The organism is Peribacillus saganii, from assembly GCF_003429095.1.
Lineage (GTDB): Bacteria > Bacillota > Bacilli > Bacillales > DSM-1321 > Peribacillus > Peribacillus saganii.
Genome location: NZ_QVTE01000043.1, coordinates 57672 through 115342, shown reverse-complemented (window position 1 = coordinate 115342; position 57671 = coordinate 57672). Strand labels below are relative to the sequence as shown.

53 protein-coding genes, 2 pseudogenes and 2 riboswitches (2 of these 57 cut by a window edge) are annotated in these 57671 nt (G+C 39.1%); of the genes and pseudogenes, 42 read left to right on the top strand and 13 right to left on the bottom strand.

Annotated features, from left to right (window positions below; genetic code table 11):
- The 3 genes from D0469_RS14885 to D0469_RS14875 all read left to right on the top strand — a co-directional run.
- Positions 1-2418, top strand: the 3' portion of a protein-coding gene (locus D0469_RS14885) for an ATP-binding protein (protein WP_158553508.1). Its footprint begins 456 nt before the window's first position; the window shows 2418 of its 2874 coding nt (coding positions 457-2874); the start codon falls outside the window, past its left edge; its stop codon occupies positions 2416-2418.
- Between the two features lie 22 nt (positions 2419-2440).
- Positions 2441-2641, top strand: a complete 201-nt coding sequence (locus D0469_RS14880; protein ID WP_117327523.1) for a hypothetical protein — start codon at positions 2441-2443, stop codon at positions 2639-2641.
- 289 nt (positions 2642-2930) lie between these two features.
- Positions 2931-4160: an MFS transporter gene (locus D0469_RS14875; protein WP_267897316.1), complete on the top strand. Its 1230-nt coding sequence runs from the start codon at positions 2931-2933 to the stop codon at positions 4158-4160.
- Between the two features lie 277 nt (positions 4161-4437).
- On the opposite strand, the gene D0469_RS14870 is transcribed toward D0469_RS14875, so the two are convergent.
- A complete protein-coding gene (locus D0469_RS14870) occupies positions 4438-4773 on the bottom strand; it encodes a hypothetical protein (protein WP_117327521.1) in 336 nt (111 codons plus the stop codon).
- 270 nt (positions 4774-5043) lie between these two features.
- Here D0469_RS14870 and D0469_RS14865 point away from each other — a divergent pair, with 270 nt between their 5' ends.
- The 22 genes and pseudogenes from D0469_RS14865 to D0469_RS14750 all read left to right on the top strand — a co-directional run bounded on the left by D0469_RS14865 (position 5044) and on the right by D0469_RS14750 (position 31418).
- Positions 5044-5466: a MarR family winged helix-turn-helix transcriptional regulator gene (locus D0469_RS14865; RefSeq protein ID WP_117327520.1), complete on the top strand. Its 423-nt coding sequence runs from the start codon at positions 5044-5046 to the stop codon at positions 5464-5466.
- Between the two features lie 274 nt (positions 5467-5740).
- Positions 5741-7207 (top strand): aldehyde dehydrogenase family protein, encoded by a 1467-nt coding sequence (locus D0469_RS14860; RefSeq protein ID WP_117327519.1) that lies wholly within the window; start codon positions 5741-5743, stop codon positions 7205-7207.
- A 349-nt stretch (positions 7208-7556) separates the two neighbouring features.
- Positions 7557-7734, top strand: a riboswitch (cobalamin riboswitch).
- Between the two features lie 285 nt (positions 7735-8019).
- A complete protein-coding gene (locus D0469_RS14855; protein ID WP_407675749.1) occupies positions 8020-10314 on the top strand; it encodes a ribonucleoside-diphosphate reductase subunit alpha in 2295 nt (764 codons plus the stop codon).
- Between the two features lie 28 nt (positions 10315-10342).
- Positions 10343-11389, top strand: coding sequence for a ribonucleotide-diphosphate reductase subunit beta (locus D0469_RS14850; protein WP_407675748.1), 1047 nt, complete (start codon positions 10343-10345; stop codon positions 11387-11389).
- Positions 11390-11392: 3 nt separating this feature from the next.
- Positions 11393-11836: a flavodoxin domain-containing protein gene (locus tag D0469_RS14845; RefSeq protein ID WP_117327517.1), complete on the top strand. Its 444-nt coding sequence runs from the start codon at positions 11393-11395 to the stop codon at positions 11834-11836.
- 121 nt (positions 11837-11957) lie between these two features.
- A riboswitch (TPP riboswitch) is annotated at positions 11958-12067 on the top strand.
- Positions 12068-12180: 113 nt separating this feature from the next.
- Positions 12181-12798, top strand: coding sequence for a thiazole tautomerase TenI (gene tenI / locus D0469_RS14840; RefSeq protein WP_117327516.1), 618 nt, complete (start codon positions 12181-12183; stop codon positions 12796-12798).
- Positions 12782-13897: a glycine oxidase ThiO gene (thiO, locus tag D0469_RS14835; protein ID WP_117327515.1), complete on the top strand. Its 1116-nt coding sequence runs from the start codon at positions 12782-12784 to the stop codon at positions 13895-13897. Before tenI ends, thiO begins: the two co-directional genes overlap by 17 nt.
- A 6-nt stretch (positions 13898-13903) precedes the next feature.
- Positions 13904-14107 (top strand): sulfur carrier protein ThiS, encoded by a 204-nt coding sequence (thiS, locus tag D0469_RS14830; RefSeq protein ID WP_117327514.1) that lies wholly within the window; start codon positions 13904-13906, stop codon positions 14105-14107.
- 2 nt (positions 14108-14109) lie between these two features.
- Positions 14110-14877, top strand: a complete 768-nt coding sequence (locus D0469_RS14825) for a thiazole synthase (protein ID WP_117327513.1) — start codon at positions 14110-14112, stop codon at positions 14875-14877.
- Positions 14874-15887, top strand: coding sequence for a ThiF family adenylyltransferase (locus D0469_RS14820; protein WP_117327512.1), 1014 nt, complete (start codon positions 14874-14876; stop codon positions 15885-15887). The genes D0469_RS14825 and D0469_RS14820 overlap by 4 nt, the downstream gene beginning before the upstream one ends.
- A gap of 465 nt (positions 15888-16352) precedes the next feature.
- Complete coding sequence (locus D0469_RS14815; RefSeq protein WP_117327511.1) at positions 16353-17072, top strand: GTP cyclohydrolase II; 720 nt, start codon at positions 16353-16355, stop codon at positions 17070-17072.
- Positions 17065-17253 (top strand): annotated as a pseudogene (locus D0469_RS14810) (bifunctional diaminohydroxyphosphoribosylaminopyrimidine deaminase/5-amino-6-(5-phosphoribosylamino)uracil reductase RibD); the annotation flags it as partial. The gene D0469_RS14815 and the pseudogene D0469_RS14810, both read left to right, overlap by 8 nt.
- A 283-nt stretch (positions 17254-17536) precedes the next feature.
- The gene (locus D0469_RS14805) at positions 17537-18121 is read left to right on the top strand and encodes a 5' nucleotidase, NT5C type (RefSeq protein ID WP_233523078.1); all 585 of its coding nucleotides are present in this window, start codon (positions 17537-17539) and stop codon (positions 18119-18121) included.
- A gap of 197 nt (positions 18122-18318) precedes the next feature.
- Positions 18319-18612, top strand: coding sequence for a Dabb family protein (locus tag D0469_RS14800; RefSeq protein ID WP_117327508.1), 294 nt, complete (start codon positions 18319-18321; stop codon positions 18610-18612).
- Positions 18613-20929: 2317 nt separating this feature from the next.
- Complete coding sequence (locus D0469_RS14785; RefSeq protein ID WP_117327505.1) at positions 20930-22024, top strand: C45 family autoproteolytic acyltransferase/hydolase; 1095 nt, start codon at positions 20930-20932, stop codon at positions 22022-22024.
- A 288-nt stretch (positions 22025-22312) separates the two neighbouring features.
- Positions 22313-23881 (top strand): ABC transporter substrate-binding protein, encoded by a 1569-nt coding sequence (locus tag D0469_RS14780; RefSeq protein WP_158553506.1) that lies wholly within the window; start codon positions 22313-22315, stop codon positions 23879-23881.
- 81 nt (positions 23882-23962) lie between these two features.
- The gene (locus D0469_RS14775; RefSeq protein WP_117327503.1) at positions 23963-24913 is read left to right on the top strand and encodes an ABC transporter permease; all 951 of its coding nucleotides are present in this window, start codon (positions 23963-23965) and stop codon (positions 24911-24913) included.
- A 14-nt stretch (positions 24914-24927) separates the two neighbouring features.
- Positions 24928-25815 (top strand): ABC transporter permease, encoded by an 888-nt coding sequence (locus D0469_RS14770; protein WP_117327502.1) that lies wholly within the window; start codon positions 24928-24930, stop codon positions 25813-25815.
- Between the two features lie 55 nt (positions 25816-25870).
- Positions 25871-26875 carry an ABC transporter ATP-binding protein gene (locus D0469_RS14765; RefSeq protein ID WP_117327501.1) on the top strand — a complete coding sequence of 335 codons (1005 nt, stop codon included), beginning with the start codon at positions 25871-25873 and terminating at the stop codon, positions 26873-26875.
- The gene (locus D0469_RS14760) at positions 26872-27852 is read left to right on the top strand and encodes an ABC transporter ATP-binding protein (RefSeq protein WP_117327500.1); all 981 of its coding nucleotides are present in this window, start codon (positions 26872-26874) and stop codon (positions 27850-27852) included. Before D0469_RS14765 ends, D0469_RS14760 begins: the two co-directional genes overlap by 4 nt.
- A 347-nt stretch (positions 27853-28199) precedes the next feature.
- Complete coding sequence (locus D0469_RS14755) at positions 28200-29624, top strand: amidase (protein ID WP_233523075.1); 1425 nt, start codon at positions 28200-28202, stop codon at positions 29622-29624.
- Positions 29625-29771: 147 nt separating this feature from the next.
- Positions 29772-31418 carry an amidohydrolase gene (locus tag D0469_RS14750; RefSeq protein ID WP_199478536.1) on the top strand — a complete coding sequence of 549 codons (1647 nt, stop codon included), beginning with the start codon at positions 29772-29774 and terminating at the stop codon, positions 31416-31418.
- A gap of 495 nt (positions 31419-31913) precedes the next feature.
- Here D0469_RS14750 and D0469_RS14745 read toward each other — a convergent pair whose 3' ends face one another.
- Both D0469_RS14745 and D0469_RS14740 read right to left on the bottom strand, forming a co-directional pair.
- Positions 31914-33242, bottom strand: coding sequence for an aspartate aminotransferase family protein (locus tag D0469_RS14745; protein ID WP_117327537.1), 1329 nt, complete (start codon positions 33240-33242; stop codon positions 31914-31916).
- Between the two features lie 16 nt (positions 33243-33258).
- The gene (locus D0469_RS14740; protein WP_267897315.1) at positions 33259-35022 is read right to left on the bottom strand and encodes a sigma 54-interacting transcriptional regulator; all 1764 of its coding nucleotides are present in this window, start codon (positions 35020-35022) and stop codon (positions 33259-33261) included.
- 315 nt (positions 35023-35337) lie between these two features.
- On the opposite strand from D0469_RS14740, the gene D0469_RS14735 reads away from it, so the two are divergent.
- The 5 genes from D0469_RS14735 to D0469_RS14715 are packed head-to-tail and all read left to right on the top strand — an operon-like array spanning position 35338 to position 41184.
- Entirely contained in the window at positions 35338-36504 is a 1167-nt protein-coding gene (locus tag D0469_RS14735) for an amidohydrolase family protein (RefSeq protein WP_117327498.1), read from the top strand.
- Positions 36504-37868, top strand: coding sequence for an APC family permease (locus tag D0469_RS14730; protein ID WP_117327497.1), 1365 nt, complete (start codon positions 36504-36506; stop codon positions 37866-37868). Before D0469_RS14735 ends, D0469_RS14730 begins: the two co-directional genes overlap by 1 nt.
- Positions 37869-37882: 14 nt before the next feature.
- A complete protein-coding gene (locus D0469_RS14725; RefSeq protein WP_117327496.1) occupies positions 37883-39082 on the top strand; it encodes a M20 metallopeptidase family protein in 1200 nt (399 codons plus the stop codon).
- On the top strand, positions 39076-40422 hold the full coding sequence (locus D0469_RS14720; protein WP_117327495.1) for a glutamine synthetase family protein: 1347 nt from the start codon (positions 39076-39078) through the stop codon (positions 40420-40422). The genes D0469_RS14725 and D0469_RS14720 overlap by 7 nt, the downstream gene beginning before the upstream one ends.
- A 33-nt stretch (positions 40423-40455) precedes the next feature.
- Positions 40456-41184 (top strand): type 1 glutamine amidotransferase, encoded by a 729-nt coding sequence (locus tag D0469_RS14715; RefSeq protein ID WP_117327494.1) that lies wholly within the window; start codon positions 40456-40458, stop codon positions 41182-41184.
- A 295-nt stretch (positions 41185-41479) separates the two neighbouring features.
- Here the strand turns inward: D0469_RS14715 and D0469_RS14710 are convergent, their stop codons facing one another.
- Together D0469_RS14710 and D0469_RS21915 are read right to left on the bottom strand one after the other, a co-directional pair.
- Positions 41480-41674, bottom strand: a complete 195-nt coding sequence (locus tag D0469_RS14710; protein WP_117327493.1) for a YolD-like family protein — start codon at positions 41672-41674, stop codon at positions 41480-41482.
- A gap of 382 nt (positions 41675-42056) precedes the next feature.
- Positions 42057-42182, bottom strand: a complete 126-nt coding sequence (locus tag D0469_RS21915; RefSeq protein WP_267897317.1) for a hypothetical protein — start codon at positions 42180-42182, stop codon at positions 42057-42059.
- A gap of 2 nt (positions 42183-42184) precedes the next feature.
- Between D0469_RS21915 and D0469_RS14705 the strand changes: the two are divergent.
- Together D0469_RS14705 and D0469_RS14700 are read left to right on the top strand one after the other, a co-directional pair.
- A pseudogene (locus D0469_RS14705) lies at positions 42185-42741 on the top strand (HAD-IC family P-type ATPase); the annotation flags it as partial.
- Positions 42742-42810: 69 nt separating this feature from the next.
- On the top strand, positions 42811-43452 hold the full coding sequence (locus tag D0469_RS14700; RefSeq protein WP_117327492.1) for a YdhK family protein: 642 nt from the start codon (positions 42811-42813) through the stop codon (positions 43450-43452).
- Between the two features lie 124 nt (positions 43453-43576).
- Here the strand turns inward: D0469_RS14700 and D0469_RS14695 are convergent, their stop codons facing one another.
- Both D0469_RS14695 and D0469_RS14690 read right to left on the bottom strand, forming a co-directional pair.
- Positions 43577-43963, bottom strand: coding sequence for a DUF1259 domain-containing protein (locus D0469_RS14695; RefSeq protein ID WP_117327491.1), 387 nt, complete (start codon positions 43961-43963; stop codon positions 43577-43579).
- Between the two features lie 199 nt (positions 43964-44162).
- Positions 44163-44522: a hypothetical protein gene (locus D0469_RS14690; protein ID WP_117327490.1), complete on the bottom strand. Its 360-nt coding sequence runs from the start codon at positions 44520-44522 to the stop codon at positions 44163-44165.
- 192 nt (positions 44523-44714) lie between these two features.
- Here D0469_RS14690 and D0469_RS14685 point away from each other — a divergent pair, with 192 nt between their 5' ends.
- Complete coding sequence (locus tag D0469_RS14685) at positions 44715-45155, top strand: C40 family peptidase (protein ID WP_233523073.1); 441 nt, start codon at positions 44715-44717, stop codon at positions 45153-45155.
- 130 nt (positions 45156-45285) lie between these two features.
- Complete coding sequence (locus tag D0469_RS14680) at positions 45286-45723, top strand: hypothetical protein (RefSeq protein ID WP_117327488.1); 438 nt, start codon at positions 45286-45288, stop codon at positions 45721-45723.
- A gap of 119 nt (positions 45724-45842) precedes the next feature.
- Here D0469_RS14680 and D0469_RS14675 read toward each other — a convergent pair whose 3' ends face one another.
- From D0469_RS14675 to D0469_RS14650, 6 genes are all read right to left on the bottom strand, one after another.
- Positions 45843-46682, bottom strand: a complete 840-nt coding sequence (locus D0469_RS14675) for a F510_1955 family glycosylhydrolase (protein ID WP_117327487.1) — start codon at positions 46680-46682, stop codon at positions 45843-45845.
- 19 nt (positions 46683-46701) lie between these two features.
- Positions 46702-47259, bottom strand: coding sequence for a TVP38/TMEM64 family protein (locus D0469_RS14670; protein WP_117327486.1), 558 nt, complete (start codon positions 47257-47259; stop codon positions 46702-46704).
- Entirely contained in the window at positions 47256-47942 is a 687-nt protein-coding gene (locus D0469_RS14665) for a response regulator transcription factor (RefSeq protein WP_117327485.1), read from the bottom strand. Before D0469_RS14665 ends, D0469_RS14670 begins: the two co-directional genes overlap by 4 nt.
- Positions 47942-49309, bottom strand: a complete 1368-nt coding sequence (locus tag D0469_RS14660; RefSeq protein WP_233523072.1) for a sensor histidine kinase — start codon at positions 49307-49309, stop codon at positions 47942-47944. The genes D0469_RS14665 and D0469_RS14660 overlap by 1 nt, the downstream gene beginning before the upstream one ends.
- Before the next feature lie 106 nt (positions 49310-49415).
- Entirely contained in the window at positions 49416-50402 is a 987-nt protein-coding gene (gene spoIIP, locus D0469_RS14655) for a stage II sporulation protein P (RefSeq protein WP_142919196.1), read from the bottom strand.
- A gap of 126 nt (positions 50403-50528) precedes the next feature.
- Complete coding sequence (locus D0469_RS14650) at positions 50529-50858, bottom strand: four-helix bundle copper-binding protein (RefSeq protein ID WP_117327483.1); 330 nt, start codon at positions 50856-50858, stop codon at positions 50529-50531.
- Between the two features lie 286 nt (positions 50859-51144).
- Between D0469_RS14650 and D0469_RS14645 the strand changes: the two genes are divergently transcribed.
- The 8 genes from D0469_RS14645 to D0469_RS14610 form a co-directional block, all read left to right on the top strand.
- A complete protein-coding gene (locus D0469_RS14645) occupies positions 51145-51342 on the top strand; it encodes a hypothetical protein (protein WP_117327482.1) in 198 nt (65 codons plus the stop codon).
- Positions 51343-51817: 475 nt separating this feature from the next.
- Positions 51818-52273 carry a MarR family winged helix-turn-helix transcriptional regulator gene (locus D0469_RS14640; protein WP_117327481.1) on the top strand — a complete coding sequence of 152 codons (456 nt, stop codon included), beginning with the start codon at positions 51818-51820 and terminating at the stop codon, positions 52271-52273.
- Positions 52274-52330: 57 nt separating this feature from the next.
- Positions 52331-52516, top strand: coding sequence for a hypothetical protein (locus D0469_RS14635; protein ID WP_117327480.1), 186 nt, complete (start codon positions 52331-52333; stop codon positions 52514-52516).
- A gap of 45 nt (positions 52517-52561) precedes the next feature.
- Positions 52562-53686, top strand: coding sequence for an NAD(P)-binding domain-containing protein (locus tag D0469_RS14630; RefSeq protein WP_325048961.1), 1125 nt, complete (start codon positions 52562-52564; stop codon positions 53684-53686).
- Between the two features lie 348 nt (positions 53687-54034).
- Entirely contained in the window at positions 54035-55108 is a 1074-nt protein-coding gene (locus D0469_RS14625) for an MFS transporter (RefSeq protein ID WP_233523071.1), read from the top strand.
- A gap of 199 nt (positions 55109-55307) precedes the next feature.
- Positions 55308-55706 (top strand): hypothetical protein, encoded by a 399-nt coding sequence (locus tag D0469_RS14620; protein WP_117327479.1) that lies wholly within the window; start codon positions 55308-55310, stop codon positions 55704-55706.
- A 598-nt stretch (positions 55707-56304) separates the two neighbouring features.
- Positions 56305-56718, top strand: a complete 414-nt coding sequence (locus D0469_RS14615) for an AAA family ATPase (protein WP_117327478.1) — start codon at positions 56305-56307, stop codon at positions 56716-56718.
- Positions 56708-57671 carry the 5' portion of an AAA family ATPase gene (locus D0469_RS14610; RefSeq protein ID WP_158553502.1) on the top strand. 734 nt of this gene lie beyond the right edge of the window, so 964 of the gene's 1698 nt are visible here — the first part of the coding sequence; it begins with the start codon at positions 56708-56710; its stop codon lies beyond the right edge, outside the window. The genes D0469_RS14615 and D0469_RS14610 overlap by 11 nt, the downstream gene beginning before the upstream one ends.

Here is a 57671-nt window from a genome sequence, read left to right as displayed (position 1 = left end):
TCAGCGACCAAAAGAGTAACTGAATTTCAAGATTACTTGAACGGTTATGCTAAATCACTGGATCGGCAGTTGAATCAAAACGCAGAAAATCTTAGAAATGACCTGACATTTCTGCAAATTGCGCTTGTTAGTTTTTTAATTTTATTTTTCATTTTAATGCAGGTTTTCATCAGGATCATCGTTAAAAATATAGGAAAGCCGCTTAGTGATTTTGCCTATGCGGCAAATGAAATTGCAGCAGGCCGTGACGCCCTCATAGACGTCCAGCATTCCAGAACAGATGAACTAGGTGCCTTATCAGTCGCGTTCAAAAAAATGATTGCAAGTGTACAGGAGAAGGAACAAGATCTGATGGCACAAAACGAGGAATTAATGGCACAGCAGGATGAATTGCAAGCCGGCCAGCTAGAATTGGAAGAAGCATTGGATGTTCTTAAGGAAAACGAGAAGACATTGTCACGCAGGAATGAACTCATTAATGGTATATCCAACACCCTTGATAAAGATGAATTACTTCGTACAATTGTGGAAAGCATGTGCAAAATCATTTCAGCCGACAAAGGGATCATTGTGTTAATGAATGATCTCTCCTATGCATCATCCGGCGTCACAGAACGCGGTGTCCAACAGTTCTTGGAAAATATGGATAATGGAATGCATGAGCGGTTGTTCAGCCGTAAACGTGCATTTTTTATCAAGAGGGAACAGGACGGTACGGAAAAAGGCTACCATGAAAACATCAATTATAGCTATGACTTACATATACCAGTCCAGTCATCATCAAAGGAAGTAGAAGCGATTCTTGTTTTCAGCAGATATAGCCATAGATACAGTGGAAAAGAGATCCATGATTATGAAACACTGGCTAAGCAAGTTTCCATTTCCCTGGAAAAAATTAAGCTTTTTGAGCAAACTGAAAGCGACCGGCAGCTTAATCAGGATATTTTAAATACCGTTCAGGAAGGAATTCAATTGATCGATAAAGAAGGGACAATCGTTCAGGTAAATCAGCAGCTGTGCGAAATATATGGTTGTTCCTATACTGTAGACAATATGGCCGGTTTGACTTGGGACAATTGGACGAAGTTGATGGAGGAACAGATACATGAAGAAAACTTTGTAAGTATGCTGAAAGAAGCTCTGGAAAATGCAAAGGCTGGAGAGGCCAATGATTTTTCAGTCCAATATTCCAAGAAAGACAGCAACAGGGTGTATAAAGTATATTGCAAGACCCTAACAACTGGGAACGAAGAAGCTGGTACACTTCTGGTACATCGCGATATAACCAAGGAATACGAAGTGGATCAAATGAAGTCCGAATTCGTCAGCACAGTCAGCCATGAGCTTCGGACACCGCTCGCAAGTGTGTTAGGTTTTACCGAATTGATGCTCAATAAAAAGCTGACGCCGGAAAGACAAACCAAATATCTTCAAACGATATACAATGAAGCAAACAGATTAACTTCACTAATCAATGACTTCCTGGATGTCCAGAGGATGGAATCTGGTAAACAGACGTATGAAAAGAAGTATATTGAATTACTGCCGATCATCCAAAAGGTAGTTGAAAGTCAGCAAGTAAACACCTCTATTCATAAACTCCAGGTTGAAGTGTTGGCGGAAGAAAATGTTATCCTCGGGGATAAGACCAAGATCCAGCAAATTTTCACAAATATAATCCATAATGCGATCAAATACAGTCCTAACGGCGGTAATGTATCAATAAAGATTTACGATAACGAGAAGGAAATTAAGGTGGATGTAACAGATCAAGGACTCGGTATCCCAAAGGATTCCGTCGGGAAGCTATTCCAAAAATTCTATAGGGTTGATAACTCAGACCGCAGGAGAATAGGTGGAACCGGTTTAGGGTTATCAATTGTAGACGAAATCATGAAGGCTCATCACGGCGAGGTAACGGTAGAATCTGAATACGGCAAAGGAACAACATTTACAATATCTTTCCCGAAAGTGCCAAGCAGGCATAATGACAAGAGGCAAGAGGTACCGGGAAGCGGACTTTTCTATAACGTAATGGTAATCGAAGACGACCTTAGTCTTGCTGATCTTATTAAGCAGGAGCTTTTTGATTCTGGATTTTACGTTACCTACTATAAAAACGGTTCTAAAGCAATGGAAGCAATGAAGCTCCAAGCTCCGGATGCGATAGTGCTTGATATTATGCTCGAAGAAGGAGAAATAGATGGCTGGTCCATCATGAAACAAATGAAACAGTCAGCCGAACTAAGTCAAATTCCAATCTTTGTTTCAACTGCTCTTGAGGAAAAGGAGCGTGGAATATCGCTTGGGGCAAATGATTTTTTAATAAAGCCTTATAAGTTAAGCGATCTTTCCAAAACTATTATGCAAACCTTATTAAGCTCGGGGAAACAGGGGCAGATTATGGTCCCTGAATAACTGTAAGGATACAGTCTGATTAATGGCGGTTGCAGGCGATGCTTACTTTTGCTGCCATGAATCTGAAGACGATGGCCAACTGGACTTGAAAAGGTCTGGAAATGGCCTAATAGTCGAAACGAAGAGAGGTGCAGTTCACCCTTGGGATAGAAAAAATAAAAGAAACGCCCAAAAAGGGGTTCGGAATCAGACCATTCCGAACCCTTTTGTCGTCAATCTGTAGGCATCAAAATGCCTAAGTTTTTGAAATAATGGAAACTGAAAATCTTAGAGGATTATTTCAACTGCTGACAAGGCGGTTTGGACTATTAAGCCGCTTGCTGTTAAGGTACAAGTTTATATAGGATTGCCAGTATAGTAATACAGGAGGGGATGATGAATAAGGGAACTTGTAGAAAGTATTTGCTGCCCTAACGTTTCTCCGATAAAAAAAGTCGGCTGAACGATTATCTTGCAGGTCTTTTATGGTATCATTAATTGTTGCAATATTCTAAAAAAGGCGGGCGGATAAAATTCAACATAACAAACAGCCTGTAATCGCAATTGCTCTTATAACTGCTATTTGTGTAGCGGGTGACTCCATGCTTTATATTGTGCTGCCAACACACTGGAATGAGGTGGGGATCGCATCTTTAGTGCATGTGGGGGTCATTTTATCGATAAACCGATTTGTACGATTGCCATTAAACCCCGTTATCGGGCTTATCTATAAAGTAATGAGCTTCCGGACTGGAATCCTGCTTGCTGTCATTTTCAGCGGAATAACTACTATTAGTTACGGGTACATAGAGAATTTTAGCATCTGGATTTTAGTACGTTCATTGTGGGGATTTTCTTTTTCACTGTTTAAGCTTGGGGCCTATATTCTTATATTAGATCTTTCTTCAGAAACTAACCGTGGATACTTAATGGGAAGCTATAATGGGCTGTACCGACTCGGTGGATTGATTGGTATGCTCTTAGGAGGAATTTTCGCTGATTTATTTGGTGTTGCAGTGATAAGTTCTGTTTTAGGTTTTTTAGCGTTTCTGAGCATTCCTTTAGTAGTTAAATACATCCCAAAATCAATTACAATTGATGATAAAGCAGACACAAAGCCATCATTTCTTACAAATTTCAAAACAATTGCAAACAAGCATTTTTTAAAAATATTTGTGACAGCCTTTTCTTTAATCATGCTTCTTGACGGCATATTAACAGCAACGTTAAGTCATCTTATTTATGTTAAATATTCCAATCATATTAATATGTTTGGAATGATTGCAGGTGCAGCAACTGTCGCTGGGATCATACAGGCTTTAAGATGGGGGATAGCACCCTTTGTCGTTCCGAAAGTCGGAATTTTGTTGGATAAGGTCCAACATAGAAATATTGTACTCGCTACTTTTTTAGCTTTAGCTTCCATTTTTCTTGTAATCTTGCCATTAAACATCCCATTGTTTGTTTGGTTGCCTTTGTTGTTAATCCATTTATTAGTTGCCTCAAGCCTTACTACGATTATAGATGCTATTGTCACTGATCGTACATCTAAAGCTACCAATAAAATTTTCATCATGACAGCGTTTACTGTAATTGTCGACCTTGGGGCTGCTCTTGGACCTATATTAGCATACACCCTTGAAGAGAAGATCGGTCTTACGCATCTTTTCTGGCTTGCTGCTCTCATTTGCTGCCTATTAATGATTTCATGGCTGTTCCCTGATAAAAACAATACTGTACTTAATCAGCAGATGAAAATGTAACTCAATCCATCATTCATAAGCCTATGTCAAATATCAACAATAACGGTTACCATTGAAATGGATGACCGTTATTGTTTGCATTTCTGCTTATTATATGAAAATGAGCGCGTTTATATTTTCAACAGTTGCCAAACATAACCTGCTCCGTATCCGTACCATGGAAAATAAGGAAGGGAGGATAGAAACAGATGGTTAGTTAATAGGCATAAAGGAGCGGGTTAGTGCCTTATCACAAAGGAAAAAACACCGTTTGAAACAGAACGGTGTTAAAGCGATTCTATTCATCCTTGTTGTCTTTATCTGTATCTTCTGCATCCTCAATCGGATCTTCCGGATCTGTATCCTTGTCATCTTCATCATCATCAGTTATTGTATCATTTTCATCAACGCCAGGCAGCTCATCATTATCACCATTACCATTTGTACCGTTGTCATCAACGCCAGGAGTCTCATTATTATCACCATTATCATTTGTATCATTTAGATCAACATTAGTATCGTTTTGATCTGCATCCGGAGGAGGATTATTGTCTCCATTATCATTATTACAGCCTGCTACCATAGTGGCAGATAGAAATAAGGCTGTTAAGACACTTAACCACTTCTTTATCATATTTATCACCTTACCTTATAGATTTATTTGATATTCTTCTCCAAGTGCCATTTAATTATGCACTTTTTCAAAGAGGGTTAATGTCAAGAATGTAAAAAAATCCTTTCATACCCAGAGGGGTTTCAAAATGAATTGAAGGAATAGACATACAGGAGATAGAAATTTATTTGGTGACTCTAATCTAGAATTAATTTACTAGATATAACGAAATTGACAAGGGAATATCTTTTACTTATAATTCAGACAGCAACTTTTTGGGGGAGAGAAGCGATGTTATCTTGGGGAGATTATATTAGTATAGACATTCATCAGACTGATTTAAAGTTGACAAGTTATATTAAAAATAAGTTAGCGCCATTTAATCTTGCTCCGGAACAAAATCTGATTTTGATGCTTCTTTGGGAACTAGATGGCTTATCCCAAAATGATATTGCTGAAAAATTGGATAAAGATAAAACAAATATCGCCCGTATGGTATTAAATCTGGAACGGAAAGGTTTTATCAAAAGAACAGTAAGCCAGCACGACCGCCGTTCATTAAAAGTTAATCTGACCGAAAAAGGGCGAGCTCTGGGTAATAAAATTATCCCCATAACCGAAGAGTTTAACCATCTGGTCACGCATGGTATTACAGAAGAAGAGCTAAAGGAATTAAGCCGAATTCTTAAAAAAATGAGGGAAAATGCAAGGTGAAATTTTCTAAATTTTTAATAAGCAAAAGGTTGTTAGAATAACCGTTTAATGATAATATGATGGTATTGTTAGAAACATAGAGGTATCTTAGTGAAGAATTAAGCTCGGTAATTACTTTGGCGGTTTGTACAACTCCCGGGAACGTATACACCAAGGTATCTTGTAATTGTTCTGCTAATTTTTTGTTATTAGTTGTTATAGCAACTTTTTTAATTAAAAACGTCTTCAAAATTTACAATGAGCTTTCACTTATTAAACAAAGGGGAAAATACTTATGGGAAACTTTAAAGACTTTACAAAACAATATATCAATGGTGAATGGGTTGAGGGAAGCGGAGCCAAAACCATAGATGTACTTAATCCTTATGACCGTTCAACATTGTACTCTGTTAAAACTGTGACAAAAGAAGATATAGATAAAGCGATGGTCACGGCACAGGCTGCACAAAAAGAGTGGGCTAAAACTACTCCGGAAGAAAGAAAAGAAGTACTAAGAAAAGTAATCTCGTATCTGAAAGAGCATAAAGAAGAAATTATCGATACTTACCCTTCTGAAACAGGAGGTACGGTACTGTCTGCAAATATCGCCCTTCATATTTCATTTGAAGAATTAGAGGAAGCTATTAAGATGGCTGATGAAGTAAACCTAATGAAGGAAGTTCCGGCTACGATTCCTGGAAAAGAAAATCATGTTTACCGCGTACCGATTGGAGTCATTACAACAATCACTCCGTTTAACTTCCCGCTGAATTTGGGAGTACGGACAATTGCTCCTGCGATTGCACTGGGTAATGCTGTTGTTCACAAACCTGATGTGGCAACAGGCATCACAGGCGGTGTTATTCTAGCAAGAGCTTTTGAAGAAGCAGGACTGCCTGCCGGGGTATTTAATTTATTGTTAACTGACCCTAAAACAGATGGCACAGGAGACTATCTTCTTGAACATCCAATTCCTAGATTTATTTCCTTTACAGGCTCAACGGCTGTAGGCCGGCATATTGGGGCAATTGCTGGAAGAAACTTAAAAAAGGTCGCATTAGAGCTTGGAGGAAATAATCCATTTATCGTATTATCTGATGCTGATGTAGATCGTGCTGTAGATGCTGCTATCTTTGGCAAATTTGCTCACCAGGGACAGATTTGCATGGCTACGAACCGATTTATCGTACACAAAGACCTCGCTGAAGAGTTTACGAACAAATTTGCTGAAAGAGCGAAGTCACTTCCATATGGTGATCCAAAAGATCCTGCTACAGTGGTTGGACCGCTTATCAATGAAAGACAACTGGAAAAAGCACAAGCAGTAATTGAAGATGCTAAAAACAGCGGGGTTAAGCTCGCCCTTGAAGGAAAACGCGTAGGAAATGTGTTAACACCGTATGTATTTACAGATGTTAAAAACGATTCTGTCCTTGCTCAAACCGAAGTGTTTTCACCAATTGCTATTATTATTCCTGTCGATAGTGATGAGGAAGCAATCCAAATCGCATCTGAAACTGAGTATGGCCTTTCTTCAGCAATATTCACACAGGATCTTGAAAGAGCTGAACAATTCGCGCTTCAAATTGATAGCGGTGTAACTCATATTAACGACCAAACTGTAAATGCTCAGCCTGATATTCCATTCGGAGGAAACAAGGCTTCTGGAGTAGGCAGATTCGGAAATCCATGGCTAGTCGAAGAATTCACCACAACAAAATGGGTTTCTGTTCAAAAAGTAAATCGTCAATTCCCTTTTTAATAAAAAGTGAGCATTAATAAATCAGAGCTCTCCATATTTCGTGGGGAGCTCTCTTTCTCGATTAATAATCATAGCATTGAATACCTGTTCATTATTAACCACTTTGGATTTCGGACCTATGTAACTTAACCGTTCCCCTCATAAAACTTTACAACGTTTCTGAGAGATTAGTATTATATATATTTAGCGAGGCTTTGAAATCTAAATGGTTTAACGGTAATGATTATAGAAAGTCAAAAAGAGAAATCACATGGATGTTTGAATAGGGGTTGTCAAATTAGGTAATGTATATTATATTGTAAAATATACAATATTTAGTAACGGAGTGTTAAAAAAATACTAAATATAGATAATGACCGATTATAATGGTGTCTGAAAAGACTTAATAGGGAATCTGGTGAAAATCCAGAACTGTACCCGCAACTGTAACTGCTGACGAAATAATCATATCCACTGTCTAAGGACGGGAAGGGATTAGAGTAGGAAGAAGCATTAGTCAGGAGACCTGCCATTTTATAGCGTGTTATCTTCTTCGGGAGCTGGGAAGATATAACGGGGGTATTCTTACTATTACAGTGAAAAATGCTGTATTACAGATTATTCTACGTTTATTGAACCCATCTTCTATGATGGGTTTTTTGTGTTGTTCAGGAATTCTGAAAACTCTCGAAGATGTATAGCTTAATTATGGTCAAGGGAATTGAGGAAAAGGGAGTGGAAGAAAACATATCTGCAAGAAAAAAACAGCTATATTCCTAAGAGCCCAAAAAAGAAGACAAAGCAATTGATAATATGTAGTATTTAAAGGAGAAATGAATATGACCGTTCAATTTCGTTCAGAGATGGATTCTGTTTCGGCAGCCATTAAAAGAGCATCTGAGAAATATAATCTTGACACGACCAACATTTGTAAAAAGATATCCGGACTAGAGGAATCTTCCAGATATGAGCAATCCCTTCTTTATGCATTAAATCAAATTTCAATGGAAGAGCCAAATTGGACCTTCCTTGCGGCTAATCTATATTTAACAGAGCTATATCATAATGTTTCAAAGATCAGAGGATATGAGCAAGGACGTAAATATGGGGATCTATATTCACTTATTGCCGCATTAACTAGCATAGGGATATATTCAGAGGATCTATTGAATAATTACACAAAGGAAGAAATTGAAATATTAGGTGCTGAAATTGTTCCTGAGAGAGACCATTTATTTAATTACATAGGGTTATTTTTGTTAGCAGATCGATACCTGGCTAAAGATTACGAAGGCAACCTTTACGAATTGCCTCAAGAACGTTTTATGATCATTGCCATGACCTTGATGAGAAAAGAACAAAAGGATAAACGTTTATCATTAATAAAAGAGGCATATTGGTCATTGAGCAACCTGTATATGACTGTTGCTACACCTACTCTATCAAATGCGGGGAAAAGCTTCGGACAGCTTTCGTCATGTTTTATTAATACAGTAGAAGATTCTTTAGATGGAATTTATTTAAATAATTGGGATATTGCCAGATTGAGTAAAGATGGGGGCGGGATAGGCGTTTACCTTGGTAAAGTACGAGCTTTAGGATCAGATATTAAAAAATTCAAAGGAAATTCGTCCGGTGTGGTACCGTGGATCCGGCTTATAAACGATACGGCGGTAAGTGTCGACCAGCTTGGACAAAGACAGGGAGCAGTAGCCGTTTATTTAGATGTATTCCATAAGGACATTATGAATGGTTTTTTGGACCTAAAGACGAACAATGGAGATGAACGGCGAAAAGCACATGATATTTTTACAGGAGTTTCAATTCCTGACCTATTTATGAAGAAGCTGGAGGAAGTCGATGAGAATGGCAGAAGTGTTGGAGAATGGCATACCTTTTGTCCACACCAAGTAAAACAAATGATGGGGTGGAAGGATGAAAATGGTTCGCCACTTGGCCTGGAGGATTTTTATGATGAGTTTGATCAACACTTCTTTACGGAAAAGTATCAAGAAGCTGTAAAAAACCCTCTTCTGCCGCGAAAAACGTATCGGGCAATGGATATCATGTCAAGGATTATGATTTCTCAATTAGAAACAGGGACCCCCTATATGTTTTATCGAGATGAGGTAAATCGGCAAAATCCTAACAAACATTTGATGGGAAAAGGCCAAGGGCGTACATCGATATTTTGCAGCAATTTATGTACTGAGATTACGCAAAACATGTCTGCAACTCATATTGTTAAAGAATTTATGGATGAAGAGGGAAATATTGTAATTGTACGTCAGCCTGGAGATTTTGTTGTATGTAATCTATCATCGATTAATCTGCCGAAAGCTGTAAAAGAAAATGTATTGGAACGATTGATTCCTATCCAGATGAGGATGCTGGATAATGTCATTGACTTAAATTCAATTTCAGTTGGACAAGCAGAAGTGACGAACAAAAAATATCGGGCAGTCGGCTTAGGTACGTTTGGCTGGCACCACCTTCTTGCATTGGAAGGGATATTCTGGGAATCTGATGAAGCTGTTTCATATGCTGATCAATTATACGAGGACATTGCTTACTATACAATAAATTCATCGATGGAAATAGCGAAGGAAAAAGGAGCCTATAGTAAATGTAAAGGATCTGAATGGCAAACTGGCCATTACTTTGAGCGCAAAGGGTACAAAACTCCCCGTTGGATTCAATTGAAGGAAGATATTTCAAAATACGGTGTGCGAAATGGATGGATGATGGCTATTGCTCCAAACTCATCAACAGCAAAGATTGGCGGCTCTACAGATGGGATCGATCCTTTATATGCTGTCGAATATGCAGAGGAGAAGAAGAACTTCAAATTTAAAGTAACAGCACCGGATTTGGATCATAACACTTACAACTATTATCGCCGTTCTAGACATGTATTAGATCAGACTTGGAGTATTCGGCAAAACGCAGCCCGCCAGCGCCACATAGACCAATCGATTAGCTTTAACATCTACGTGCGTCATGATATTAAAGCAAAAGACTTATTAAATCTTCATATGGAAGCATGGAGACAAGGATTAAAAACGACCTACTATGTAAGAAGCACTTCTCAATCTGAAATTGAAGAATGTGAAGCGTGCCATAGCTAGTGGATTAGAAGATGAGGAGGTTTTTATCTTGTTGAAACAGATACCATTATCCAAAATTAAGCTGCTAAACCCTGATTCTCCAAATAAATCTACTGGAATTATCAATGGAAAGTCTTCAGGTATTCTTAACTGGAACGATATCGCATACCCCCAAATGTATGATTTGTATCAAACGCTGCTATCCAACTTTTGGAAGGCTCAGGAAATTAATATGCAGGACGATATTAAGCAATGGGATTCTCTTAGTGAACAAGAGCAAGATGTATTCTTGCGTATCAATACACAGCTTGCTTCACTTGACAGCCTGCAAACGCCGACAATGAGCCAAGTGATGGATTATGTGACAGACTCTAGCTTCAAAGCTATTTTTGCGGTTATTTCCCAGCAAGAAGCCGTCCATAATGAATCCTATTCTTATATACTAAGCTCGCTCATACCTTTAGATCAGCAAAATAATCGGTTTAATCAGGCCAAAAATGATCCAATTGTATGGAAGCGAAATAAATTCATATTAGATGCGTATGAGGAATTTAGACAATACCCCACCCAGCAGTCGTTATTTAGGTTATGTGTGAACTCTATTAATCTGGAAGGAATTTATTTTTATGCTGGTTTTGCTTTTTTCTACCACCTGGCACGTCAGCAAAAGATGCTTAAAACAAGTACAATGATCAGCTATATTCAACGGGATGAAATGCAGCATGCCTACTTTATTGCCCAGTTTATCCGCATTCTCTTAACCGAGAATCCTGATCTTCATACAGATGAGAATATTGAATATGTATATCAAACTATAAATAAGGCTGTTCAACTTGAAAAAGAGTGGGCTCATTACATTTTAGCCGATATAAATGGCATTGATTTGGATGAATTTGAAGGTTATGTCGAATATCTTGCAAACAAGCGATTGAGACAGCTTGGCCTGAAAAATCTTTATGAAGAAAGAAAAAATCCAATGCCTTGGATACAAGTGTTTGGTGATGAAATGATGAATGAAACAAAGTCCGATTTCTTTGAACAAAAATCAAGAACCTATTCGAAAGTCTCACAATCTAATGGATTTGATGAATTGTAAAACATGAAGGCTGCCATTGTTTACACTTCAATAACCGGAAACACCAGGGAATTAGCAGAGAATCTATATCAAATTTTTCTCGAAAGATCAGTCGAGACAGCCATTTTTAGGATAGAAGAGTTTCCAATATCTCTTCTAACTCAATATCAGGCAATAGCCATTGGTACATACACATGGGGGAATGGGGAAATTCCAAAGGAAATGCTGCAGCTTTATAAGGAGGTTCAATCACTAAATAGAAAGGACATTACTACAGCTGTTTTTGGAACAGGGGATAGCTTTTTTCCTAATTTTTGTGGCGCAGTTGACCTGTTTAGGGACATGCTATACGTTCACACAAATTTAGCTGTAACATTAAAAGTTGAACTGCTGCCGCAAACCCAAGATGCTCCTCGCTCCCAGAAGTTTGTGGATTTGATGCTTAAGAGAGCAAGAATAAGAAATTAAACTGTATAATTGTTAAACATGATTGAACGATTTGCGGTGAAAAGTTTAAAACTTACTCTTGTACATTTTATTTTTAGTGCTATGATATATATAATCAAAATAATCTAACAATTCAATATTAAAAACTCACTAGGGGATCCCTTGATAAGGGCTGAGAAAAAAGTAATTACTTTGAAACCCTCATAACCTGAACAGGCTCGTACCTGCGGAGGGAAGTGGTGTATTGTTTTTGTGTTAAATTTATGCACGTGACAATAACCACTTTCCATAATTGGAAAGTGGTTTTTCTTTTGTTGCTAAATCACTGAGAAGATTTTTAAGTTCGACATGAAGGGGAGAAATTATTGAAACTTCTTGCTGTGACTGATGACCGGCATTCTGTTTGCAAGCTGGCTTCGATGATTATTCAAATAAAAGATATAGTCGATTTTATACATATCCGTGAAAAATCAAAAACGAGCGCTGAACTAATGTCATTACTTAAACTGCTAGAAAATGGGAAAGTTGATATGGCGAAAATGGTCATCAATGACCGCCTAGATATTGCATGCGACAAAAATATCCCTACAGTACACCTTCCAGGACATGGTCTTCCTGTCAAGATGGTACGAGCCAAGTTCCCTTACCTAAGGATTGGCCGTTCAGTCCATTCTTTTGAAGAAGCAAGGGAAGCAAAAGATGATGGTGCTGATTATGTTTTATACGGGCATGTGTTTGAGACAAACAGCAAAAAAGGGAAACCTCCGAGAGGAACTTCTGAACTAACTAAGATAAAAAAGACCCTTCAAATACCTGTTTATGCGATTGGTGGCATTACACCTGCTCGGATAAAAGAAATACACCAAACAAAAGCAGATGGCATTGCCATAATGTCAGGAATATTTTCAGCGGACAATCCGGCTGCTGCTGCGGAGCGGTTATTAGAAATATGTTTGGGGGAGAAAAATGAAAAAAACTTTTGATGTAGCAATAATTGGCGGAGGCATAATCGGCTGTTCGATTGCTTATTATTTGGCCAAAGAGAAATTGGATGTAGCTGTATTTGAAAGTCAGCAGATTGGAGGGAAAGCGACTAGTGCAGCGGCCGGAATGCTCGGTGCCCACTCGGAATGTGATGATCTTAACCTATTTTATCCATTTGCGAGGAGCAGTCAGCTTGCTTATCTTCACCTTCAAGAAGAATTAAAGGAAATCAGCGGTATTGACATTGGGCTAACCCATGGAGGCATTTATAAGCTAGCCTTCTCAGAATCTGACAAAATGCAGCTTCTCCCAACAATCTCGCTACCTACTGTGGACTGGTTTGATGCTGATAAAGTAAGGAAAAGCGAACCTTGTATTACATCAAACGTTATGGGAGCTGCCTACATTCGTGACGATGTCCATGTATTGCCTTTATCTGTATGCAAAAGTTTTAGTAAAAGTGCTCAAATGCTGGGAGCTTCCGTTTTTGAATTCACTAATGTACTAGATATGCATAAGAAAGACAGTAGCTATGTAATAAAAACAACGAAAGGAAGTTTTGACTCCAATCTTGTTGTAGTAGCAAATGGAGTTTGGAGCAGTACTTTCTTTCAAAACCTTGGACTAGAACAAAAGCTCGTGCCAGTTAAAGGTGAGTGTATTTCCGTATTTAATGATGGTGTACCTTTGAAGCATACCTTATTCCATGATCACAACTACATTATGCCAAGAAAAAACGGAAAGCTCGTCATTGGAGCAACTATGATTGAAAATGATTGGAATGAAGCACCGACATTAGGCGGTGTTGAGCAATTAATTGCAAAGGCAAAATCAATCCTTCCTACTATTACAGATTTGAGGTTGGATTCTTATTGGGCCGGCCTACGTCCGCAAACCTTTGATCAAAGGCCTTTTATCGGTACTCATCCTGAACAAGATGGAATCCTATTTGCAACCGGCCATTACCGGAATGGAATACTGCTCGCCCCAGCTACCGGGCAAATGATCCGGGACCTTATTCTACAAAAAGAGGTAAGAAAAGATTGGGTTGAAGCATTTAAAATCAACCGCTTGAAGCCTGTGCTTTCAAGGAGGTGAAAGGAAATGACCATACGAATTAATGGAAGGAAAGTTGAATTGCCGGATGACGTTCAAACCATTCATAATTTGCTAAACTATTATGATTTAGAAGATCGAATTGTCATTGTCGAAATCAACCAACAAATTACCTTAAAGGAACAATACTCTTCGTTAACTTTATCAGATGGAGATATTGTAGAACTGATTCATTTTGTAGGAGGAGGATAATTATGTTAAAAATTGCAGATCAAACCTTTAATTCACGTTTGCTTCTTGGGACAGGAAAATATCCCTCATTTGAAATTCAGAAGGAAGCTGTTGCAGTATCAGGTACTGAGATATTAACATTCGCAGTAAGAAGAATGAATATTTTTGAAGATTCCCAGCCTAACTTTCTTGAACAGCTGGATCTATCAAAATATAAACTTCTTCCCAATACAGCAGGTGCAAAGACAGCAGAAGAAGCAGTTCGAATTGCGAGGCTAGCAAAGGCTTCAGGTTTATGCGATATGATCAAAGTTGAGGTGATCGGCTGCAATAAATCACTCTTGCCAGACCCGGTAGAAACATTAAAAGCATCGGAAATGTTATTGGCGGAAGGGTTTATCGTTTTGCCTTACACATCAGATGATGTTGTATTAGCAAAACGGCTTGAGGAACTCGGAGTGCATGCCATTATGCCTGGAGCTTCACCAATTGGCTCTGGTAAGGGAATTTTAAATCCTATGAATTTGAAGTTTATCATCGAGCAATCATCGGTTCCTGTGATAATTGACGCCGGCATTGGATCTCCAAAAGATGCAGCCTTTGCCATGGAGCTTGGAGCAGATGGTGTTTTGCTAAATACGGCTGTCTCCGGCGCAAAAGACCCTGTAAAAATGGCTGTTGCAATGAAGATGGCGATTGAAGCTGGGCGACTTGGTTATGAAGCGGGAAGAATTGATGAAAAGAATTATGCAGTAGCAAGCAGTCCATTAACTGGGATGGTCACATCTTGACTAGACGATATTCAAGGCAGGAATTATTCGCGCCAATTGGAAAAGAAGGGCAAGTAAAGCTTCAGAACGCCAAAGTACTAATAATAGGAGCTGGTGCGCTTGGTTCGGCTAGCGCAGAAATGCTTGCCAGAGCAGGAATCGGTAATATTACAATCGTTGATCGTGATTATGTTGAATGGAGCAATTTGCAAAGACAGCAATTGTATACTGAAGAAGATGCAAAAAAGAAACTGCCAAAAGCCATTGCAGCTAAAATGCGTCTTCAGCAAATCAATTCCGAGATTATCATCAATAGCCTGATTGCTGACATTAACGGTCTTAATATAGAAGAGTTAATAAAAGGAAAATCAGTAATTGTAGATGCTACGGACAACTTTGAAACAAGAATGGTTATAAATGATGCGGCTGTAAAACAAAATATTCCTTTTATATTCGCAGCATGCGTGGGAAGCTATGGCCTGACTTTTCCTGTTATTCCCGGTGAATCTCCGTGTCTTCATTGTTTGTTACATCATTTGCCAGCCCAGGGCATGACATGTGATACTGCAGGTGTAATTAGCCCGGCGATACAGATTGTGGCTGGGTATCAGGTCACTTCTGTATTGAAACTCCTTACAGGACATAAGCTAACGGCATCCGTGCAGTCTTTTGACGTATGGAAGAATGAAAATGCTGAAATAAATGTTAGTCGGTTAAAAAAAGCAAATTGCCAGACATGCGGAACCGAGCCCGCATATCCTTATTTAACGTTTGAATACCAAACAAAAACAGCCGTTTTGTGCGGCCGAGATGCTGTTCAGATTCGGCCGGGCGCTTCTCGTACACTGTCGCTGACTGACTTATCACTAAGTTTAAGGGGATTAGTAAGTGATTTGATAGTTAATCCTTATTTACTGTCATGCTCGTTTGAAAATCATCGAATTGTCTTATTTCAGGATGGACGTGCATTAATCCATGGAACCAATGAACCCTCCAAAGCGAGATCTATTTACAACAGGATAATTAGTTAGAAACTGTACTTTACATCAAGTTTTTTCCGCCCAAATCACTACAAAAATAAATTAATACTCACACCTATTGTACAACAACAGATGCGTTAGTGATTAATGAAAAAAGCATCTTCTGGATAATTAATTGAAAATCAGAAGCGTGCTTTTTTTTTAATATTTTAACAGCTCCACTGCAAACCTCCCTCAAAAGGGATTTAAACAAATAAAAGTGAACACAGAGTCCGCAATTTAAGTAAAGGATTTGCAGTAGACATGAGAGCAAACATTAGTTGTTTGCTCTCAAATTCCTTTACAGGGAAAAAAAAGCGAGCCCAAATGAGTGTTTAGCCTATCAATCATACCGAACTTTTTTCATTAGATTGGTCAGTGTTTACGGTAAATTATTTACTTACTATTAGACAAACTAAACTAAAAAAGGGGGAGTAATTATGAACGAAACCAAGTTGGACTCCAAAGGTCTTTTTCGTGTTGGAAGATAAAATCCAATTAATTAAAACGGAAAAAGGTGCTATCTACTTAGTTGGACCGATAAGACTTCCTGTTAATTTGTACGGGGAAACTGTTGTATTCCAATGGTATTGCTGGTTAAATTGTGACGAAGTAACAGAGGATTTTGAAAGGATTATTGACAAATTGTCCTCCGTTAATTTAGCTGAATTACAACAATCCAGTGTCTTAGCGTATGGCGACTTTTCATATGGAGATGATGCTATTATTCGGATGCATTCCATCTGTCATACAGGAGACATATTTGGCAGTAAAAGGTGCGACTGTGGATTTCAATTAAAACAGTCGATGAAAATGATTGCTGATCATGGAACTGGTGCCTTATTTTATTTGGCTAACCATGAGGGAAGAGGTATTGGACTATTTAGTAAGGCGATGGCATATATTCTCCAAGAAAGTGGTTACGATACGGTTGAAGCAAATCAGGCTCTTGGTTTTGTTGATGATTCCAGAAATTATGGTGATGCGATTCAAGTTCTTAAAGCATTAAGGTCTAAACCAGTAACTTTAATTTCAAACAATCCCAAAAAATTAGAAGCATTAAAAGACTCTGGTTTGCCCGTTTCAGGCAGAAAGCCGTTATGGGGAGACATTTCCGAATATAACGAAAAATATTTAGAGACGAAAATCAATCGTTCTGGACATTTAAAAGATGAGGGGACTTGTCCTAATGACTAGCCACGACTTCTATATGGATTTAGCTTTACATAATGGCAAAGCAATTTCAGGACAGACAGATCCAAATCCTTTGGCAGGTTCTGTTATTGTTAATGATAACAGAGTGGTGGGATACGGGGCACATTTAAAGGCAGGGGAACCACATGCAGAGATTAACGCTCTTCGTATGGCCGGTGAAAAGCAATGGAGTAATTAAAGATAATCCTGAGTTGACTACACGAATTCCTAATGGACGTAAATCCCATTCGGATTATTATGGATTCAACTTTAAAAATACCTTTAGAATCAAAGCATCATTTCTTCAAAATAAATTAATTGGCGGTCAACCTGCACCAACCTTCCTACAGAGCGCAGGAGTTGCTAAAATGCGTGAAGCTGTCGATCTCGCAGATCAATTTTTACAAAGATTGGAAGAGATTTTAAATTTATTGGGTATCCGATTTACACAAATGAGGGATTCTGAGATGAGATTTGGTTTTGATATTGATGATACATTAATTAACCTCAGGGAACATGCCTTTCATATTTACAATAAGAAGTTAAATAAAAAAGTATCAATTGACCATTTTCATAAATTAAACAGAGTAGAAATCCATGAACCCTTCGGATTAACAGAAGAACAAGGGCGAGAAATGTGGCAAAATTCATTAGAAGATATTTATTATACATCTTGTACTCCATTTACAAATGCTGTTGAAACGTTACAAGATCTAGACAAATTGGGACATGAAATATTCTATATTACAGCCAGACCAAAAGAACATGGCGAACGAACGAAGGAATGGTTAAAAGCACAGGGGTTTCCTGTTCGAGATGAGAGATTTTTTTATGGAATGCAAGACCATGAAAAGGTTGAAATCATCAATAAATTAGAACTCGATTATTACTTCGATGATAAGCCTGAGGTCATACATACACTTATGAACGAATCTTTAAAGGTGTACATTATGGACCAATCGTATAATCGACATTTGAATTTGCCGCGAATTCTAGAATGGACTGACTTACATAAAATAATAAACAACGCGAAACCCGTCAAAACAATCTGATGGGTTTAATTTATCTGCTTGTTGTTAGAAAAGCCCCTATTGTTCTAAATAAGTAAGAAAATTGTGAGATCCGTTTATTACTATTTTTACCCAAAAAAGAACGATATTTTTTGGTATAAACAACAAAAATTGCATCCTTCATGATAATTGGATAGAATTAGCACGGAAGTAAAAAGATATAGAAAAGGGGCTTTTAAATGATTCATCGTACGGTGCTCGTAAAATTTGCGGAAACGACAACAGAAGAACAACTGCAGGAAGTGGTAACCCGATTTAAAGCATTAAAAAATCACCTTACAGGGATTGTTGATCTGCAGGCAGGCTTAAATTTTGCAGAGAAAAGCAAAGAATACCAGATTGTTTTAATGGTAAGATTTGAAGACAAAGGGGCTCTTGATGCATATGTATCAAATGAGGAACACCAGTCTGTTGCAGCATTCATTAAAGAGGTTGGCAGAGTCGACAGCATTGGGGTAGATATCGAAATCTAGTTTTACATGAATTCTTGAATTACGTGTACTTAATAAAAACAAACCGGCTGCCATTTGTAGCCGGTTTGTTTTTATATCAGCCGGACAAGCGTGCTAAATAGCATTTGCAAAGAAGATGGCTCGGTTAAAGAATAGTGTTGAAAATATAAAGGAACTCAAAATACGAGTTCCTTTGTTTCATGCTTTAATAGTAATGGTTTACTGCTATCTTTTTTCAATCTCCATACGCAAGTACGAGATGTCTCAAGAAGCAATATTAACGAACATACTTTTTTCAAAAGGTGTCCCTAACTATTTTGATATAAACCAAAAAGACCAAAGTACAACAAAAAACCAACATAGTATAACGGTTATTTCTCTTTTGTATTTATATGGTATATTTCCGCCATTAATTAGTGTATGGAATCCACCAGTAAACGAAATCATGATATTGATAATAGGTATTGGTAGCTGAGTAGCTATGCATTCAGACCGTCCACCATTAACCCATGTTAATGGAATAATGCCACTAATAATAAGAACATGGATTAAGATTTGCAAAGAGTAAAAAAATATCCTCATAACAGCCGTTTCGGAAATCGAACTGCCATATACAAAGCGTGTCGTGGTCTGCTAAAACCCATTTGCCCTGTATCTAGCGATAAAAGACTTTTGGATTATTTCTACAAAAGCAAGGAGAACTTAAAATGGGTCATTAGTATTTTAGAAGAACATTGATATTACAACTCTAAGCTGAAAATATGGCACTGAAATAAGGTTTGCTAAAACGGATTACTAACTGCCATTTTTACTCTGAGTATTAGTACATTGAGAACCACTCTTGTATAACTTTTCAATTGTGTTCGCTACCATTTATTTACCCATTTTCAAGAAATTTTACTAGGTAGGAAATTACAATCTATTTAAAATTCCTACTGCTATCCCACATCAATTTTTCTTTCCTAATACTCTAATCTTTTTAAATGAGAGAGTATGTGATCCCGACATCAATTGGAAAAGACAAGAAACGAGATTTTAATCATGATTATATGAACTCTACAATTATTCTTCAAAGAGGCCAATGATCACCTCCATTCATTATAATTAATGCCTATTTAGGAGGCTTCGACCTTTGAAATCATTTTATTTCATTAAATTCTTTATTTCTCACTTGAGTTATTAGATCTAGGTTCTGAAAACAATGAATCTGATTATTTTTTCAAATATGCTTGTATTAAATTCAACCATCCAACATATCCATGTTATATAGCTTATTCCAAAAGTGTATCTTGCTTACGACTATAATCCTATGCAGACAAAAATAAACATTTCCAGCAGGCCCATCAGCTTCCGCATCTCAAAATTTGGGAAGATACTCGATAAAATTATAATATCCTATTGTTTTTTTTTGCATTCAAGTAATGGGCCGCCATATGGGAGTTTATACTCTTTTCTACGAGTATACCCCTTTGTCCTATTATTAGTCATTTCACTTATTATGATTAGGAATTATTGTTTCTGGAGGTTTATGGAGCCATTTCAATAGTAGTCGCCACCCTAATGAGCTTAGTTATTGGGTAATACACGCAAAATTGTGCAGAAGAATCTATAAAATGGGTTGAATAGGCGGGGGGAAATTGGTATAGGCGGAAGAGCATAACAGTCATTGCATGATATTGTACTTTTTATGCCGGAAGTGCTGAGGGTTGCCCAAGCTTTGCGACTCTGGCGTAATCAACAGAACACAATGTTACTTGCACAAAAATAATGGGTCAGGAATGGCAGCACGATAAAAAGAAGTTGATATCATGGTAGACCGCATTACTCATTGTTAGATTTGTTAGCGTTCCGTACGGTAAGTAACTAAGGATAACGATAGAAAGGTATAATGCTAATGGTCGTTGAACCTATTATGCAGCTAAACAAAGATATTCATTTCTTTAACGTTACCTGGAGACAACCGGCAATAATTAACGTCTTTGTAAGTTCTCGAGTAGAGCGAAGAGAGTGTACGGTCGAAGAAACGATAGCCATTACTCAAAGTTCTCATACTCAGCAACCACAAACTTTATTGGGAATTGTGAAAGTTATGACTTATCCTCGGAAAGAAGGGGTGGGGAGATCCCCTTGATAGAAATCTTGAAGAATTAACATTCATTCCCAACTGTTCTACAGTGAGAAAAAAATAAAAAACAGTGTTTTTATATCAGGACATCTTTAATTGGAAATAATTTCTTATTAATTTAAATTTTATTTAAACGACTAGTTAAACCATTTGTAATATCATGATGTTTATTTTGAGTGCCAAATATTTAATTTAATAAGGAGATGGTTTGCAATGCAAAAAGAAGCTTCGTTTCTTCACATAAAAGTTCAAGAATCGGATCCATTCAGAAGAGGACAGTATATTGGAGAAAGGGTCTCAGATAAAATCAACGGAAATGTTGAAATTTACAAAAAGGTTTTCATGGAGTACGCAAACGTTGATTGGGACACCGTACGAAAGACAGCGCTCCAATACGTGGAACCTATTCAGAATTACGCTCCTGAATTGCTTGAAGAGCTTAAAGGTATGGCAAAAGGTTCTGATTTGGATTTGACGGATTTAATCGCGTTAAACACTAGATCTGAAATCATGTACGCTTATACGCAAAGAGTAATCCCAGAATGCACCTCTTTTGCATTATCCAAAAACAATATGAAAAACCAACACGTAGTGATAGGGCAAAATTGGGATTGGAAAACAGAGGTAAAAGGAAACACCATAATTATGGAAATAGAACAGTCACCATATCCTTCAATCATTATGATTGCTGAAGCCGGTCATTTGTGTAAGGTAGGTTTTAACTCAGCAGGTATTGGTCTATGTACAAATATGCTTTTTAGTTCATTAGATAAGGCTGAAATAGGCGTTCCTTTTCATGTTATCCTTAGAAAAATATTGAATTCGAGCACTTTTAATGAAGCTGTTCGAGCTGTAACGCTGCCACACCGAGCATTTTCCGGTAACTATGTGATAGCAAATGACAAGGGTAACGTAATCAATTTAGAAACAGGACCGGGAGGAAAAGAAAATGTTCATTTTTTAGGGCTTGATGAAGGTATATTAGGCCATGCCAACAATTTCATAAATGAAACTCATTTTCAAGATAAGACCCTCGAGTTTTTACCAGATTCGCCAGCTAGAGCGAGTAATATAAAAAATGAATTGTCTAAATTTCCTCAGTTAAGTATCGAAAATATTCAAGATGCTTTAAGAAACCACATTAACTTTCCCAATTCAATCTGCTGCCATGAGGAGCCTGTTAACAAGATACAAACAATAGCCTCGGTAATCATGGATTTAACTGAAAAGAGCATGACTATAGCCCCGGGACCAGTATGTCAAAATTCATTCACAAAGGTTTTTCCTGATTTTTCTCAAGCAGAATAAGTTTAATTAATAAATGAAACTAAAACTCAAACAACCTCCTCATACCATTGGAGATGTTACAAGTTAATACTTACATTTTTCGAGATAAATTTTAAGTATGTAATTGCTACAGACAAAAGTGTTGTGAAGATGGAAGAAGGAGAAATAAATAAAGTAAGTTGAAGGATCGGATTTTTCTCTGATCCCTATTAAATCTATTAATTTGAAACAATAAATATTGTTCAACATTTGCCTATTGCTTGTATATACAATCTTAAGAAAAAAGCATGCTTAATGGGGGAGATGGAGTTGAAGGTTAGAAAAATAGGAATTATGATGGTCGTGCTGTCATTGATGTTTGCACTTTTCGGATGTACCCAAGAATCAAAAAAAACATCTAAAACTACAGATGATGGGGGGAAAACGTTAGGTGGAGAATTGCAAGTTGCAATAAATACTCAACCGCCTACCATTGATCCCCATATGTCATCGGTATCAATGACAAGTACTGTAGCTAGACATATTATTGAACCCCTTGTAACGATAAATTCAAAATATGAACCAGTTCCAATGCTGGCTAAATCATGGGAAATAAGTCAAGATGGCAAGACTTACACGTTCCCGTTAAGAGAAGGCGTTAAATTTCATAATGGAAAAGAATTGGTAGCAGAAGATGTAGTAGCTTCGATGAGACGGTGGCTTGAAAAATCAACGCTTGCACAAACAGCTTTAGCAGGAGCGACTTTCGAAGCAAAAGATAAATTCACTGTATTAATGCAAGTGGAAAAACCTTCTGTATTTGCTATCTATGCGCTTGCTGGAATGTACCAGTTTGCTGGGATTATGCCAAAGGAAGTGGTAGAAGCGGCTACTGAAATTGGCGTGGAGGAATATATTGGAACTGGTCCCTTTAAATTTGTTGAATGGAAACAAGATCAGTATATACATCTTGCCAAATATGAAGATTATAATCCGGTAGATTCCCCTGCTGACGGTTTGGGCGGCAGAAAAGAAGCTTTGGTTGATAATCTTTATTTGCAATTTGTAGTGGATTCCTCTACTAGGCTTGCGGGTCTGTTATCAGAGGAATACGACATAGGATACGCTTATGAATATGACATGTTAGAACAGTTAGAAAACAATCCCAATCTCAATGTAGAAAACCCTTACTTTGGACCATTAGCCCTTCTTTTTAATAAGAATCAAGGTTTATTTAGCGACGTGAAGATGAGGCAAGCAGTAAATGCGATATTGGATAATGACAAAATTGCAAAAGCATCGCTTGGCAAAAAGTACAGATTGGATTCCAGCTATGCTACACAAGAACTTTCCAATTGGTACAGTGAAGCTGGGGCTGAATCTTATAACAAGCCCGATTTGGAAAAAGCAAAGCGCTTGCTGAAAGAAGCCGGGTACAATGGAGAGACAATCAGATTAATAACTTCACGTGATTATTCTTATATATATGATTCAGCTACGGCCATTAAAGAACAGCTTTCAAAAGCCGGAATGAAGGTTGAATTAGAGGTATACGACTTTGCAACTGTCATTGCAAAATCTTTCGAACCAACCAAATGGGAACTTTTCTCAGTAGGATTTGCAGCGAGAACTACACCTCTTGAACAGGAGTGGTTTAATTCTAAATATGCCACTGGACCATTAGATCAGAAAAGTGAAGATTTGATAAAGCAACTCAGAGGCTCCACATCTCAAGAAGATGCAAAGAAACTATGGGATGAACTGCAAGCTTATTCATGGGAATTCCTCCCAATAATAAAGATAGCTGACTATTCAAGAATAACTGCTTCTTCGAAAAAAGTAGAAGGGTTGAAACTCTTAGACGGACCGATCCTTTGGAATACGACAATCGCAAAATAATCCCTTCCCGCTCATTGTTTCGTACCGATGGGCGGGGAACAATTCACATCAAAAACTTCATTCACGAGAGGGAGAATTACTTTGAAGATTTACGTTTTAAAACGTGTTCTTTCCCTTGTTCCAATCTTATTTATAGTATCTATTATGATTTTCATGATCATACATGTAACGCCAGGTGATCCTGCCACCGTGATGCTAGGGGATACGGCCACTACGGAACAAGTGGAAGCATTGCGCAACGAACTAGGTCTGAATATTCCTATCTACCAACAATACATCAACTGGATTACTGGTATTTTGCATGGAGATCTAGGATATTCGTTTTTTATGAGACAATCCGTTACCATGGCGATTATTTCTCACCTTGGCCCCACTGTTTCTCTGGCGATAATGGCGCAGATTATGGCAATCATTATCGGTATTCCGGTTGGTATCATTGCTGCAAACCGTAAAGGATCGCTTACTGATCAGTCGATTATGGGGTTGTCATTATTGGGTATTTCCATCCCAAGTTTTTTATTAGCCCTACTGCTTATCTTACTGTTTGGTGTCAAATTACAATGGCTGCCAGTTGCTGGGTATAAAGCACTAAGTGAAGGCATGTGGGTTCATCTAAAATATTTGATTTTGCCAATTATTGCACTGGGTAGTATGCAAGTTGCATTGATTGCTCGCATGACTCGAAATTCTATGCTTGAGGTCCTAAATATGGACTACATTAAAACTGCACGATCCAAGGGGATAAAAGAGCGCAATATCGTTTACAAGCATGCTCTGAGAAACGCGTTTCTCCCAATTTTAACAATAGTTGGTCAGTCATTCGCAGTACTAGTGGCGGGAGCAGCAGTAGTCGAAACAGTTTTCAATATTCCAGGAATCGGGCAGTTAATTATCAACTCAATTGAACGTAGAGATTTCGCTGTCATCCAAGGAATTGTCTTGTTTGTGGCGTTGGTATATGTGCTGATCAACTTAGTGGTTGATTTATTATACGGGGTCATTGATCCAAGAGTTCGTTTAAACCATAAATAGAAAGGAGACAAGGAATGGAAGCTGTTGAAAGAAACGCGAAACTTGTTATGCTCAAAAATGATCTAAAAAAAGAGCAGCGGAATTTGTTTGTACGACGTTTTATCTCCAATAAGCTAGCCGTAACGGGGTTGATTATCATATCAATTCTTACTTTCCTTGTGACTATTGGACCGTTAATCACATCATATGGTCCCAATGAAATGGTGGTTGACGAACGATTGGAAGGCCCAAGTTCAGCTCATTGGTTGGGCACTGATAATTTGGGTCGTGATTTGTTCACGCGGATTGTTTTTGGTGCTCAACTATCAATGGGTGTTGGGCTTTCAGTAGCTGTTATAACATCGATCCTTGGAATTGTCATTGGGCTGTATGCAAGTTACTACCGAGTATTGGATAATGTGCTAATGAGGATTTGCGATGGATTGATGTCTCTTCCAGGCATATTATTAGCCATTGCTCTTTTAGCTGCATTGGGACCCAGTACGAAAAATGTCATAATAGCATTAAGTGTCGTGTATACACCTAATGTTGCCCGTGTCGTTCGTTCAGCTGCTTTAGTTGTAAGGGAAGAAACGTATATTGAAGCGATGAAATCCCAGGGAGCTTCTTCATTGCGAATTATCTGGGGGCATATCGCACCGAATACGCTCTCGCCGCTCATCGTTCAATCAACATTTATTTTTGCAAATGCGATTATTGTTGAAGCGGCTTTGAGTTTCTTGGGCGCAGGTGTCCCACCACCTGATCCTAGCCTAGGTAATATTTTATTTGACGGCAAATTGGTAATATTCACTGCGTGGTGGATGGTGTTGTTTCCAGGGATATGTATCATTTTGTCTGTTTTGGGATTAAATCTTTTCGGAGACGGTCTCCGTGATATATTGGATCCCCATTCAAATTAATAAAAAATAGTGATATGCGCGCTGAAGCTATAGATTAAAAGAGAAGGGGGATTTTATGGTTGATCAGCCGCTTTTGCGAATAAAGGAACTGAGAACGCATTTTCATACGGAACGAGGGCGAGTCACTGCCGTAGATGGAATTACGTTACATGTGGAAGAAAGGGAAATTTTGGGTGTGGTTGGGGAGTCTGGTTGTGGGAAAAGCGTAACATCCCAGTCCATTCTTAGGTTATTTGACGAAAAACGCACTGTAAAATATGAGGGAGAAATTCATTTTAAGTCGAAAAATTTGTTAAAAATATCGAATGCCAACATGCAAAAAATCAGGGGAAACGACATCGCGATGATTTTTCAGGACCCGTTAAGTTCGCTCAACCCTGTGTATACGATTGGCTACCAAATTACAGAATCCATAATGCTGCATCAAAAACTGCAGAAAAAAAAAGCTTATGAGAAAGCAGTCGAGATGCTTAGACTGACTGGCATTCCGGCTCCTGAGAAAAGAGTTAATGATTATCCTCATGAATTATCGGGAGGCATGAGACAACGAGCAATGATTGCCATGGCACTAGCCTGCCAGCCACGGCTTTTAATTGCCGACGAACCCACCACAGCATTGGATGTGACGATACAAGCCCAGATACTCGATTTGATTAACAGGCTAAATCAAGAGTTGAATATGAGCGTCATTTTTATTACTCATGACCTAGGAGTAATAGCGGAAATTTGTACACGTGTTGTCGTTATGTATCTCGGACAAATAGTTGAGGAAGCGGATGTGGAAAAGCTCTTTTCTAACCCACTTCATCCGTATACTAAAGGACTTATGAAGTCTATCCCGCAAATAGATGGTGACAGATCGCAAGCCCTTCACGTCATCGAGGGTACTGTTCCATCATTGCACGATGTTCCGAATGGTTGTCGTTTTGCCTCCAGATGCCCTTATGCCAGTGATTTATGCCGGGCTAAAATGCCTGAATTAAAAATAGTTAAAACGGGCCAAAAAGTCAGGTGCTGGCATTATGAAGAAATTTTGGAAAAAGAGGAGGTAGACGTTTGATCCTAACTATTAATAAAACTAATCCTCTCCTTGAAGTCAAAGGTTTAAAAAAGTACTTCGATGTTAGAAATCCTTTGGGAAGGATGGAGGCACAAGTCAAGGCCATAAATGATGTGTCCTTTCAATTATATGAAGGGGAAACGTTCGGTTTAGTTGGTGAATCGGGATGTGGGAAAAGCACTATAGGCAGAACACTGCTAAGATTGATCGATCCCACGGAGGGGGAAGCCATTTATCAAAACAAAGATATCTTCAAATTATCTAAAAAAGAATTGCGGAATGTGAGACAACAATTACAAATGGTGTTTCAAGATCCATATTCTTCACTAAACCCAAGAAAACGAGTTGGCAGTATTTTGGAAGAACCTCTGAAAATCCACAGGATTGGAACAAAAGAAGAACGTACCGAACGAGTTATGGATATTCTGGATAAAGTGGGTTTGCGTATTGATCATTATTTTCGCTTTCCGCATGAATTTTCGGGAGGGCAAAGACAACGAATCGGGTTGGCGAGGGCACTTATCGTCAATCCAAATGTGGTTATTTGTGATGAACCCGTGTCCGCTCTTGATGTTTCGATTCAATCTCAAATAATAAATCTACTACGTCGACTTCAAGAAGAAATGAAACTATCTTATTTATTTATAGCCCATGATATTAGTGTCATACGCCATATTTCAGACCGTATTGGAGTCATGTACTTAGGGAAGATAGTGGAGGAGGCGCCAACAGATAGTTTGTTTTCAGACCCGCTTCATCCCTATACACAAGCACTGTTGTCGGCAGTTCCCCTTCCGCAGCCCAAGGACAAAAGAGAAAGAATTATCCTTGAAGGGGAGATGCCGTCACCAATGAATCCGCCATCAGGTTGTATTTTTCATACTAGATGTAGGTATGTGATGGATATTTGTAAAAGACAGGTTCCTGTACGAAAAGAAATGTCAACCAGTCATTTTGTTTCCTGCCATTTGCACTAAACTACAGCAGAAAGAAACATTTAGAAAATCTTTTGGACCAATATACTATTTATTTTGTTATTCTAGACAGAAAAATGTGAAAAAAAGTTTCAGAATATTAATCACTGTTTAATTTTTAATATTTTAACTTCTAACAATATTCAAAGTTTCAGAGGTTGAAATAAATCTTGTTCAATTCATCCTGGAAAATGCTAACAATCTGTTCAAAAAAAAAGGAAACTGCCTTCGTTCTTGTCATTTGCCTGTCTTAAAAAAGAAAATTACGTAAATTTAAAAAATAATTGTGAGCTCATTAAATTATGATGGAAGTCATCAAAAGGAGTGAGTATATGGGGAAACTAAAAGAAGTGTTTACCCTGGATGCATTGGGTCAAGCCGACCTGATCCGCCGTAAAGAAGTTACGCCATTGGAGCTTGTCGATGAGGTTATTGATAACATTGAGCGGTTAAACCCTGCACTCAATGCCGTAGTTATCCCAATGTTTGAAATTGCACGGAAGGCTGCCCAGGAATCCATTCCTGACGGTCCTTTTGCCGGCGTGCCTTTTCTGCTAAAAGATCTAACTGCTGAATATAAAGGTGCACCGTATACGGGGGGTTCTGCATTTCTCAAAGGCTATATTTCTCCAAGGGATACAGAGCTGGTGCGGCGCTACAAGCGAGCTGGTTTAGTTACGCTCGGCAAAACAAATAGCCCTGAATTCGGTGTAGGCCCTGTTACGCAGCCTCGTTTGTATGGGCCCTCAAGGAACCCTTGGAATACAGGTCGAACACCTGGGGGATCAAGTGGGGGAAGTGGGGCCGCTGTTGCGGCCGGGCTTGTTGCGATTGCCCATTCCAGCGACGGCGGAGGTTCCTTGCGTATTCCAGCTTCCTGTTGCGGATTAGTTGGACTAAAGCCTACGCGAGCCCGTAATCCTGCGGGGCCGAATTACGGTGAACTTTTGGGCGGTCTGGCAGCCGAGCATGTTTTGACCCGCTCCGTTCGCGACAGTGCCGCGGCCTTGGATGCCACATCAGGGCCAGATATGGGAGACCCGTACTGGGCACCTCCTGCAGACCGCCCGTTTCTACAAGCAGTGAAAGAGCCTCCTGGGCGCTTGCGAATCGCTTTCACTGATCAATCGCCTTTAGGAACAGAGGTTCATCCAGATTGTCAGGCTGCGGTTCGTGACGTAGCTAAGCTCTGTGAGGAGCTGGGTCACCATGTGGAAGAGTCTTCACCCCAGGTGAATGGCTCATTACTATTTGACAATTTCACTTCAGTTTTAGCCGCAGGAACTGCCTTTGAAATCCTGAATTCATCCCGCATTTTGGGTCGAAAGCCAACTGCTGATGACTTTGAACCCCTTGCTTGGGGGGTTGCCGAGCGAGGAAACCAAATGAGTGCCAGTCAGTATTTATTGGCTGTCAATTATCTGCAAAAACTTAGCCGCGATGTTGCCCATTTTTTTGATTCCTATGATGTACTGCTTACTCCCACCCTTGGGATGCCTCCGGTACCAATAGGTAGTTTTCTCATGGGTGAGGATGACGATCCGATAGAAACTAGGAGAGAAATGGCTCGCTTTACACCGTTTACTTCCTTGCAGAATGTGACGGGACAACCGGCTTTATCACTACCCTTGAGCTGGAATTCAAGCGGCTTGCCAATTGGTGCTCATTTCGTTGGTCGGTTTGGTGATGAGTTGACACTGTTCCGTCTTGCTGGTCAGCTGGAAGAAACTCGGCCGTGGAAAGACCGATGGCCTAAGGTTTCGATTTTTAATTAGTTATATCAACGACAATCGTAATGACTGACGCAAAGAAGTTTAATTGGGCACCCCATACTGTTTTTATTCAGAGACAGAAGAACAGAATATTATGATGAAAAGTTAGGTTCTTCTGAACTAAAGTCACCATTTTAATGAGGTGGTAGTTTGCCCGCAGATATGATAATGCAAAATGGACAGATTATTACGGTGGACAAAAATAATCGAATTGCTGAAGCGGTTGCAATTAAAGGAAATCAGATCTTGGCTGTGGGAACAGATGTCGAAATTCAAAAGTTCATTGGTGAACACACAGAAGTGATAGATCTGGAAGGAAAAAGCTTACTGCCGGGTTTTATTGATTCTCATTTGCATTTAACTTTATACGGCATCAATAAGCTAGGAGTTAGCTGTAAGGAACCCCATATTACCTCTATTGAGAACATATTAAAGGACTTAAAGGGAAAAGCGAAGCAAACCCCAAAAGGACAGTGGGTTCGCGCATGGGGATTTAACGAAACGAAAATTATTGAGCAACGCTATCCTACTCGATGGGAACTGGATGCAATTTCTACGGAGCACCCTATCATGATTATCCGGACCTGCGGCCATATCTCAATTGTAAACAGCAAAGCATTAGAGTTAGGAGGAATTAATGACTGGACAATGGATCCAGATGGAGGAAAAATATTCAGGGACGCCAACGGGATCCCTACGGGTGTTTTAGTTGAAACAGCCCATTTGAAGATGTTTGATCAGGCTAACTATACGGATGAGGAGCTTCATCAGGGGATGGCCCTTGCATCTGATGATTTTATCGCCGCAGGAATTACCAGCATTCATGATGGAGGTGGCTACGGCCCAGATAATTTGCGCGTGATGCAGAAAGCGGTTCGTTCAGGAGATGTTAAAGTGCGCATTTATGCCATGATTGGTTCCTTAAACAACTCTCAGGATTTTGTAGTAAAAATGATGGAGTCAGGGATTGTCACTGGCCTTGGGAATGAACATTTCCGACTTGGACCAGTGAAAGTCTTTACGGATGGAAGTAGCAGCGGTCCCACGATTGCAACCAGACAACCATACACGAGCAACCCGAATGACTATGGGATTCTCTACTTTACCCAAGAAGAGTTAAACAAAATTCTTGGGGAGGCCCATACAAAAGGATTTCAAATAACTGCTCATGCTCAAGGTGACCGAGCTGTTGAAATGATGCTGAATTGTATTGAAGATGCTCTTCACAAAGAGCCGCGGGAGAATCATCGCCACCGGATTGAGCATGCGGGAGTGACCATGCCCGATCTTCTAGAACGGATGAAACAACTGGGAGTTGTGCCGATTCCTAATCCGGCCTTCTTCTATGAATTCGGGGATGGATATATCAAAAATTATGGCGAGCGTGTTCGGCACATGTTTCCTGTGCGTGATTTTATTGATGCGGGCATAATTTCTGCGGGGGGATCAGATAGTCCTGTTACAACCTTTAACCCCCTTATGGGAATACATGAGGCTGTAAACCGTAAAAGTGAATCAGGTCAAGAGGTTGGTTCGAACCAAAAAGTAAATGTACTAGAGGCCATTAAGTTATATACATGGAATGGTGCTTATGCCAGTTTTGAGGAGCAGATTAAGGGAAGCCTTGAGCCTGGCAAGTTGGCCGATATCGTTGTATTAAATGAACGGATTTTAGATGTATCGATTGACCGTATAAAAGAACTGCAAGTGGAGATGACGGTTATTGACGGCAAAATCATTTACCATAAAAATATAAACCTATTTCATCTTGAGAAAGAGCAAAAAGGAAGAAGATAGATAGAAAGCTCCCATTTTCAACCTAAAAAAAGCTAGATTTTTCTATAAAAGGTCGGAAAATGGAAACAATTAAATATATTTCTTAGAAGGATGAACAAGGGATTATCGCCCTTGTCCCCTTTTAATTTTGCTTGTTTAATAAGTTTTCCCCCATAAAGTGCACCCATTTTGAGGTTCTAAAAGGCTGAAAAGAAGCCGGATAGCACGAGCTGATTCTACGGACGGATTCGTTCAGCTCTATTATGATACCGATGTTATTACAAATGGTTTAACCAAAATACCGGTACTTATCATATCTGTGTGGAAGGAAATGGTTCTTTTACAGAAACACAGAAGAAAGCATTCAAGTAAGATGTAAAGCTGCCATGAAAAGCTTTGGATTGTCTTTTGACTTTGTCCTTGGTCACTGTCAATTTAAGGGTGCTTTTTCCAATGACACACCTATGTTATTTTGGCGCTTCAAATAGTATGATCACATTACAGGAAGTAACAAGTTTACCATCCCGCATATTCTTTCACACGATCCATATTTATTCGTTGTTGCTCTAAATCGGAAAAAGCCTGATCAAAAACGCTAATAGCTAAATTAATGTCTTTTTTCGTGATGGTTAGTGGTGGTGTGATTTCAATTACATTGCTATGAATTCCTACATAAAACACCAGCATGCCAAGTTCATAGCAGCGATAACAGATGGCAGCTGTTTTTTCAGCGGCAGGGACTTTTGACACACGGTTTTCCACTAATTCAACTCCGATAGCAAGACCCTTCCCGCGAACATCTCCAATGATTTCGTGTTTTTCTTGCAGCTGTTTTAGAAGAGTCATGAAATATTCACCGTTAACCCGTGCATTGTCTATTAATCTTTCATCCTCAATAATTTTCATGGTTTCTAAGGAAGCTGTACTGCTGACAGGGTTGCCGCTAGTGGTGAACAAATGAATTCCTGTTCCGACATCGAGGATTTCTTTTCTTGCGACCACAGCGCTAATTGGCAGTCCTCCCCCAAGAGATTTTCCGAGAACAACGGCATCCGGTACGATGTCATGGTGGTCAAAGGAGAACCACTTGCCAGTCCTTCCTAAACCGACTTTAACTTCATCGAAAATTAAATGGATGCCATAACGTCTGCAAATCTCCTGTAGACGAGGTAAAAAGTCAGCAGGGGGAACGATGAGGCCACCATCACTCTGGATTCCTTCAATGATGATTCCAGCTGTATCCTCCGGCGGGCAAACGGTGTTAAACACCTCATTCTCCAAGTAATCGATGACCTGATCGGTAAGTCGTTTAGGGTCACCAAATAGGGGACGATATGGATTTGGATAGGGAATTTTCACGACGTTTCCGCTTCCGATAAAGCGGGATTGGGCCGGATGTCCTGAAAGGGAGAGGGATCCCATGGTCTGCCCATGGTACGAACCCATGAATGAAATCATTCTGGACCGGTTTTTCTCAAGCGGGACCAGCTTGGCAATGCAATCATTCGCATCGGATCCTGAATGGCCAAACCAGACCTTTTTCGGAAAATCTCCCGGTGTGATATCAAGCAGTTTTTGCGCAAGGGAAACCATTGTTGGCTCAGGCGCAGAAAGCTGAGAGGTAAAGGACAAGGTTTCATATTGCTCTTTGATTTTATTGCTGACTCTTTGGTGGCCATAGCCAATTCCGGCGACAGCCCATCCAGCTGCCAGGTCGAGATATTCAACTCCATCCTGGTCTGTGATACGAGTACCCTTAGCTGATTTCACGGCAATCGGGTAAAATCGGATTTTTAAACTATCCGCAATTACTTTATTTTCGGTTTCAATAAAATGTTTAGACAAAAGCGTTTCCCCCTCATTAAGAGTAGATAAAGTATTTTTTGAGCTTGTAATTGAGATTTTGCCTCGAGATTCCAAGATGTTCTCCTGCTTTTGTGATGTTGCCGTCTGTTTTCTTCATGGCCTGCTCAATCATGATGCGTTCCAGCTTTTCAATCTGTTCTGGCAGGCTTCCTGCGTATTGGAGGGGCTGCTCAGTCAGCAAAGTTTGTTCTAGCTGCTGCATTTTATTTTTAAGTATGGGAGGCAAGTGATCATAGCTAATCGTTCGCTCATCAAACACAAGGTTAAGGCAGCCCTCAATCACATGTTCGAGCTGACGGATATTACCTGGCCAATGATAGTTCATAAATAAATGATAAATATCAAACTCCAGTCCATCCACCGATACATCCAAAAGTTCGGCATGCTTCGCAATAAAGTGATCAATTAACACTCTGATATCGTCCTTCCTACTTCTAAGAGGAGGAATTTCCAAATTTACGACACCAAGGCGATAGTATAAATCCTCACGAAGCCGGTCACCTGCTATTGCTTGAAGTGGTTCCTCGTTCAATGTAGCGATTACTCTAACATCTATATCAATTACCTTCGAAGAACCTAACCGCTGTACTTTACGCTCCTGAAGAACCCGTAAGAGTTTTGCCTGCAGGCTTGTCCCCATTGAATTAATTTCATCAAGCAAAAGGGTTCCGCCCTGAGCTTGTTCGAACAATCCAGCGCGATCAACGGCACCAGTAAAACTCCCAATAGCTGTTCCAAATAGTAAGCTTTCAAGTAAGGTTTCAGGAAGAGCAGCGCAATTTTGTGCGATAAATGGGCTGTTTCTTCTCGGGCTTTCGTTATGAATGCTTTGGGCAAACAGTTCTTTTCCTGTGCCCGTTTCCCCGACGATCAGAATATTTGATTTTGACCTGGCGGATCGGCGTGCTTGTTCAACAGTTTGGGCCATTTCCCTGCTGGAAAAAATAATATTTTCAAATTGAAACCTTGTGTTGTTTTTGTGTGATGGAAGAGAGGATAGGGATGCAGTATCTCCTTTTATCTGTTTTTGGAGCTGCATGATCGTTTCAGCGAGCTGCTTTTGTTCCGTAATGTCCTTTGAGATTTCCATTGCTCCTGCCCGGCGTTCCCCTAAAAACAAAGGTACAGTACGGGCTAGTGAGGTTATAGCTTTTCCATGTGAAGTAAATTGGGTTTCCCTATGATTCAGGGTTCGGCCTGTACGGAGGGAGGTCAGTAGCGTGCTTGTGTTTTCATCGACAATCCAAACATCATGAACCCGCTTTCCTCGAACGGCCTCTGGCTCTAACGCATCCATTTCCCCGCCCTTCCGGTTATAAAAAAGAATGGTCCCATGCTCATCAATGACACAGATTCCCTCTTCCAACTGATCCAGGATTAAATCAAAAAGCTGTTTTGTTTTATTCAACTCTTGTATTTGATTCTGAAGAACCTGGATGGGGGAAAGGTCCTTAAGAATCAAAAGGTATATTCCCCTGTAAGGATCATTCTCAAAGAAAGAAATATTTCCGACTAACTGTTTTGTCCCTAAAGAAATGGAAACACCGGATTTTTGTTTCTTATTTAGATTCTTTTTAAATTCCTCCGTAGGTATCAATTCAAATATGGAGGTTCCTACAAGGGTAGATGGGCTGCTTGTAAAAAGACGGGTCGCTGGCCGATTTAGAGACAAAATAAGTCCCTCTTCATTTACTAGAATCATAGAGTCAAAGGAAGTGTTCCATAATTCTTCTAATTTGAGGGGGAGTACTGAGTTCAAATAATCACCTTCCTTTTATGTAAAATAATCTGCGAAAATTTTTTTTCGTTCGATTTTCATCATTTTCAAAATATTATCATAATTACCTGTTTGTTGAAAACAGAATTCTTATGCTCATTGAAGATAAAATAAGTGAAAAATAATAATCGAAAAAATTTTTTCGTACGAAAGGTATTTTGCGGAGGATTCCCTTTAAATTGGAAATTGAAATAATAACTAACTATAGCTAACTGGGTTCTTGTTTACTTTCTTTATTCTAAAAATGTGGCATGAAACTTGCATCTAGTAAAAGTAAACATAGAAGGAGGCTTCCACATGAAGGTTTCATTAAAAGATATACAAGCGATTGATGTTCACGCTCATCCATATTTAGCCAACACAGAGCTATACACTGTAGCAGAGTTTGTAAGAAAGCTATCGTTAGCAGTCATTCCAAATCAAATTCCAGAAAACTATAAAAGGGCACCCAAGCAGCCCTATCCAGGAAGCAACATGTGGGTTCAAATTCTTATCCAAAGACTCGCAAAATATTTTTCCTGTGAACCGACTCTTAAAGCAATAGTGGAGCATCGGAATAACAGAGCTGCTGATTTCCGGAAATATACCCGTGAGCTTTTTGAGGATTCAAACTTAACGGGAATTGTGGCTGACTTTGGTTATCCTCAGCCGCCGCTCAGCAAAGAGGAATACGGAGATTTATGCGGTGCACGAATATGGGAGATTCACAGAATCGAACCTGTCATGGTGAGGCTCAGCAAGGAATGCAAAAGCTTTGCTGAGTTCAGTGAAAAATATCGTGCCAATTTGGCTGAAGCACTCAAGCAAGAAGGCATGGTTGGTTTAAAATCTATCATCGCTTACCGCAGCGGCCTTGAGATTAATCCAATGAATGAAAGCTTAGCAGCTGAAGAGTACGAAGATTTCAAAGCCGACCCCCGCGTAAAAGTAAAAGACCTTCGCGATTATTGTCTTCACGTCGCAATGGAGGAATGTACAAGAACAAATAAAGTGATGCATATTCATACTGGTATAGGGGATGGGGAAGTAATTCTTCCCAAGGCAAGCCCAAGCTTTTTGCTCGATATGCTTAGGGACGAGAAATATCAGGATACAAAAGTGCACCTTGTTCATGGAGGCTATCCATGGGTGGAAGAGGCGGCATTTATCGTCAGTATCCTTCCAAATGTTTATATGGATATTTCTCTTCAAAATCCTTTCAGCGGCCATGGAGTAAAGCGGATTTTATCCCAGGTGTTTGAATTTGCTCCGTTTGATAAGGTAATGTACGGCTCAGATGCTTTTACCATGCCGGAAATGAATTGGCTTGGAGTCCACTTATTTAAAGAGTGCTTTGAGGAAGTGCTTAATGGCTGGGTAGAATCAGATTATATGGATGCTGAAACAGCCCGGACAATTGGAGAAATGGTGCTTTACCGCAATTTTGAAAATGTGTACCAGGATTATTTAAAGGAGGCTAAATAATGAGCCAACCGATTCAATTAGAGCTTGAGCCTCAGAGAAAGCTTGGATATTGGTCTATCTGGGCACTTGGAGTAGGAGCTGTTATCGGAGATGGTATCTTCGTTCTTATGGGGCAGGGGATTGCCACTGCAGGACCAGGTGCAATCCTTGCCTATTTGGTAGCCGGGCTTTCACAGTTGTTTTTAATGGTTGCTCTTGGTGAATTGGCGGTAGGAATGCCGAATGCCGGAGCTATGTCTCAATGGGTTGAACGGTTTATGGGCAGATGGTGGGGATTCCTCGCTGGGTTTACGTTTGCGGCCGGATGGGTAATTGCTGGCGGTAGTGTCGGACTTGCTTTAGGAAAACTAACGATGTGGTTTTTCCCGCAACTCAAAGGCGATGTTTGGCCGGTATTTTTCGCGATATTATTTATTACGATTTTTGCTGTGCTAAATATTCTCGGCACCGAGATTGCAGCGAAGACTCAGCTTTTACTTGTTATAGTTATGACGCTTGTTATGGCCATTTTTTCAATCATAGGTTTAAAGGATATTAATTTTAATAATTTTACTCCGTTCCTTCCGCATGGCGCTGATGGCTTCTGGGCAGCTGTTCCACTGGGAACCTATGCTTACCTTGGCGCAGTAACATTGGCAACCGCGGGCGGTGAGGTAAGAAATCCAAGGGACTTGCCAAAAGCGTTGATCTGGTCCAGCATCACTTTCTTAGTTTTATATTCTGCGGCTCAGATTGTCCTTCAAGGATTAATCCCTTGGGATAAAATTACTATGGATGGCTCTCCGTTCACCGATGCAGCCGGAATGGTATTTGGTATCGCTGGTGCCTACATCATGAATATGACAGCATGGATTGCAGCTGCAACTTGTATTTTAATGGGAACCTTATATGCAGCTTCCCGCATCTTTTACGCGCAGGCTAAGAGTGGCTTCCTGCCATCTTTCTTTGGTTACATCCATCCAAAGACAGGTACTCCTGTATACGGGATTGCAGTAGTTTGGGCTTTGTCCGTTGGATTAGTCATTTTAGGATCTGTTAATCCAGATTTTCTCTATGTTGAGCTATCAACACAACTCGTTTTAGCTTGGCTAGTCTCCTGGACATTGGCATTGATTGCCGCAGTTCTTTACCGGAAAAATGCTATGCAGGAAGTTCGGCAGCTGCCATGGAGACAGCCTTTGTATCCATTTTTCCCGATTCTTGGATTTATAGGTATTGGAATTGTGTTTTACGGTACATTTGTAGGTTCGCCGATGACACTTGTACGCGGTGCGATCTGGATGGCAGTCTTATATGTTTTGTTCCGAATGTTTAATAAGTCTAAAAATCTCTCAAACACCAGTGGAAAAGGAATAACGATGTAAGGGGGGATTTAAAGGTGATTACTAAAGAAGAGATTCGAGTAAAACAAGATCTTGCAGAGCAATTATATGCAATTCGAAAGCACCTTCACAGACACCCTGAGCTGTCGTTTCAAGAGTTCAGTACATGTGCATATATTGTGTCCATCCTTGAAGAGTGGGGAATCCCATTTACAAGAATAGGAGAAACCGGAATCTTCGTTGATATTATTGGTGAAAACGGAGAAGGGCCACACATCGGGATTCGGGCAGACATAGATGCCCTTCCAGTTCAAGAGAAGACGGATCTTCCGTTTTCTTCATTAAACGGAGGTGTGATGCATGCCTGCGGCCATGACGGACATACAACGATTCTTCTTGGAACGGTCAAACAGCTCTATCAGAATAAGTATCTTCTGTCCGGCCGGGTACGCTGCATCTTTCAGCCGGGTGAAGAAGCAGATGGGGCTGCACAGCAGCTAATTGACTCAGGAGTCCTTGAGAATCCCGATGTGGATGCAATGCTCGCACTCCATCTATGGCCGCATTTGCCACATGGAACAATCGGTGTTAAATATGGTGCGATTACCGCATCCTGTGATGATTTTATTATCACAATTGAGGGAAAGGGCGGGCATAGTGCAAGGCCCCATCAGTCGGTTGATGCAATTACCATTTGCTCGCAGATTCTCCATGCGCTTCCCACTCTTGTAACAAAGTCAAGCAGCCCTGTCGAACCGGTCGTTGTTCATGTTGGCAAAATTCAGGGTGGAACTGCAAGTAACGTCGTGGCAGATAAAGTGGTGTTAGAGGGAACCACCCGGGCTGTAACCAGAGAGGCTAGAAAGCGGCTGGAATCCCAGATTATAGAGCTTAGTGAAAATATTGCAAAAGCTTTTGGAGGAAAGGCGTCTATCCGCTATATCGAGAGCCATCCGCCAGTAATCAACAATGATTTAGTAACACAAGCTTTGGAGGCAAGTGCAATAGAAATCCTTGGTCCTGGAAAGGTTGTTCATCTAAAGGAGCCTTCGATGGGAGCAGATGATTTTGGCTCTTTTGCAGAAAGGGTTCCGAGCACATATTTCAGATTAGGAACAGCACAGGAAGGAAAGCCCATTTATGATCTTCACCATCCGCAATTTGAGTTTCATGAATCCATTATTCCTGTTGGAATCGAAATATTCACTTATGCGATATTGACCAGACTGCAAAAAGGGGTTGAGAAATCATGTTGACAAAAGAAAACGTACTAAACATTGTTAATCAAGAAAAAATTGAGTTTATCCGGGTAGAGTTTCTGGATTACGCCGGGGTTACCCGCGGACGGACCATTCGGCCGGCGCAGTTAAAGGATGTCATGGAAAAAGGGGTTAACTTCAGTACAGCAATCATGAGCTTTGATGTTTTTGATGAATATATCCCGAATCCTGCATTTGGGCCGAATGACGGGGACTTCTTTGCTGTTCCTGATCCAAGCACATTTGCCGTTCTTCCATACAGAAAAAACACGGCACGCATGCTTTGTGACCTGGTGGACATCAATGGCGATCCATGGCATGGCTGCCCGCGAAGCGCTTTAAAGCGATTATTGAATGAAGTGGAATCACTTCTAGGCGGGAAAATGAATATGGCCTTTGAACAGGAAGCTTATTTATTGATGGAAGTGGATGGCCATCTTGTTCCAGCGGATAACAGTCATTGTTTTTCAACAGAAGGAGCAGATATTCAAGAGGATTTCATTCAGGAATTTGTTTACTCGCTTGAAGCAATGGGTGTTACAACCGAGCAAATTTCAAGCGAATATGGTCCTGGCCAGCTTGAAATCAACCTAAAATATACCAATGCTCTCAAGGCTGCCGATGATCAAGTAACGTTCATGCATCTATTTAAGCAAATTGCTCGTGATAAAGGTCTTGTTGGGACCCTCATGCCGAAGCCTTTTCAGAATCTCTCTGGGAGCGGTCTGCATGTTCATATCAGTTTATATGACGAAACTGGAGAAAATTTATTCGAGGATTCAACGGACCAGCGTGGACTCGATATGTCTGAAAAAGCATATCATTTCATTGGAGGCCTTTTAAGGCATGGTTCTTCGCTCATCGCGATTGGGGCTCCAAGTATTAATTCATATAAACGGATGCAGCCTGGATCATGGGCCCCTGCTCATATCTGCTACGGATCCGGTAACCGTTCTGTTTTGGTACGCATTCCAGAAAAAAGAAGAGCAAGACGGTTTGAGTATAGGGGAGCGGATGGTACTAGCAACCCTTATCTTTTAGCTGCTTGTTTAGTAGCTGCAGGTCTGCGCGGCATCCAGTCTCAAATAGATCCAGGCGAGCCTGTTGACTTAGATGTAAGCAGCGCCAATGAATTCGAACTAAAGGAAAGAGGAATCAGCTGGGTGCCGCGAAGCCTAAATGAAGCGATTAATGCTCTTTCTGAGGATTCTGTCTTAGCACAAACAATTGGCAGAACGATTTGGGAAGAATTTATTAAAATCAAGAGGACGGAATGGGATAAGTATTCTCGGTATGTGGGTAACTGGGAACGAAAAGTCTTTACATCGAGATTCTAAAAAAAATGGTCTTTAAGAGTTGGGGGAAAGCATATGAAAATCCATTATATCCAGAACGACCCTCTAGCAACTTTGGGAAATATTGAGGAGTGGCTGAGCACGAGAAATCATGCGCTGTCTTGCACAAAGATGTATGATAACGAAACACTTCCTTCATTGGATAGCTTCGATATGCTTATAATTTTAGGTGGAAGAATGGGGGCATATGAAGAAGATAAATACCCCTGGCTCTTAACGGAAAAACAATTTATCTATGAAGCAATCAAGCAGGGTAAGTGGGTGCTAGGGATATGCTTGGGTATTCAAATGCTGGCCAGTGCATTAGGAAGCAAGGTGTATCCCCACGCTCACCAGGAGATAGGCTGGTGGCCGATTAAACTCACAGAAGAAGTTGATCATTCAGAACTATTTAAAGGAATCCCAAAATCCTTTGTAGCGTTCGAACACCACGGAGACACCTTCGATCTGCCAGAGGGAGCCTGTTGTCTCGCAGTAAGCAAGGGGTGCAGAAACCAAGCATTCTCCTATGGAGAACGTGTTATTGGCCTACAATTTCACCCGGAATTTACTGAACAGGTGATTGAGGATGTTCTGAAGAACACTGGCAGACAATTGCCATCTGGGGAATATGTGCAAGAAACGGCCTATTGGACAAATCAAGCTGCTTTATTAGAAGAGGCTAAATCGATTTTGTTTACCGTACTTGACAATATTGAAAAGGCAGCTATGAAAGCGACAGCTAACTCTAAGCTATCTTTGTAATTTCGATAAAGGATTTTGATAAATATACAAGGAAAAAAATTTTACGGTATCGAGGGGTCTTATTCTTGACCCCTTTTTTCAATATTCAAAAGGTGTGTAAATACTGATGAAAAAGGAGGAAAGAATAATCAAAAGATATGAAAATTCCGAGTTACGTGATAAAGTCAAATGACTTGTTCCTCAATGGGATATAGAGAGAAAAGCAAAGAAGTAATTGGGAACAACCCAAGGGAGTTTACCATTTAGATTAGTACGAGCAATACCTCTAGATTCTATCTTATAAGTTTATGTATGTTTACTTAGTTTCAATTAATTCAATGGCAATAACCTCGCTAAAATCAATTTTTTTAAACCCATGATCAGATTGTTCTAAAAATATTCTGTTATTAATTTCATCGAGCCTATGTATAAAACCTTTATACTCCTTAATGAATCCTGCGTTCCAAACCTGGATTTTTACTTGGTATGTAAATTCCATCGCTAAACACATTTTTTTATTAGAGAATCAGGTGAACAACGGAATCCACTCGTAATCAATATAGGATTTATAATGGCTGCTTTATTGCTTTTTATTATGGGAACCGTTCAGCTTCAGCGTGCGACTGCTGACGAAGGAAATAAGAAAGACGCCATCATATCCTGGAATAGATCCGAATTCTTGAACCTCTGATAAAGGTATTAGTGGTGGTATCTGTTATCTGTTGGTGACATGTTTCTTGACAGCCTGAAAACGACTATTCATTTGAATAGTCGTTTATTATGATGTGTATTCAACAAATGATGGAATGCGCAATAACCCCGCTTTTGTATAGTTTCTGAACTTCACCTTGCACTTTATCTTTGGGTCAATAAAAATAGTTGTTTCATTTTCGTCAATTATCAAATCCTGATACAGGCTGTAAAATTGCTTTTGGGTTCATGAATTCCATAACGCCAGCAGGCTTTCTTCCTCTTTCCTCCTCAAGACCTAAGAACAATCCGAATGTTTCTTTTTTCAAAAAAAACTGCAATGCTTGTAAGCAGAGACGGGAAATATATCGGTATTGTGCCGTGGCAGATACCATTAAGGACATGTCAACAGAAGCGATCCAGCGATTGAAAGATATGAATATCGATGTAATCATGATTACAGGAGTTAACAAAAGAACGGCTGAGTCCATTGCTAAACAGGTGGGAAATAACCATGTCATTGTCGAGCTTCTTCCAGAGGAAAAGCGGAAGAAGTGAAAAAAATTCAAGCAGAAGGAAGAAAAGTAGCAATTGCGGTTGCCGATATCGGAATGGCACTGGGAACAGGAACAGATGTGGCAATGGAAGCGGATATTACGCTTATTAGCGGTGACCTTAAATAACATTGCGGATCCCATCTTCATGAGTAAAAAGACCATTCGAAATATCAGTCATAATTTGTTCTGGGCATTTGCTTATAACGTATTAGGTATCCCAAATTGCCGCAATAGGACTTCTTGAAGCGTGGTTGGCTGGAGCAGCGCAATGGCGTTTAGCTCCGTTTCCGTTGTGCTGAATGCCTTAAGGCTTCAACGAGTTAAGTTATAAGAAAAAATGAATAATTTCTGCAAATTTTTGTTGTAGCATGTAAGTGTTAAATTCTTAGGAGGGATATGTATGAGTAAAAAATGGCTTCTTCTCTTTATGTCTTTAATCACGGCAGTTGTATTAGCTGCCTGTTCCGATGGTGGCGGGAATCAAGATAATCAGGAAGACACGAAGCAAGAACACTCGGGTCATGGAAACACGAACGATGAAAATAAAGAGGATGAAAGTACGGATCATGGTGACCATGCAGGGGTGAACCATTCCAGTTCAGGGGAGATTCCTGAAGGCTTAAAAGAAGCAGCGAATCCAACGTACAAAGTGGGGAGCAAAGCGATCTTAACGACAGACCACATGGAAGGAATGAAAGGTGCTGAGACAACCATTGTCGGCGCTTTTGATACCACGGTTTATGCTGTGTCCTATACTCCAACTACAGGCGGAGAAAAAGTTACCAATCATAAATGGGTGATTCAAGAGGATTTGAAAGATGCTGGTGATACACCGTTTAAAGCAGGAGATGAAGTAACACTTAACGTAGAGCATATGGAAGGAATGAAGGGTGCAAAGGCTACTATTGATACGGCAGAACAAACGACGATTTATATGGTTGATTACACGCCAACCACTGGTGGGGAAAGAGTAAAAAATCACCAATGGGTAACAGCAGATGGGCTTCAACCCGTAGAGGGCGGAGAACACGCTGGTCATTAAATTAAATAGCAAACAAAAGTAAAGGTATCTGTGCGAAGCCGCTATAAAGAAGAGAGAGTCATCGGGGCTCTCTCTTTTCAAATTTTAGGTTATCTGAACTAATTTATTTTTTCAAATTGTTAACCTAGAAAATGCCTACTTCCCGTGCTGCTTCAATACTGTTTCGTGCGAACTCAAATGGGTCCCCAACATTCTCCCAATGCATGTACATTAAGCGTGGTCGATCAAAAAGCCAATGGTTATGGACTGCTGTAACCTCAATTCCCCTTCTTCTTAATGCTGACATGAAAGGATTAATTTCTCTTTGTCGGATAACAGTTTCCCCAAGGTTTAGTGTCTGTCTATTTATGTTGTCTTCAAAGGAAAGGGCAAACGGAAGGGCTAGGGGAGATTGAGTGCGGCGACCCAAAATTGTAGCATCAATATCTGGAAGCCGCTGAACAACACATACTGGCGTAGATACAATAACATCTCCTCCGATAATATCTGCAAGCTGTTGACAGGATGACATATATTTTTCCACCTCTCATCTAATATGATTTAACATATGTTGAGCTGGAACAGCTTGTCTCAGACATTAGCTTAAAAACAAAATAAATGTTTGAACACAAGAAAGGAGCAGTGGTACGCGGTGACCTTAGACAAAAAACCTCCTAATTTAATAGGAGGTGATTAACGAAAGGAGTAGTTGCTTTTTTATTTTCCCTGTTCTACGTCATCCATTGAACAAATGCCCAGCTGATGGAGAGAAATAGCCCTGCTGTTACACATAAGATTCCGATTCCCATTGCCACGTCTTTATTTTGAGACTTTTTGTATTCGTTATAGTTTATTTCTCCTTTGGCAAACTTTAATCCAAAGGGATTAGGTTCGACCGAATACGGATGTCCATTGTTATCTTCAAGGATTACCTTTGTGATGACAGGTATTTCATCGGGCGAGTGATTATCCAAATCAAAGGCATTTCCATCAGCACTTTCGGTTCTCACGAACTTGTAAATGGATGCTTCCCGAATTTTCAGAGCTGTTTCATATGCCTGAGTTTCAATGGCATTAGTAGAAAAGCACATTGCAATCACCTCGTTTATTGTTATTATATTGTAGAAAAATGAAAGGTTGAAGTTTATCTGACGAATTTTAAATTGTAGAAATGTGGATTATATTGATTTATTTTGTAATAAAACTGTAATGTCCCTGTGATGCCAATGTTAACTTTTTTAGTTATTATAGGTTTAGAAAAACACAACAGGGGGAAAACTTACTTGTTAAAGAAAATCATCGCAGCATTATCTGTCGCATCGATCTTAGCCACTGTTGCACCAACTATGAGCGAGGCTGCTACATCACCTCAAACGAAAGCTATTACAGCTGCCAAAACACAACTTGGAATTAAATACCAATGGGGAGGCATGTCATCAAGAGGATATGACTGCTCAGGTTTAATAAAATATGCTTATGCAAAGGCGGGAAAGACTCTGCCGCGCACAACGGTTGAAATATACAAAAAAGGGACAAGAGTTACTTCCCTTAAGGCAGGAGATCTGATGTTCTTTGCTCCTAATAAAGCTTCAAGAGTAACTCATGCATCTATTTATATGGGTAGTGGCAAAATGATTCATTCCGCTTCATCAAAGGGAGTATCGATTGCAAGCACAAGCAACCCATACTGGAAACCGAAATTTGTCGGCGCAAAGCGCTTATAATAAAGGAGAGAGCCAAATGGCTCTCTTTTTTTATTTTACGATGTAAAGTCCAGAGAGGGTTCATTTAAGAAGGATTCGTAATGGAACTTTTATAATAAAATATACGTCTGTTAGATAAGGGGGTTAAATAATGAAAATTCAAACGTTATTCATTGCTTTGGTTGCAGTATTTTTGTTTGCAGTTACTGGTTGTTCAAGTGGAATAGAAAATGAAGAACAAAAAATAGTGGTTCAACAGCGTAATAATGATAACAATGCAGACAAATACCAGGATTTTAGAGAAATCACTGATAGTGAACAAGTACAAAAGGCAAAAAAAATATTAGATGAAGCTGAATGGAACAATTCAAAAGTCAACATGTCTCGTCCTGCGGATTATCAATTCTTTTTCCATTACAAAAATGAAAAAATAAAGGCAGATACTATTCAACATCTAATTTGGATCAGTCCCAATAAAGATAAATTAGAAGTGGTTAGAGGAAATGATGAATATGTTCAACTAACAGAAGATAACTCAGAAATTTTATTTGAAATTATTACTGGTGAGGATTTAACGAGTTTAAAATAAAAGACTGCCAAAGAGCAGTCTTTTTCGGTTAGTCTGTCAGATTATCCCAGGTTGCACCATTATCCTCTGTTTGAAGCACGTCATTATTGTGTGTGACAAGCGTAATTTCTTCCCTGTTTTTAGGATTGGATGCGATAAACATAAACAGGGTTATTATCATTGATTTCAGCAGGAACATTGATCTTTGCATCTTTATTATTGGTTAAGTCTTGTTTATATAGCTCAATGGAACCTGACTTTAATGAAGAATATAGCAAAGAATTTTCCTGGAACTCTACCGCAGTGATTTGATTTTCGTTAGAAGAAAGCTTAAACGTCTCCCCGTAATCATCGGATAGGAATAAACCATTACTTGAAGCGATAACCACTATATTAGGTTTATCAGGATGTGCCGCAATCCCGTAAATGGAATCACCCTTAAAACCTGACATCTTGCTTTCTCTCCAGCTCTTTCCTTCATCTTCAGTATAAAATAAACCAGATGATTTAAGCTGGGAATTAGGCTGTTCATTCAGTGCATAAATAACCTTACTGTTATAACTTGCAGCCAAGTAATGAAAGTCTGTTTTCCCGTACAAGGTTAGCTTCTTAAACGATTTACCTTCATTGGTGCTTTTAATTAGACCCAATGGATTCTCTAAGTTAGAGCCTTGCTCAGGGTGACCGCTGGAATAGAAACCTTCTTTTGTTGGCTGAAAACCCATATAATCGTGTTTTTCTTTGCTTGATGTGTACCACTTGTCTTTCGAGTATTTTACCAAGCCAAAATGCGTTGCAAAGTAGATGTCATTTTGATTTCCAGCGTAGCCCATCCCGTGTAGATGTTCCAGCTCCACTTCCTTTGTTTCTTCGTACATTGGTGTGCTGTCAGATTTGTTTTGTGTTTCCTCTTCACCCGCGCACCCCGTTAGGAAAAGACTTATTAAACCAGAAGTTAATAACCATTTTGACAATTTCATTTTTACCTCCGAGGATTGTTTACTTTGACTGATTTCTTTTTCTTACGATATAAAAGACGATAAAAATAACAAAAGCTATAACAGCAAGTATAATATTTTCCCTCATTGTGGATTCCAGTACATGTTGGACCGAATAAGCTTCAATAAATAGCGCAGGAAGCTTTCCGAGAGAACTGGCAATAAAGAAAACCGTTATGCTTGTCTTACTTAAAGCTGCCGCCAGGTTAATCATGCCTGAGGGAACAAAGGGAAGAATCCTCAGCATAATAATGATGACAAATGCATCTTTACCATGTGTGTGTTGAAGCTTCACGAGCCATTTATTTTTCTTTAATAGTTTAGGATTTAACCGCTGAATGCCTTTTCGGTACAGCCAAAAACTGACCAAAGCTCCTATACACTCTCCAAGAAAAGAAATAACAAGTCCTATCCCAAACCCAAACACTGTGATATTAGCAGCCGTGATGAAAACACTTGGTATAACTCCAGCGACACTTATGACAACATTGATTAAAATGCTAATAATAATGGCAAAGGAACCGCTATTAGTTAACCAATCAACAATGACCGAACTCATGATGACTCTTCAGAGCTCCATTTATAGCCAACACCCCAAACTGTTTTTAGGTGCCGATCAACTGGGAAGCCTACATGGCGCAGTTTTTCCCTGATGTTTCTAATATGAGAATCAATGGTTCGATCTTCGGTTTCTGTGCTAAAACTCCAAAGGGTTGATAAAAGAAATTCCCTTGAATAGACCTTGTTAGGCGATTGCAGGAAAAGCCCCAGGATAGAAAATTCCTTTGGCGTAAACGTAATAGGCTCGTCTTTATAAAAGGCTTCAAATGCCGATTCATCCAAAGATAGACCTTTGAATGAAAGATTATTTTTGGGGATATTATTAGTACGGCGTAAAAGTGCTTCCATTCTGGCAAGTAACACCTCCTCGTTAAAGGGTTTAGTCACATAATCGTCTGCTCCTTTTTTCAATCCCTTTACCATTTCCTCATCTGCGCTTCTTGCGGTCAGCATGATGATTGGAACACTTGAGAACTGTCGGATTTTTTCGCATGTTTCCCATCCATCCATTTCTGGCATCATGACATCAAGGATCACTAAGTCAGCCTCTTCTTTTCGTAAGAATGAAAGGGCATCAGAACCTGAATTCTTTTTAATGCACGAAAAGCCATGCGGTGCTAAATATAATTCTAATAGGTCGAGCATACGAATTTCATCATCCACTAACAGCACTTTTTTCATCAGTAATTCTCCTTAAAGACAATGGTAAAACGGGTCCCACGGTCCCCGTTTTTTTCAACTGAGATGGTTCCCCCTTGGACTTCAATCAGCTGTTTTACGATGGCAAGCCCTAGACCAAACCCTCCCGTTGCTCTGGCGCGGGATTTTTCCACCCGATATAAACGGTCAAAGACATAAGGAATGTCTTCATTAGGAATGCCAATTCCCTGGTCTGCTATTGAAATTTGGGTGCTGTTCTCTTTTTTAAAGGCTTGTATAGTTACTGTTCCTTCTTTCGAGTATTTAAGCGCATTGTCCAGAAGGTTTAAGAGAACCTGTTCAAAGCGAGAAGGATCCACATCTAGATATAGATCATCGCTGCAATCAAGCTGCAAATGGATTTCCTTATTGGTGAATGCTGGCAATACTTTTTCATAAACAGAGTGCAGGAATGGGGCTAGTCGAACTCTTTCTTTTACAATGGGAAAATTATTGAGGTCCATTCTTGCAAGAGAAAACAGTTCTTCAAGCAATCTGGTCACTTTTTCAGATTCTTCATGAATGATATTAAGGTATTGTACTCGTTCTTGAGCTGCCAAATCAGTCCGCTTGGCAATATCGGCATAGCCCTTTATATACGTTAACGGAGTCCTCAGCTCATGAGAAGCACTAGCAAGAAAATCATTTCGTTCCTGTTTCACAAAATTTAAATCACGCGCCAACGTTTGTATGGATTCAGCAAGAATACCCAACTCATCTTTTGAGCGAACAGGAATAGAGACTGAAAAATCTCCTTTGCTTAATTTTTTGGTCGCTTCCTTCATGAGAATCAGGGGTCTTGTTAAGGCTTTTGATAAAAAGAAAATCGTTATTAACATAAAGAACAAGATGAGAATAGATGCAAGTAGAAAATGTCTGTTTAACTGGGAGACAAATGCCTCCACATTACCTGTGTTTTTAAACATATACACATAGCCTTTATTCTCGCTGTCTCCGTTAAACGGTGTAACGGTTGCTATATATCTTTCCTTTTTCCAATCAGCTTGAATGATACGACCATTCCTTGGAACTTGATAGATGGACTCATTCAGTATTCTTTTCATCCCGTTATTGACCGTCTCAGATGTTAAAAGGATTTTTCCCGCAGAATCTGTTATAACAACATCCGTATCAGTATGTGACTCCATTAATCCAATATGATGAAGTGTGTCAGGATCAGTAGAAATTTCCAACACATCACGATGGCTATTCCCGCGTGCCTTTAAAGATTCTAATTCCTGTTGGATTCGTGAATGGACCACATTATTGTGCAAAAAAATCATGGAGATTGACTCGATCAATAAAATACAAGCAAAAATCCACAAACCTAATTTCATAGAGATTTTCAAAACGTTACCACCTTCTTGATTATTGCTTAATTGTAACGATTAAATGTGGAGAAAGTTTGCAGAAGTAAAATGAATGAAAAAGATCGGGTGCACAATGGCACCCGAATTAGAACTGACTTACCATATGAGCTAAAGCGTCAGCTGTACGGTACAGCTCACCTAACTTGTTATCAACCCCGCCAATTTCAATGATGACACTTTTAGGCGATAGGTCTTGATTATAGACTCCATTTCCTTGGGTGTTATCCTTTATTATGACTCCTTTTGACAGACCAGGATAATTTGCATCCAATAACCTATGAAGGTTATTGGCAAAGTCCAAGTTGGCTTGGTATGTTGGATGCCCAGTTCCAACAACAAATAAAATTTGCGCATAGGCTTTTCCGTTAATAACAGCAGTAGTGTTTCCTTTTCGAAGTGCATCTCGATGGATATCAAAGAAAATTTCCGCGTGATGGTTCTTCTTTTTTTCCTCTAACACTAATTGCCTTGACATATCGTATGAATGACCAAAGTTCAAATTCATCTCATTTAACATAGTGATGATATCAGCATCACTAACCTTATTCCTTATTCCATACTGTTTAAGTGCTTTTCCTAAACGATCTCCCACTAAACTTACATTAAAGGTGGAATGATAAGCCATTTCAGGTTTAGTAGCATTAGAAAAGTATGGCAGAAAGGATTCGCGGTTATGAGAAAAATAGATGAAAACCTCTTTATTTCCAACGTTCTTTTTCGGGGATTTCATGTTGATGTTGGGCTCTTTCAATCTATTTTCCAAATCCATAATTTCTTTGTGTTTAAGGCTGCTATCCTTTAATATAGCGTATGGATCAGGGGTTACTTCAACATCTGCTTCTCTTCTTGATTCGCTGGAGAATTCGGTGTTAGTATTACCTGCATAGTTACGATTTACACTAGCATTCTTTTGTTCTAGTACATGCTTAGTGTAAGAGACTTCTCTTGGTTGCTCTCTGTCCTTTGACATAAACAAAAAAATGAACAGTAGCCAAAGGATAAATAAGATAATACAAAACAGTAATAATCGTATGATGATTTTCCGCTTACTTTTCTTTTCGTTGCTGTTCATAGTTTCCTCACAGTTTGTAAATTCTTCATCATTGTAATTTGTTACATTGGAACAAACAAGAAATAATTCCCGATCATACAAAAAGGCTACTACTCGCTATGAATAGTAGCCATAAAAGTTTCAATTTTAAGCAGCCATCTTGCGACACATTTCTGCACATCTAAAGCATGACTCAGCACATTTTTGGCAATGATCATGGTCATGTTTTTTGCATTCGTTCCCGCATGCTTCACAAATGTCGGCACACAACTTACAGATTTGTTTAGCAAATGGGCTATTTGTTTGCATGGCTTTTGCGGCAAAAGCACACAAATCCGCACATTCTCTATCTAAGCGAATGCATTCTGCCATCATTTGTACATGATCCTCTTTTAAACAGGCATCGAAGCAATCATTACAAGCTTCCATACATTCTAAACAAGCTCGGATACACTCTTCATATTGTTGCTGGGTCATTTAAAATCCTCCTTATAAATAGGTTTCATTTTCCTTCTACCCAGACTGTTTTAAAAAAAACGGAATAAACAAAACTCCTTAGAATCTGCACATTTTAAATAAAGTTCATCACTACATGGAATTGTGATCAAACCGATAAAGTATAACCATATTTTGAACCAAAATTCGATGGACTGGTTCCGTTCTTTATCCACTTAACCTAAGATGTTTACTCCCTGTTCTGAGCGTAAGGAGGAGTTTTTGCCGTATGTGGATTTGAACTTTCTTAACGGAGTCTCCAACTTCGATGACCACAGGTTTAACAGCAGGTGTACTCCTTGGCTCAATGTATGAGGGAAACTTGTTTTATTCAACTGTTTTATCTATGACATTGGGCATTACAGGAGGTGTGATTATTGGTATCCGTTTCGGTTTTCTTCCGGCAATTGAAGGGATGATGAGTGGTTTAATGGCTGGGATGATGGGTGCAATGTGGGTGAGATGATAAATCTAGTGCAATCAAATATCATTCTATGCATTCTTCTTACAATTTCTCTATCCCTGTTAATTTTGTTCTTTATTCAGACAGCTGATTCATCTGGCAAGGAAACAATTAATTTGTTTTGGTTTGTTAAGCCACTGCTGGCTGTTGCAGCGTCTGGCTCATAATTACTATTTGGTTTTTCTTTAAGTAAAAACATAACTGCAGCAAAAGAAGAGATGAGCGGTTATGAGCATCATATGAAATCAAATAGCATCCAGATTGAGGCCATCGATTGGACAGTCTTGTGAGAGTGAACTGGAAAAGGCTAAAGAATTCATCCAGAAGAACTTTTTTAAAGAAGACCTGTGCATTTGCGGAGAGAAGACCTACGAAAATTTTCTTTTAGCGTACAAGAATTAACAAAATAAATAAAAATTTAAACATTAGTTGCATTTTGCAAATTAAAGGAGTATAAATAAGGTAAGAGGTGAAAGAAATGGAATCTGAAAACCTTCGAGGATTGTTTCAACTCCTAACACGACGGTTTGGATTATTAAACAAAAATTGTTGCAGAGCAGATGAAATCGAGATTTCATTGGTTCAAAGCCATATTCTGTATGAAATTAACCGTCAGCATAAACCTTCAATCCAACAAATAGCAGAGACACTTGGTACAGATATCACTACCTTCAGTAGGCAGATCCAGTCACTTATAAAAATGAATTTAGTCATGAAAACACCTGATGAAGAAGATCGGCGCATTTCCATCCTTTCTCTGACAGAGGAAGGAGTAAAAGTAAACAACAGAATCGAACAACAGATGAATGACTATCTGAATGAAATATTCTCCACAATGAACGAGTTTGAAAAGGAAACCGTGGTGCGTTCATTAAAGTTATTAAATGACCGAATGGTAAAGTCATCTGTTTGCTGTACTACTCCATGGGGGTAGTACATTCTTCGACAATACTTGCGAATTACAAATTATTAATGACTAGGAGGAGATACTATGTTTAACGATTATGAAATGCAGATTATCGTACAATCCAAAATGCAGGAATTTGAAGGGTTCATCAGAGAGCAGTCCTTTCAGAATCAGAGCTATAAACCAATAAAAAATCCTATTCGTAACCTAATCTTTAAGAAAGAAACAGTTCAACCTGACTGCTGCCAAGCAGCTTGCTGCACAGCATAAGCCACGGACGCAATATTTCATTATATTTTATAGGAGGTAATGCAAATGGTTCTATTTGAAAACAGTACATTACCAGTAGCTATCATCGGGGGTGGTCCTGTAGGTCTCGCAGCTGCTGCTCACTTGGTGAAAAAAGGTGAGGAGTTCATCTTGTTTGAAGGTGGAAGTTCAGTTGGTTCAAGCATGTTGGAATGGGGTCACGTCAGAATGTTCTCCCCATGGCAGTATAACATCGATAAAGCTGCAAAAGAATTGCTTCTCCAAACTGGGTGGGAATTACCGAATAACGACGTTATCCCAACGGGGCGCGAGCTGGTTGAAGAGTATTTGCTGCCGCTTAGCAAACTTCCTGCGTTGAAAGACCATATTACCTTTAATGCCAAAGTAGTCGGTATTGCGAGAAAAAATATCGATAAATTAAAAGACGCTAAAAGGGATCGTGTCCCTTTCCAACTGTATGTTGAAGTGGGTGGGGACACAAAAGTGTATGAAACAAAAGCTGTGATTGATTCATCTGGTACATGGAAGAATCCGAATCCTATTCTCTCCAATGGGATTTGGACAAATGCAGAAAGAAAATTAAGTGATCAAATTTTTTATGGCATTCCTAATGTACTCGAACTAGAAAGCAGATATCGGAACAAATCTATCATGGTTATTGGTAGTGGTCATTCGGCTATAAATGCTCTATTGGACCTGGCAAGATTAAAGGGGATATTCCCTGCTACAAAGATACATTGGGTTCTCAGAAAAGTATCTGTTTCAGATGCCTATAGTGGTCAAGAAAAAGATGGCTTACAAGCACGAGGAGAGCTAGGAATTAGGCTCCAACAGTTAGTTGAAACCAAGACAGTAAATATCATGACACCTTTTTATGTAAACGGGGTAAGTGCAAAAGACGGAAAAATATTTGTGACTGGAAATTTGAACGGAGAGGAAGCATCAATCGATGGTATCGACGAAATTGTCGTAACAACAGGGTTTAGACCAGATACATCTTTCTTGCAGGAAGTAAGACTAAACCTGGATTCAGCTGTTGAAAGTGTGAAAGCGCTTACGCCTCTTATTGATCCGAATATTCATAGTTGCGGAACGGTAAGACCCCATGGGGAAGAAGAATTAAGACAGCCAGAAAAAGATTTTTATATTGTCGGGATGAAAAGTTATTGAAGAGCACCAACCTTTTTGCTTGCAACAGGTTATGAACAGGTCAGATCCGTTGTCGCTTACTTAACAGGTGATTTGAAAGCTGCAAAAGAAGTTAAATTGGAACTTCCTGAGACAGGAGTGTGCAGTGTCAATTTTACGAGTTGCTGCGAGGAAGACATTACTACAACGCTGAATACAAATGACAGCTGTGAAACATCGTCTTGTTCAACAAAAAAAGAACCTGTTGCAGTGAATTCATGTTGCTGTACTAGCACTCCAGTCAAAATAGAAATCAAAAGTTCTTGCTGCGGGTAAACCTGTGAAGACCAGTCTCCATGACAGGCTGGTCTTACTTAAAAGGGGTGACATATGAAGGACAATAATAAACAATCCGTCATTGCGCTAGCCTTAATAACTGCCATATGCATGTCTGGAGATTCCATGCTTTACATCATTTTGCCTACACACTATAAAGAAATGGGGATAACTTCCTTAATAGGAGTAGGTGTATTACTCTCCGTCAATCGATTCGTAAGACTCCCGTTGAACCCATTAATCGGCTTCATATATAAAAAGATAAACTTTCGTACTGGCATTTTGATTGCGATTTTTTTTAGCGGGATAACAACGATAGGCTATGGATTTGTGAAAGAGTTTGAAATTTGGGTTATTATGCGGTCAGTTTGGGGCTTTTCCTGGTCATTATTTAAACTCGGAGCGTACTTATTGATCTTTCAGCTTGCAAACGATACAAACAGAGGGAGCTTCATGGGAACTTACAATGGGCTTTATCGACTTGGTAGTTTATTTGGAATGTTTTTAGGCGGTTTATTCGCTGATTTGTTTGGCGTAGCACTTATCAGCACGGTCATTGGATTATCAGCATTTTTTAGTCTTCCAATCCTGTATAAATATGTTCCTAAATCATTAGATAAAGAGGTAACGACTAAAAATTCTCCTGCACTGTTAGCAAACTTCAAAACATTTAAAGACAGAAATCTAATCCAGATATTTGTTACGGCATTTTTAATAATCATGTTATTAGATGGAATGTTGACTGCAAGCTTAAGCCACATCATCCAGGTGAAATTTACCGAACGGGTTGATATATTAGGCTTAATAGTGGGTGCTGCTACACTCGCTGGTGTAATACAGGCAATAAGATGGGGAGCAGCGCCATTTGTTGTTTCAAGGGTGGGAACTGCGTTAGACAATACTGAAAAAAAGAGTAGGATGCTAGCAGTATTCTTAATAATCGCATTTATCCTGTTGATGATTATACCGCTAAATATACCAATCATGGTATGGCTGCCAATATTATTAATCCATCTCTTAGTCTCATCAAGCCTAACCACAATAATAGATACGGTATTTTCTAATGCTGTCTCAAAAGTAACAAACAAGGTATTTACTATGACATCATTTACATTGTGGTTGATTTAGGTGCGGCACTTGGACCAATAGCAGGATATTCATTAGAAAAAGCAATCGGCTTAACGAATGTGTTTTGGTTAGCCGCTTTTACTTGCTTATGTTTAACGATTTCTTGGGCGCTGCCTAAAAACGAGCAATCAAAAAAGACAACGTTTTATCAGCAAATGTAAACAGACTTCTTCTCGAATGCAAGTTAAAAGGAAAAGTGGTGTTAATACCAAAACGACATTTAGACTTGGCATCCACCGTAAAAGCAGCGATGGAAGCTGGGGTAGCGGCTCTCCTCAGTGAGAGCGGTGAACCCAGATGGTTTGCAAAGGGCAAACGGTTCAAAGGGAAATTCCATCCCCGTTTTGCGTCTTTTTCAAGTTTGCATAATATATATACCTCGAACACATTTTTTAAAGAGAACGATCTAGCAAAGAAAGTATTTGAGCAACATAATCAGCTAAACGGTCTTATAACTGCATTTGGTGTTTCAAACGAAAGAGAAATAGATAAGCAACCTTATATAGAACTCATGGATATAAAGAACCGAGAAGAAATAAAACTTGAAGAGGTTATCTCTTTGTTAAAAGACATAAGGGGTAACACTGGTCACTTATGAATCATTGCAGATTTATTGAGAATATCCAATGCTAAGCAAGATGGAACACAATAGTTACTCCAAGAAATATTGGCTATAAGTGACGTACAAAATCCGGTGGAAAGAGAAAGTAAATACCGCTCGGTAATGAAAAAGGTGGCAACATTTAATGGTGACGTTAAAACAATGCAAAAAATGAACACTAGTCAAATACATGTGGGATTTGTCTTCTTTTCTTCAATAACATCGGTATGCGAGAGCAAAGTAAAAAGCTGAATTTACATGATCCAGGAAATTCGGCTTTTTTTTATCACTTTTGATAAAAGCATTTACTGATCAACAAGTATCATCTGCAATAGCAGAAGTAACGCTTGATAAGCGAGAATCAGCAAGGAGCAACTTGGATTTTGTTGGTGGAAGCAGCGGCTAAGTTAAAAACATCTATAAAGCAATTTTCTTCTTAACTGAAGAAGGCTGCTTTTTTATTTTTATTAGTAATATTAAACTAATGAGAAAAGGAATTCCAAGCTACATAACTGTTATAAAATAAGAACTTGTTTTTAATAAATCTTTTATGCAACAAATATTTATTTAAATCGACAAGGAGATGTATTAAAAGATGATGCATTTAAGAAGATTTCTTGTTCAAAATTTCAGGTCAGTTTTAGACAGCGGTTGGATTGAAAGTGACGCTGTTACCACATTAGTAGGAGTTAATGAAGCCGGGAAATCCAATTTGCTATTAGCTTTATGGAAAATGAACCCTGCTAGTGATGGCAAAATCAATAAGTTAGAGGATATTCCTAGAAGTAAGTATGCTCAGTGGAGAGATGACGAAGATCCTCAAATATTTATTAGCTGTGAATTTGAGATTACTGATGAAAGTTTGTTAGATCAACTTGTCAGTTTAACTGGCTGTGATAAAGAAGTTCTAAAGATTACAAAAGTTACTAGAAATTTTAATGGTGGAAGAACTGTTGGATTTCCTAACTATATAAAAAAAACATTATTCGATAGGTACATTGATAAGTGAAATCATTGTTGAATCTTTAGGTAAATTAGGCTCTTTAAAAGAGGTAGGAAAGTCTGAACAAGGTTTAGTTGAGAGAATACAGAAGATATTTTCTGAAATTCAAGAAAATTATTTAGATGAAGACCAGATTTCACTTAAACAAATTGAAAGTATAGTAGAAAAGCTAGGAGTTTCAATAAAATTTCCTAAAAGTTCTCAAATAAAACCTTTTCTTGATAATGTAATAGAAGAATTAAATTCGTTTTTGAAACAAGTAAGCGTGCCAAATCCATCCACTGTACAAAAAGCTAGAACATTAGTCGTTGAAAATATGCCTAAATTTGTTTACTACTCTAACTACGGAAATCTAGATTCTGAAATTTATCTTCCTCATGTCATTGAAAATATGCAAAGAGAAGATGTATCTTCAACGACGAAAGCAAAAGTTCGGACACTAAAAGTGCTTTTTGAATTTGTTAATCTTGATCCACAAGAAATATTAGAGTTAGGAACAGACCAAAAATTAGATAATCAAGGTCGTGTAATACAACTGTCAGAAACTGAGATAGAAGAATTTTCAAAGAAAAAGGAGGAACGTGATGTACTGTTACAATCTGCTGGTCTAGATCTTACAAAACAATTTAGACAATGGTGGAAACAAGGTGATTACAAATTTAGATTTCAAGCAGACGGAAAACATTTTAAAATTTGGGTATCTGATGAAAAAAGACCGGAGGAAATCACACTGGAAGGTCGCAGTACAGGATTACAATGGTTCTTAAGCTTTTATTTAATCTTTTTAGTTGAGAGTAAAGATACACACGATAACGCAATTCTTTTATTAGATGAAGCTGGAGTATCTTTGCATCCACTAGCTCAAAAGGATTTAGCGTATTTCTTTGATAATCTTGCTGAAAGAAATCAAATTATTCATACTACTCATTCTCCATTTTTGGTTGATACTAGACATATAG

Coding starts and splice junctions, on each gene's coding strand:
- D0469_RS14880 (WP_117327523.1), top strand. CDS start 2,441: ATGGCGGTTGCAGGCGATGCTTACTTTTGCTGCCATGAATCTGAAGAC.
- D0469_RS14870 (WP_117327521.1), bottom strand. CDS start 4,773: ATGATAAAGAAGTGGTTAAGTGTCTTAACAGCCTTATTTCTATCTGCC.
- D0469_RS14865 (WP_117327520.1), top strand. CDS start 5,044: ATGTTATCTTGGGGAGATTATATTAGTATAGACATTCATCAGACTGAT.
- D0469_RS14860 (WP_117327519.1), top strand. CDS start 5,741: ATGGGAAACTTTAAAGACTTTACAAAACAATATATCAATGGTGAATGG.
- D0469_RS14855 (WP_407675749.1), top strand. CDS start 8,020: ATGAATATGACCGTTCAATTTCGTTCAGAGATGGATTCTGTTTCGGCA.
- D0469_RS14845 (WP_117327517.1), top strand. CDS start 11,393: ATGAAGGCTGCCATTGTTTACACTTCAATAACCGGAAACACCAGGGAA.
- thiO (WP_117327515.1), top strand. CDS start 12,782: ATGAAAAAAACTTTTGATGTAGCAATAATTGGCGGAGGCATAATCGGC.
- thiS (WP_117327514.1), top strand. CDS start 13,904: ATGACCATACGAATTAATGGAAGGAAAGTTGAATTGCCGGATGACGTT.
- D0469_RS14825 (WP_117327513.1), top strand. CDS start 14,110: ATGTTAAAAATTGCAGATCAAACCTTTAATTCACGTTTGCTTCTTGGG.
- D0469_RS14805 (WP_233523078.1), top strand. CDS start 17,537: ATGAGATTTGGTTTTGATATTGATGATACATTAATTAACCTCAGGGAA.
- D0469_RS14800 (WP_117327508.1), top strand. CDS start 18,319: ATGATTCATCGTACGGTGCTCGTAAAATTTGCGGAAACGACAACAGAA.
- D0469_RS14785 (WP_117327505.1), top strand. CDS start 20,930: ATGCAAAAAGAAGCTTCGTTTCTTCACATAAAAGTTCAAGAATCGGAT.
- D0469_RS14770 (WP_117327502.1), top strand. CDS start 24,928: ATGGAAGCTGTTGAAAGAAACGCGAAACTTGTTATGCTCAAAAATGAT.
- D0469_RS14765 (WP_117327501.1), top strand. CDS start 25,871: ATGGTTGATCAGCCGCTTTTGCGAATAAAGGAACTGAGAACGCATTTT.
- D0469_RS14735 (WP_117327498.1), top strand. CDS start 35,338: ATGAAGGTTTCATTAAAAGATATACAAGCGATTGATGTTCACGCTCAT.
- D0469_RS14730 (WP_117327497.1), top strand. CDS start 36,504: ATGAGCCAACCGATTCAATTAGAGCTTGAGCCTCAGAGAAAGCTTGGA.
- D0469_RS14720 (WP_117327495.1), top strand. CDS start 39,076: ATGTTGACAAAAGAAAACGTACTAAACATTGTTAATCAAGAAAAAATT.
- D0469_RS14715 (WP_117327494.1), top strand. CDS start 40,456: ATGAAAATCCATTATATCCAGAACGACCCTCTAGCAACTTTGGGAAAT.
- D0469_RS14710 (WP_117327493.1), bottom strand. CDS start 41,674: ATGTGTTTAGCGATGGAATTTACATACCAAGTAAAAATCCAGGTTTGG.
- D0469_RS14700 (WP_117327492.1), top strand. CDS start 42,811: ATGAGTAAAAAATGGCTTCTTCTCTTTATGTCTTTAATCACGGCAGTT.
- D0469_RS14695 (WP_117327491.1), bottom strand. CDS start 43,963: ATGTCATCCTGTCAACAGCTTGCAGATATTATCGGAGGAGATGTTATT.
- D0469_RS14690 (WP_117327490.1), bottom strand. CDS start 44,522: ATGTGCTTTTCTACTAATGCCATTGAAACTCAGGCATATGAAACAGCT.
- D0469_RS14680 (WP_117327488.1), top strand. CDS start 45,286: ATGAAAATTCAAACGTTATTCATTGCTTTGGTTGCAGTATTTTTGTTT.
- D0469_RS14675 (WP_117327487.1), bottom strand. CDS start 46,682: ATGAAATTGTCAAAATGGTTATTAACTTCTGGTTTAATAAGTCTTTTC.
- D0469_RS14670 (WP_117327486.1), bottom strand. CDS start 47,259: ATGAGTTCGGTCATTGTTGATTGGTTAACTAATAGCGGTTCCTTTGCC.
- D0469_RS14665 (WP_117327485.1), bottom strand. CDS start 47,942: ATGAAAAAAGTGCTGTTAGTGGATGATGAAATTCGTATGCTCGACCTA.
- spoIIP (WP_142919196.1), bottom strand. CDS start 50,402: ATGAACAGCAACGAAAAGAAAAGTAAGCGGAAAATCATCATACGATTA.
- D0469_RS14650 (WP_117327483.1), bottom strand. CDS start 50,858: ATGACCCAGCAACAATATGAAGAGTGTATCCGAGCTTGTTTAGAATGT.
- D0469_RS14645 (WP_117327482.1), top strand. CDS start 51,145: ATGACCACAGGTTTAACAGCAGGTGTACTCCTTGGCTCAATGTATGAG.
- D0469_RS14640 (WP_117327481.1), top strand. CDS start 51,818: ATGGAATCTGAAAACCTTCGAGGATTGTTTCAACTCCTAACACGACGG.
- D0469_RS14635 (WP_117327480.1), top strand. CDS start 52,331: ATGTTTAACGATTATGAAATGCAGATTATCGTACAATCCAAAATGCAG.
- D0469_RS14630 (WP_325048961.1), top strand. CDS start 52,562: ATGGTTCTATTTGAAAACAGTACATTACCAGTAGCTATCATCGGGGGT.
- D0469_RS14625 (WP_233523071.1), top strand. CDS start 54,035: ATGAAGGACAATAATAAACAATCCGTCATTGCGCTAGCCTTAATAACT.
- D0469_RS14615 (WP_117327478.1), top strand. CDS start 56,305: ATGATGCATTTAAGAAGATTTCTTGTTCAAAATTTCAGGTCAGTTTTA.